Consider the following 54,259-nt stretch of genomic DNA (forward strand, 5'->3'; position numbering starts at 1 on the left):
ATCCGCGGCACAGCAATTCATAACTATCCACAGAAGCTGACCATAAAAATGACCGAGGGACACCACCCCAAACTCTCCGACCCCACCGGCCTGGACATAGGCCAGAGCCTATGGCAGAGCTGCATGGACCAACTGGCACAAGAGCTGCCAGAACAACAATTCAACACCTGGATCAAACCCCTCAGCGCGCAGGTGCTGGAGGACATGTCCAAGGTCACCATCTTTGTGGCCAACCGCTTCAAACTGGATTGGGTGCGTGCCCAATACAGCAGCCGTATTGCCTCCATGCTGGAGAAGATGTATGGCCAGCCAGTACAAGTTGAGTTAGCGATCACTCCCAGAGATACCCCCGTACGTACTGCCTCCTCTCCAAAGCTGGTCGAGGCGATTGCGGCCGAAGAAAGCCCTGAATTTGGGGAAGACCGGGGCCACAGTGGACCCAAGAATCGCCTGAACGCCATGCTCACGTTTGAGAACCTGGTGGAGGGTACCGCCAACCGCATGGCCCGCGCAGCCGCCATGCATGTAGCCACCATGCCAGGGCATTTGTACAACCCCCTGTTCATCTACGGCGGCGTCGGCCTGGGGAAAACCCACTTGATGCACGCCGTTGGTAATCGCTTACTTGCCGACAAGCCCGGAAGCAAAGTTCTCTACATCCATGCAGAACAATTTGTATCGGATGTGGTTAAGGCCTACCAGCGCAAGACTTTCGACGAATTCAAGGACCGCTACCACTCTCTGGATTTATTGTTGATCGACGATGTGCAGTTCTTTGCCAACAAAGACCGCACACAGGAAGAGTTCTTTAACGCCTTTGAGGCCCTGCTGGCCAAAAAGTCGCACATCGTGATGACCAGCGACACCTATCCCAAGGGACTGGCGGACATCCACGAACGCCTGGTTTCCCGGTTCGACTCCGGTCTGACGGTGGCCATCGAGCCGCCCGAGTTGGAAATGCGGGTGGCGATTCTGATCAACAAGGCCCGGGTCGAAGGCTCGGAGATGCCTGAGGAAGTGGCTTTCTTCGTCGCCAAGAACGTGCGCTCCAACGTGCGTGAGCTCGAAGGCGCGTTGCGTAAGATCCTGGCCTATTCGCGCTTCAACCAGAAGGAGATCTCCATCGCCCTGGCCCGCGAGGCGTTGCGTGACCTGCTGTCCATCCAGAACCGGCAGATTTCGGTGGAAAACATCCAGAAAACGGTGGCCGACTACTACAAGATCAAGGTCGCCGACATGTATTCCAAGAAGCGCCCAGCCAGCATTGCCCGCCCGCGTCAGATCGCGATGTACCTGGCCAAGGAACTGACACAAAAGAGCCTTCCGGAAATCGGAGAATTGTTTGGCGGGCGCGACCACACCACGGTGCTGCATGCGGTGCGCAAAATTGGCGGTGAGCGCCAGCAAATGACCGAGCTGAACCAGCAGCTCCACGTGCTGGAGCAAACCCTCAAAGGCTGATTACGGCGGAATGCAAAAACAAGTGCCTTTACCCCTCAGGAAGCTGGCAAAAAAGGGGAAAATGGCGTGATTTACACAAAACACGGGGACGGGGAGCATCCACCGCCCAGACAGATATCCAAAAGAGGCTGACATGATCGTTTTGAAGGCAACACAGGACAAGGTTCTCTCCGTTCTGCAATCGGTGGCGGGCATTGTGGAGCGCCGCCATACCCTGCCTATCCTGGCCAACGTGCTGGTGCGCAAAACCGGCACCTCGCTGCAGCTGACCACCAGCGATCTGGAAATACAGATCCGCACCACCGCCGAACTGGGCGGTGACACGGGCAACTTCACCACCACCATCGGTGCACGCAAGCTGATCGACATCCTGCGCACCATGCCGGCCGACCAGACCGTGTCGCTGGAGTCCAGCCAGAACAAGATCATCCTCAAAGGCGGCAAGAGCAAGTTCACGCTGCAGACCCTGCAAGCCGAAGACTTCCCGCTGGTGCAAGAGTCGGCCAACTTTGGCCCCGTGTTCAGCGTGCCGCAAAAAACACTGAAAGACCTGCTGGGCCAAGTGGCGTTTGCCATGGCTGTGCATGACATCCGTTACTACCTCAACGGTATTTTGTTTGTGGCTGAAGGCAAGCAGTTGAGCCTGGTCGCCACCGACGGCCACCGGCTGGCGTTTGCCTCCGCCACACTCGATGTCGAAGTGCCCAAACAAGAAGTCATCCTGCCGCGCAAGACCGTGATCGAACTGCAGCGATTGCTGTCGGATGCCGAAGGCGCGATTGAAATGCAATTCGCCAACAACCAGGCCAAGTTCACCTTTGACGGTATGGAGTTTGTGACCAAACTGGTCGAGGGCAAGTTCCCCGACTACAACCGCGTGATCCCCAAGAACCACAAGAACAGCATCACGCTGGGCCGCACCGCGCTCTTGGCTACGCTGCAACGCACAGCGATTCTGACCAGCGACAAGTTCAAGGGCGTGCGCCTGAACATTGATCCGGGCAGCCTGCGCGTTGCGTCCAACAATGCCGAGCAGGAAGAAGCGGTGGACGAGCTGGACATCGACTACGGCGGCGACAGCATCGAGATCGGTTTCAACGTGACCTACCTGATCGACGCACTGGCCAATATGAGCCAAGACATGGTCAAGCTGGAACTGTCCGACGGCAACAGCTCGGCACTGTTCACCATCCCCGACAACGCCACGTTCAAGTACGTGGTGATGCCGATGAGAATTTAACGCTACAAAAACAGTAGCTGCTTACGCAATCAAACCCCCGGTCTCCGGGGGTTTGGTCATTGAAGAGTTTGAGAAATCGTTAGAGAAGTACGCCATGTCTGAAGAAAACAAACCTGTTCCAACCCCCAATAACGACGCATCCGTCCACACGGGTGAGGGCGGCTCGGACAGTTCCAACTTCCAACCCACCATCGATACCAACCAGGCCGGTGCGACCGAAGCCTATGGCGAAGGCTCGATCCAGATTCTGGAAGGCCTGGAAGCGGTGCGCAAGCGCCCTGGCATGTACATCGGTGACACCTCCGACGGCACCGGCCTGCACCACCTGGTGTTCGAAGTGGTCGACAACTCCATCGATGAATCGCTGGCAGGCCATTGCGACGACATCCTGGTCACGATCCACTCCGACAATTCCATCAGCGTCGTCGACAACGGCCGGGGCATTCCGACCGGCGTGAAGATGGATGACAAACACGAGCCCAAGCGCTCAGCGGCTGAAATCGCGCTGACCGAGTTGCACGCGGGTGGCAAGTTCAACCAGAACAGCTACAAGGTGTCCGGTGGTTTGCACGGCGTCGGTGTTTCCTGCGTGAACGCGCTGTCCAAGATGCTGCGCCTGACCATTCGCCGCGACGGCAAAGTGCACGTGATGGAGTTCAGCAAAGGCTTTGTGCAAAACCGCATCGTCGAGACCGTGAACGGCATTGAAGTGTCGCCCATGAAGGTGATTGGCGAGACCGAAAAGCGCGGCACCGAAGTGCACTTCTTGCCCGACACCGAAATCTTCAAAGAGAACAACGATTTCCACTACGAAATCCTCTCCAAACGTCTGCGTGAACTCAGCTTCCTGAACAATGGCGTGAAGATTCGCCTGAAAGACGAGCGCAGTGGCAAAGAAGACGACTTCTCCGGCGCCGGTGGTGTGCAAGGCTTTGTGAACTTCATCAACAAAGGCAAGACGGTGTTGAACCCCAACATCTTCCATGCCATGGGTGACCGCCAGAGCGACCAGGGCACCAACATTGGTGTGGAAGTGGCCATGCAGTGGAACAGCGGCTTCAACGAGCAGGTGCTGTGCTTCACCAACAACATTCCCCAGCGTGACGGTGGTACCCACCTGACCGGCCTGCGCACCGCGATGACCCGCGTGATCAACAAGTACATCGACGACTCCGAGCTGGCCAAAAAAGCCAAGGTCGAAGTCACCGGTGACGACATGCGCGAAGGCCTGTGCTGCGTGCTGTCCGTCAAGGTACCCGAGCCCAAGTTCTCAAGCCAGACCAAAGACAAGCTGGTCTCGTCTGAGGTGCGCGGCCCGGTGGAAGACATCGTGTCCAAGCTGCTGGCCGACTACCTGCAGGAACGCCCGAACGACGCCAAGATCATCGTCGGCAAAATCATCGAAGCCGCACGCGCCCGTGAAGCCGCGCGCAAGGCCCGCGACATGACACGCCGCAAAGGTGTGCTGGACGGTATGGGCCTGCCCGGCAAGCTGGCCGACTGCCAGGAGAAAGACCCGGCGATGTGCGAAATCTACATCGTCGAGGGTGACTCCGCCGGTGGTTCTGCCAAGCAAGGCCGCGACCGCAAGTTCCAGGCAATCCTGCCGCTGCGCGGCAAGATTCTGAACGTGGAAAAAGCGCGCTACGAAAAGCTTTTGACCAGCAACGAAATTCTGACGCTGATCACCGCGCTCGGTACCGGCATTGGCAAGGCCGGTGGCTCTACCGGCAATGACGACTTCAACGTCGCCAAGCTGCGTTACCACCGCATCATTATCATGACCGATGCCGACGTGGACGGCGCCCACATCCGCACGCTGCTGTTGACTTTCTTCTACCGCCAAATGCCCGAGCTGGTCGAGCGCGGCCACATCTACATTGCGCAGCCGCCGCTGTACAAGGTCAAGGCCGGCAAGGAAGAGCTGTACCTGCAAGGCGCGGGCGATCTGGACAACTTCCTGCTGCGCATCGCGCTGGTTAACGCATCGGTGTTCACTGGTGGCCCCAACGGCACCACGATTTCCGGCGAGACCTTGTCTGAACTGGCGCGCAAGCACCAGGTCGCACAGGCCGTGATCGCGCGCCTGAAAAACTTCATGGACGCCGAAGCCCTGCGCTCTGTCGCCGATGGTGTGGCACTGAACCTGGACACGGTGGCCGACGCCGAAGTGTCTGCCGCTGCGCTGCAAGCCCGACTGCCCGACGCCGAAGTGGTCGGCGAGTTCGATGCCCGCACCGACAAGCCGATTCTGCGCATCAGCCGCCGCCACCACGGCAACGTGAAGAGCAGCGTGCTGACACAAGACTTTGTGCACGGTGCGGATTACGCATCGCTGGCCGAAGCCGCCAACACCTTCAAGGGCTTGCTGTCCGAAGGCGCGCGCGTGATGCGCGGCGAGGGCGAGCGCCAGAAGGAAGAAAAGGTCAACGACTTCCGCGAAGCCATGGCCTGGTTGATCACGCAAGCCGAGAACGGCACCAGCCGCCAGCGCTACAAGGGTCTGGGTGAAATGAACCCATCCCAGCTGTGGGAAACCACGATGGACCCGACGGTGCGCCGTCTGCTCAAGGTGCAGATCGATGACGCCATCGAGGCCGACCGCGTGTTCACCATGCTGATGGGTGACGAAGTGGAACCACGCCGCGAGTTCATCGAAACCAATGCCTTGCGCGCTGGCAACATCGATGTCTGAAGGCATTACCCGCATCAACGCGCAGGCCCAATGGTCCGACGCCGTGGTGCACGACGGCATGGCCTACTTTGTCGAGGTGCCCGAGAGCGGCACCGACATCACCAGCCAGACGCAGGCCCTGCTGGCCCAGGCCGAGCGCACGCTGGCACTGGCGAGCTCTGGCAAGCAGCACCTGCTGATGGCCACCATCTACCTCAAACACATGGCCGACCGCGCAGCGTTCAACGCCGTGTGGCAAGCCTGGTTGCCCGAGGGCTGCGCCCCGGCGCGCGCCTGCGTGAGCGCCGAGATGGCCAGCCCCGACTACCTGCTGGAAATTGCCTTTACCGCCGCAGTTTCTGCATGAAATAGGGCTCTAGCCCGCATGGGATATGCGCAATCTGCTCCTGATTCAGGAGCGAACTGAAAGGGTACCGTATGAAAACACTGCTGATCTCCGGCCTGCTGGCCCTGGCCACACTGGGCGCGCACGCCAAAGACGTCGTGGTCGACGTGCGCACGCCGCAGGAGTACGCCGCGGGACATGTGGAGGGCGCCATCAACATCGAACACGGCGCCATTGCCCAAGGGCTGGCCAAGGCCGGCGTGACCAAAGACGACAAGGTGCTGCTGTACTGCCAGTCCGGTGTGCTCAGCGGCAAAGCCCTGAACACCCTCAAGGACCTGGGTTTCACCAAGGCCGAGAACGTCGGCGGCATCGCGCAGGCGCGCAAGATCCTGGCCACCACCAAGTAGGCGAGAGGCACGCATGGCGAGCACACGCCTGGTCGGGCTGGCGCCACTGGTGTCACCGGCCACGCGGGTGTTGATTTTGGGCAGTTTTCCGGGCGTACGTTCGCTGCAGGCGCAGCAGTATTACGGCCACCCGCAGAACCAACTCTGGAAGATTCTGCAGGCCATTTGGCCATCCGGCCCTTTGGACATCAGCGCGACCAGCTATGAAAAGCGTAGCGCGTGGCTGCTGGAACGCGGCTTGGGCGTGTGGGATGTGTATGCGAGCTGCGAACGCGAGGGAAGCCTGGATACGGCCATCCGCAATGCCGTAGCCAACGACATTGCGGCTTTGCAGCTACCCAAGCTCGCCGCCATCGCCCATAACGGAGGCGAGAGTTTCAAACACGCCCATCACACACAAACGCTGGGCGTCCCGGTCTACAAACTCCCCAGCACCAGCCCGGCCAACGCCAGTTGGAGCTTTGCGCGCAAGCTGGCTGCCTGGCGCGAGGTGATGGAGCAGCACGGGTTGGTGTAGACGGGGCTCACAAAGAGACTGCCCGCGAAAGTGGCCATAAGATGGTGGCCTGCGGTATTTACAGTTGTTGCCCGGAGTTGCTATGGATTGGTCACGTGAAGAAGTCGAAGCCATTATTGCGGACTACCTGCAAATGCTGACTCTGGAGCTTGCCGGTCAAAGCTACAACAAGACAGAACATCGTCGACAGCTGCAACGCAAACTCAACAACCGCTCGGACGCATCTATAGAGTTCAAGCACAGCAATATCAGCGCGGCCATGATTGACCTTGGCTTCCCCTACATCCGTGGGTATCAACCCCGATCCAACTACCAAGCACTGCTAGCAGACACTGTAGAAGCTCAAATTCGTAGCAAGACAACGCTAGATCAAGTTGCGCTTGCTGCCGTAGAGCAACCCGCCATTGCGCCACGACAAACGGATTTTGCAAAAGTGAAGTCCGATGCACCCAAAAAACAGCTCCAGGTTTCAGAGGCCATTCAACCCATGCAATTCAAGGCCACCAAGCGTGATTACTTTGAGCGCGAAGCTAGAAACCGCTCTCTGGGATTGGCGGGCGAAGAATTTGTTGTCTTGTACGAACACTGGCGTTTGATGGAACTGGGACAACAGCGGCTCGCCGACCGCGTTGAACACGTTTCGCAGTCCAAAGGGGATGGGCTTGGCTATGACGTTTTATCGTTCGATTCCGATGGAAGAGAGCGTCTGATCGAAGTCAAGACAACGACGTTTGGCCGCGACACGCCATTTTTTGTCTCAAGAGGTGAGCTGGCTCTGTCCAAAGGTGCCAAAGAGCAGTTCCACCTCTACCGCCTATTCGAGTTTCGAAAGACTCCGCGTCTTTTTGCGCTTCACGGTGCTCTCGATCAATTTTGCAACCTTGATCCTGTGACATACAAAGCCAGTTTTGCGTGATTCGGTTTCCTTTGAGAGGCGCACATAAACTGTCTTGGGCCGTGGCAGCACCGTGGAGCTCAACCATGGGAGGCGATATAGACCGCCCACCGGGTTTGCCCCGATTGGGGCAAGAATTGCCCTTTGCGCCTCATGGGGTGTGCGCAAGCAGCTATAAAATTCATAGTATGACTTCGACCATTGCCGCCCCCCTTACCACCCACGACACCACCCGCATTGATGATGTGCGCATCGGCGCCGTGCGCCCGCTGATCACGCCCGCGCTGCTGGAAGAAAAACTGCCTGTGCCCGATGCGGCGCAGGCGCTGGTGGAAAGCAGCCGTGCGGCGATCTCGCGCGTGCTGCATGGCCAGGACGACCGTCTGGTCGTCGTGGTCGGCCCGTGCTCCATCCACGACCATGACCAGGCGATAGAATACGCGCGCGCTTTGAAGGAGCAGGCGGACGCACTCAAGGACGATTTGCTCGTGGTGATGCGGGTGTACTTCGAGAAGCCGCGTACCACGGTGGGCTGGAAGGGCTATATCAACGACCCGCACCTGGACGACAGCTTTGCCATCAACGAAGGACTGGAGATGGCGCGCCGCCTGTTGCTGGACGTGCTGGCGCTGGGCCTGCCCGCGGGCACCGAGTTTCTGGATCTGCTGAGCCCGCAGTTCATCAGCGAACTGGTGAGCTGGGGCGCCATCGGCGCGCGTACCACCGAAAGCCAGAGCCACCGGCAACTGGCCAGTGGACTGTCGTGCCCCGTGGGTTTCAAGAACGGCACGGACGGCGGCATCAAGGTAGCCACCGACGCGATCCAGGCCGCACAGGGTGCCCACGCGTTCATGGGTATGACCAAGATGGGCCAGGCGGCGATTTTTGAGACACGTGGCAATGACGATTGCCACGTGATTTTGCGCGGCGGCAAACAGCCGAACTATTCGGGTGCGGATGTAGATGCGGCCTGCGCGTTATTGAAGGCGGCAGGCCTGCGTGAACAGGTGATGGTGGATGTGAGCCATGCCAACAGCAGCAAACAGCATGCGCGGCAGATTGTGGTGGCGGAGGATGTGGCGCAGCAGATTGCCGCAGGCGATGCGCGTATTACCGGCATCATGATTGAGAGCCATCTGCAAGAGGGGCGCCAGGACATCGTGCCGGGTACGCCGCTGAAACATGGTGTGTCGGTCACGGACGCTTGCATCAGCATGGCGCAGACCGTGCCGGTGCTGGCGCAATTGGCTCAGGCCGTGCGCCAGAGGCGTTTAAAACATTGAAAAAAGCCTGCCGCGTTATGCGTGGCAGGCTTTGCGCTAAAGCAAGATTAGCGTGGGGTCCGCGGAACCATAGGTCCGCGGCCTTCGATGTGGCGGAAGTTGATACGGCCCTTGGACAGGTCGTAAGGCGACAACTCCAGCGACACGCGGTCACCCGCCAGGATGCGGATGTGGTTCTTGCGCATCTTGCCGGCGGAGTAAGCAATCAACTGGTGCCCGTTGTCCAGCGTCACGCGAAAACGCGTGTCTGGCAGCACTTCGTTGACAACGCCCATCATCTCAATCAGGTCTTCTTTGGCCATGGTGTGATCCTAGTTGGTATCTGTTGAATATTTATTGCGGGCGTGTGGTTGTGGTGGCGTGCACCCAATCGATGCCCTGTGCCATGGCGTAGTGCGCCGCAGCATCCAGTGTGGGAAAGTCGTCGTGAAAGCGCATTACGCGGTCTGTGGACGCGCTACCGCGTCCGCTGGCGATGGAAACCTGGGCGACAAAACGGCCGCTAACCAGCGGACGGGGGCAGGCCGCGATGCGGTACTTGCCTATGGTGACTGGTGACAGTGTCGAAATCTTGTTGTTATGAATCATTAAAAAGGTCAAACGCACGTACCACGGCAGGGGCTTGTGCAGAAAAAGAGAGAAACATCGCGGGGGCCGTGAGAGGGCGGTAGCGAACCGCATAAACACTCAGTTGGGGCTGGATTGGCGGCCCCTCTGCCAGGGGCGGGTATGTTTGCGCTAAAGAGCGCGGACACGGCCAATCGCCAGAAGCGACCCCGCTAATGTAACACGCATGGCACAAATCCGCATAAACCCGCAAAACTGCGAAAATCAGGCACATGAAACTGTGCATTCTTGAGAACGACATCCTGGAGGGCGAGCTGGCGCAGTCCTACTCGGGTTTTGCTGCCCTGTTTGAGCGGCTTTTTGAAGAGGTGGGCGCCCACCACTGGACCCTGTCCACCTTCAACACCATGCGCGGCGAATACCCGGAATCCTTTGATGCGTACGACGCCGTGCTGCTGACCGGTAGCCGGGCCGATTCGTTTTCGCAAGAGCCCTGGGTGCTGCGCCTGCGCGCCTGTGTGGAATCCTTGCTGCAGACCGACAAGAAGCTGCTGGGCGTGTGTTTTGGCCACCAGCTCATCGGGCTGTGCCTGGGCGCCCCGGTGGGGCGCGCACCGCAAGGCTGGGGCGCCGGGCGCATGACCTATGACTGGCACGGCACGCATCTGCCCCACGCACCCCAGGCCACCGCCTCCGCAGGCACGGCCCAGATCAACCTGCTGGCCAGCCACCAGGACCAGGTGTTTGAGTTGCCACCCGGGGCCACGCTGCTGGCCAGCAATGCGTTTTGCCCGGTGGCGGCCTACGCGGTGGACGACCGGGTGTTTTGCATCCAGCCGCACCCGGAGTTCGTTACCGGCATCAGCGCCTACCTGATCAACAAGCGCAAGGACCTTCTGGGCGCGGAGAAACACGCCAACAGCCTGGCCAGCCTGGCCGATGGCCATGACGGGCTCGATGTGGCACGCATGATGGTGGCGTTTGTCGAGGGGCGTTAGGGGCAGATTGCAGTCCAAGTGAGGCCCGGGCGGAGGGTACGCCCGGGGCTGGGACTTTGCAGAGCCAGCCCTTGTGAGGCCGGTTGGCGCAACGTCTGGCGGGTAGCCGGTGTTGCTGTGCACTGTGGGTAACAGAGGACTCCAGTGTAGATAGAACCACCCGGCAGACAATTGCGTTATTGCGCACATTCGGTCTGTTTTTGGCATACTCTGCCTAAACAACGTAATTTCAAGGCACAAACATGCAACTGGACCGTTATGACCAGCAAATCCTCGAAGTTTTGCAGGTAGAGGGGCGCATCAACAACCAGGATCTGGCCGACCGCATTGGCCTGTCGCCATCGCCCTGCCTGCGCCGGGTGCGGGCGCTCGAAGAATCAGGCCTGATCGTCGGGTACCGCGCGCTGGTGGACGCCAAGAAGCTGGGGCTCTCCCTGATGGCGCTGGTGCATATCTCCATGGATCGGCATACCCCCGAGCGTTTTGCCAACTTTGAAGCCTCGGTGAGCGTGTTGCCCGAGGTATTGGAGTGCCTGCTGATCACCGGGCAGGACGCGGACTACCAGATCAAGGTGGCGGTGCGCGATATGGACCACTACCAGGCGTTACTGCTCAACAAGCTGACCCGCATTGAAGGCGTGACCGGCGTGCACAGCAGTTTTGTGCTGCGCCGCGTGGTGGACAGAACGGCGCTGTCCGTGGCCTCCGCACCCTGAGCCACAGCCATGTGTTTGATCGCCTGGAACTGGCAGCCCGCCAGTGCAACCCCACTTTTGCTGCTGGCCAACCGTGACGAGTTTTACGCGCGGCCCGCCGCGGCGCTGCACTGGTGGGAGGGCGACCAGATCCTCGCGGGCCAAGACCTGCAGGCCGGTGGCACCTGGCTGGGCGTGAGCCGCAACGGGCGGCTGGCCGCACTGACCAACTACCGGACGCCCGGCGGCGCACGCGCTGGCACACCCTCACGCGGTGAACTGGTCGCTGGGTTTCTACAAAGTTCTTTGAGCGCTGCTGACTACTTGGGTACGTTACAGGCCCGCGCAGCGGACTACAACCCGTTCAACCTGCTGGTGTGTGACGGCCAGCAACTGCTGGGGCTGGAGAGCCGCGGTGCGCGTGTGCTGACCCTGTCTGCTGGTTTGGGCGCCGTGTCGAATGCGGACTTTCAGACGCCCTGGCCCAAGCTGGTGGCACTGCAAAACGGGCTGCAAACGCAGATCACCACGGGGCACACCGATACGCCCAGCCTGCAGGCCTTGCTGCAGGACCGCGCGCTGGCGCCCGACGCCAGCTTGCCCAGCACCGGTGTGCCGCTGGAACTGGAACGCGCCTTGTCTGCGGCCTTTATTGCCACACCAAATTACGGCACCCGCGCCAGCAGCGTGGTGCGGCTGGGCGCGGGCGAGGTCGAATTCACCGAACAGCGGTTTGACGCCCAGGGGCTGGTGGGTAGCACTTTCCAGTCTTTTCAGCGGGCATAAAGGGCGCAAGGGCTTGAACGCCACCCTTTACCCACCATCTAACAGGTTTATCACTACGCCGTGCACCTGGTTTGCGCGGTCCCTTGTATGGCCCTAGGCCCGGTGTATCTGCTTTCCCTGTTCCTGCATGCTTTTGTGGGTTGGCGCGTAGCGCCCGATTTATTTTTGCTAGCCCCGGTACTGGGCGGGGCACTCTGGGTGGGCCTGGCTTTGTCGGCCTTGCTGATGCCCATGGGGGTACTGGCACGCCGCGTCGCGCGGCCGCCGCTGACCACGGTGCTGACATGGGCTGGTTTGCTGTGCATGGGCCTGTTTTCTTCGCTGTTTGTGCTGACCCTGGTGCGTGAGGCCGCGCTGCTGGTGGCCCACGTGGGTGCTTGGGTGTGGCCGGGTGTTTTCGACCTGGCCAGTTGGCAAACCGACACGGCGCTGGCACTGCCGCCCCTGGCTTTGCTGATCACCGTGCTGGGTTTCTGGAATGCACGGCGCACTGCCGCGGTGGTTCGCGTGGATGTGCCTATAACCAACCTGCCCGCGGCGCTGCATGGTTTTACCGTCGCACAGATCAGCGATGTACATGTAGGCCCCACGATCAAGACGCAGTACCTGCAACGCATCGTGGCGCGCATCAACGGCCTGGATGCGCACATGGTGGCCATCACCGGTGATCTGGTCGATGGCAGCGTGAAAGAACTGCACCAGCACGTGGCGCCACTCGCAAACCTGCGTTCCACCCACGGCACCTTTTTTGTCACTGGCAACCACGAGTACTACTCGGGCGCGCACAGCTGGATAGACGCACTGCGCGGCCTGGGCCTGACGGTGCTGATGAACGAACACGTGGTCATCGACCACCACAGCGACACAGCGCGTGCCACCATGGTGGTGGCGGGTGTGGCCGACTACACGGCCCACCACTTTGACGAGGGCCACCGCAGCGACCCGCGGGCCGCGATGGCCGATGCGCCCGCAGGATTCAAACTGCTGCTGGCCCACCAGCCGCGTAGCGCCGACGCCGCGGCCGATGCGGGGTTCGACCTGCAGCTCAGTGGTCACACGCATGGCGGCCAGTTCTGGCCCTGGATGTATTTTGTGAAGTTCCAGCAGCCGTTTACTGCGGGGTTGCACAAGCTGCGCAACCTCTGGGTCTACACCAGCCGAGGCACCGGCTACTGGGGTCCGCCCAAGCGGTTTGGTGCGCCATCCGAAATCACGCTGCTGCGCTTGACACTGGCTTGATTACAAGCCAAATAGGCCTCTAGCCCGCACAGGACATGCGCAAACAGCTATGAATACCATAGCGATTGCGCAACGGTCGGCGTGTCTTAGCGCCCGTCGGGCAGCTCTATCTTGACTTCCAGCGTTTCCAGATTGTCCTGGCGGCCCTGGATAACCTTGATGTCGGCGGGATTGATCTTGACGTACTTGCTAATCACCGCCACCAGCTCACGCTGGAGTTCGGGCAGGTAGTCGGGTTCCGCCGCATTGCGACCGGAACGCTCATGGGCCAGAAGAATGGACAGGCGTTCTTTGGCAACGCTGGCCGTGGACTTCTTCTCACCGAGAAAAAATGACAGAAGGGAAGCCATGGCTTATTTCCCTCCGAACAGGCGTTTCAGCAAGCCTTGTTTGGGCGCTTCTGTGAAACGCATGGGCTTGTCAGCACCGAGGAAACGGTCGATCACATCCTTGTAGGCCTCGGATACATCGCTGCCCTGCATGTGCACAGCCGGCACGCCTTGGTTGGACGCCTGCAACACCGATTCGCTCTCGGGAATCACACCGATGAGCTTGATACGCAGGATGTCCTGGATGTCTTCGAGCGACAGCATCTGGCCCTGATCCACACGGGCCGGGTTGTAACGCGTGATCAGCAGGTGTTCCTTGATCGGGTCTGCACCCGTCATGGCACGTTTGGTCTTGCTGGCCAGCATACCCAAAATACGGTCCGAATCACGCACGGAAGACACTTCGGGATTGGTCACCACCAGCGCTTCGTCGGCAAAATGCATGGCCATCAGCGCACCGGTTTCAATGCCGGCAGGGGAGTCGCACACGATGAACTCAAAGTCCATCGCGCTCAGGTCATTGAGCACCTTCTCGACGCCTTCTTGCGTGAGGGCATCCTTGTCGCGTGTCTGCGAAGCAGCGAGCACGTAGAGGTTGTCGCACTGCTTGTCCTTGATGAGTGCCTGGTTCAAGTTGGCCTCGCCCTGGATCACGTTGATCAGGTCGTACACCACGCGGCGCTCGCAACCCATGATCAGGTCCAGATTGCGCAGGCCCACGTCAAAGTCGATCACAGCGGTCTTGTGGCCACGCAGGGCCAGGCCGGTTGCGAAACTGGCACTGGTCGTGGTCTTGCCCACGCCGCCTTTGCCGGAGGTAACTACAACGATTTTTGCCATGGGTGAATGTCTTTCCAAATAAAAATACGGGCCATCAAACCTTGAGCGGTTCGATGATCAATTTGTCCTGTCCGTCATTGCTCAGGCGCACCTGGGCGGCTTTGCCTTGCACATCGGGTGCGAGCTTGTTTTCACTGGTGCGGTAGACCCCGGCGATCGAAATCAGCTCGGGCTCCAGGCACAGCGAAAAAATACGCGCATTGGTATTGCCACGCGCACCTGCCATGGCCTTGCCACGCAGCGGTGCGTAGACATGGATGTTGCCATCGGCCACCACCTCCGCACCCTGGTTGACCATGGCCAATACCACCAGATCCGCGCCCCGCGCATAAATTTTCTGACCCGAACGCAACGGCTTGTCGACCACCATGGTGGCCGGGCCGGGCACTTCACGCACCACCTCGTGCACGACTTCCTTGACCACTTCCACGGTCTCGGTGGCGTGTACTTTGGTGCGTGCTCGCGGTGTGTCGGCAGGTGCTTCGACCAAGCCCAAGGTCTTGGCAGATTCCAGCCATTCAGGGCTGGCACCCCGCACAGCCACCGCCACCAGGCGGCAGGCACGCAGCTCGGTCAAAAAAGGTTTCCAGTCCGGCGGCGGCGTATCGGCGGGTAGCTGGGAAAAATCGAGGACCAGCGCATCGTGGTCGAAGAAATCCGGGCTTTCCCCCGCGGGGCCAAATTGCTGCTGCAGTTCCCGCACCAATTGCGCCCATTGCCCGGTCTTGATGAGCAAGGCCACCAAAGGCAGTTGGGCGCTTTTGATTTCAAAAGATGCAGGCTCACGGCTCTGGGATGGCGCTGCAGGAGAAACGGGCATGGAAGGTAAAACGGGCGGTGAGACGGGTGGAATGGCAGGGAGAAAGCCGTTTTTCGGCAACGGCAAATCTTACTTGATTGCACTGGCAAAACGGCTGCGGCACACAGCTTCTTTGCAAGGGTTTGTGGCAGACCACAACGGAAGAAAAATAAATTGGAACGATGGAGTTGTTCTCTCTATCTCTTCTTTTTCTTATTTAAAGCATAGTAGTAGTAGATAAGGGAAGCACTGCGCTGTGGACAAGCCTCTTTTTATTTGTCAAATCAAGGACTTGCATACTTTTGAAGGGTGTGCGCGAGGGTGCTTCCGGTCTGTACCCGGAAAAGGGATAACTTTGGTTTTGGGCGTTGTCCTGTGGATAAGCCTTGGCTTATGCGAAAACTATGCACAGGGTTATTCTTTGACAAGTCGCAGAAAGAGGCGTGTAGAGTTCCATCCATGAAACTTGTACTTCGTATCGTGGGCGTCCTGGTTGTTGCCCTGTTTGTTTTTGCATTGGCCGGCGTGGTGGCGACCTGGGCACCGGACAAATCAGTGCAGGAATTGTCCGTGCGCTGGGCACCTGCACCCTCGCAGTTTGTTGACGTCGCTGGCATGCAAGTGCATTTGCGGGATGAAGGTCCACGCAATGACCCCAACCCCATCGTGCTGCTGCACGGTACTTCGGCAAGCCTGCACACCTGGGATGGCTGGGCCCAGGATCTGACAAAACAACGCCGTGTCATCCGTTTCGATCTGCCGGCCTTTGGTCTGACCGGTCCTAACCCAGAAAACGACTATTCCATTGCGGCTTACGTGCGTTTTGTGACGGCGGTACTCGACAAGCTGGGCATTCAGTCCTGTGTGCTGGCTGGCAATTCACTGGGTGGACAGATTGCCTGGGCCACGGCCGTGGCCCACCCCCAGCGCATCCGCAAGCTGGTACTGGTGGATGCAGCGGGTTACCCGATCCAGTCGGTTTCCGTTCCTATCGGTTTTCGCATTGCGCGTATGCCCGGTGTGCGCAGTGTGATGGAGCATGTGTTGCCGCGCGGTGTTATCCAGAGCAGTTTGCGCAATGTCTATGGGGATCCATCCAGGGTGACGCCTGATCTGGTGGACCGGTACTACGACATGACGCTGCGTGCCGGTAACCGCCAGGCTTTGTCCAAGCGGTTTGAGCAGCGTTTCAGTGGTGATGAAGCACAAATCAAGACACTCAAGCTGCCAACCCTCATACTCTGGGGTGCCAAAGACCGCTTGATTCCACCGGACAATGCAAAACGCTTCGAAAGCGACATTGCGGGTTCGCAATTGGTGGTGTTTGACAAACTGGGGCATGTGCCCCACGAAGAAGATCCGCAAACAACAGTGGCTGCAGTGAGGGCCTTTCTGGCATCGCCATGAGTGACAAAAAACCTTTTGAAATTGCGCGCGAAACACTCAAGCAATTGACTGCACGCAAGCTGGTTCCCACCCCTTCCAATTACCAGACGCTCTACAACGAGATTGCGGGCATTCCCCACATGCCGCCGTTCCCGGCAGACACCTTGCGCGACATTGCCAAGGCTTTGCCCACCAAGACACCGGGCCAGCAAAAGCAGCGTGGTTTGCTGGAATACGCCATTGACCGGTTGAACTGGGAAGGTGTGAAAACCGCATTGGTGGCTTACGGTGGTTTTGTACCTGTTACACCACCGGGAAACGGTACGCCCGGCGTACCCATCAGTCTTGTGGACGATGAAGTTGGTGGCGCCACTGCACCGGCATTGACGGCTGAATTCATGGCGCAGATCGGTCGCATGATCGAGTATTCCCAACCGGCTTTGGGTAACGACGATGTACGTTTTACGGAACAGACAGAAGCCTTGCTGACCGCCTTGCGCCAGCCAGGTGCCGATCTGGCAAACGTCAAACAGATGCTGGTCAATTACAGCCACCGCCTGTCCTTTGCGGCAGAGGACCAGGCCGAAATCAAGGATGCGCTGCTCAAGCTGCTGCACCTGGTTTTTGAGAATATTGGAGATCTGAGCCTGGACGAACAGTGGCTCAAAGGTCAGATGGATGCACTGATGAGTGCCTCTACACCACCGCTTACGCTGCGTCGCCTGGACGATGTGGAGCGCCGTCTCAAGGATGTCATCTTCAAGCAGAAAGATGCCAAAGAGCGGGCCGTGCAGGCGCAAAACGAGATGCGCGAAATGTTGGCCGCTTTTATTGACCGCCTGTCGCAAATGGCATCGTCTTCGGGTGTGTTTTACGAAAAACTCGAAAGCAGTGCACGCCTGATCGAGCAAGCCAAGACGCTGGCTGAAATTGCCCCTGTCCTCAAGGATGTGGTAGGCGCAACCCGCGGCATGGCACAAGACAGCAAGCAATCACGCGACGAACTGCATGCCATGCGTGTACGTGCCATGGCAACGGATGCCGAAGTGGCCAAACTGCACCAGGAACTGGACCGTGTCAGCACCCAGGCACGCCATGACACTCTCACCGGCACGCTCAACCGCAAAGGACTGGACGAGGCGATGGAGCGGGAGTTGTCCACCGTCAAGCGCAAGGAAACGCCTTTGTGCATGGCTTTGCTGGACATTGATAACTTCAAAAAACTCAACGACACCATGGGCCACGCCACAGGCGACGCGGCACTGGCCCATCTGGCGACGGTTGCGCGCGAAAGCATGCGACCGCAGGACACCCTGGCACGCTATGGCGGTGAAGAATTTGTCATCCTGATGCCCGACACACCACTGGACAAGGGCATTGAGGCCATGACACGGTTGCAGCGCGAACTCACGAAGCGGTTTTTCCTGGCCGGTACAGAAAAGATACTGATCACCTTCAGTGCTGGCGTCGCACAGCTGGCCCCCCAAGAGAGTGGTGGTGACGCGATCCGCCGGGCCGACCAGGCCATGTACCTGGCCAAACGCGCGGGCAAAAACCGGGTGCTGGGTGCCTGATCTGCGAGGACATTGGCCATGACAACACTGGTTCTGGGGCTGCTGATATTTCTGGGTGTGCATTCGGTGCGCATCGTGGCTGATGGTTGGCGCACCCGCACCCTGGCCGGGAGTGGGAAGCGGCTGTACCACGCCGTTCACGGTCTGCTGTCCTTGCTGGGTTTTGGCCTGGTTGTCTGGGGGTTTGGCATGGCCCGTGAGGCACCCATCCAGCTATGGGTTCCCCCGGTGGGCATGCGCCATCTGGCGGCGCTGCTGACCTTACTTGCCTTTGTGCTGCTGGCGGCAGCCTGTGTGCCTGGCAACAGCATCAAGGCCCGTTTTCACCATCCTCTGCTGTTGGGCATCAAGACCTGGGCGCTGGCGCATTTGATGGCGAATGGCAATGTGGCCCATGTGCTGCTGTTTGGCAGTTTTCTGGCGTGGGCCGCGGCCAGTTTCATTGCCGCGCGTCGACGTGACCGGGCTCAGGGTACGCAGTACCCGGCAGGCACGGTGCGTGGCACGCTGTTGACAGTGCTGGCAGGTGGGGTTGCCTGGGCCGTATTTGCCTTCTGGCTGCATGGACTGCTGATCGGTATCCGGCCTTTGGGTTGATCTGCAGATGACCGTGCGTGTATTTGCCCAGTTGCTGCTCTGCCTGGGCCTGTGGTCGGGTACTGCGCGCGCAGAAACCCTGCTGGTGTTTGGCGGCGACGGTTATGCACCGGGTACCTACCTGCTCCATGGGGAGCCGGCGGGGACCCTGGTCGATCTCCTGCGGCGTATCAGCGAAAAGACCGGCGACGAATACCAGGTGCGCCTGTACCCCTGGAAACGCGCATACGACCATGCCCAGCGTGGCGAAGGTGCCGTCATCGGCCTGTCGATGACACCGGAGCGCCAGGAACGCTTCGATTTCTCTGAACCCATGTACTACAACGATTTGCAGTTGGTGGTGCGCAAGGGGCAAGGCTTTGCTTTTCGCAGCCTGTCCGATCTGAAAGGCAAATCGGTCGGTGGCGGGCTCGGCGTGAGTTACGGGGCGGATGTGGATGCCGCCATCGATGCAGGGTTGTTTGTGATGGAGCGCGACAGCGACCCGTCGGAGCGTCTGAACAAGGTGTTGCTGGGCCAGTTGCATGCGGCCGTGATTGGCCACGGCATGCCTGGGCTGGACTATCTGGTGAAGAAGCATCCCCGTCTGCAGGCCAGACGCAGTGAACTGGTGGCGCTGCCCAAGCCGCTGGCACGTGACCCGCTGTACTTTGCGGTGGCCAAAAGCATGCAAAAACGCGATGTGGTGGACCGCCTGAACAAGGCCTTGCGCGAGTTGCAGCGCGGTGGGGCCATCAAACCGGCCCGTTAGGCCTGCACAACCGGTACCGTCTTGTGGCTTGTCAGCGGGTCAGCACCCATTGGATGACCATTTTGGCCAGAAAGCCAACCATGCCAAAAGCCAGGCCCAGAAACAGCACAAAGGTGCCAAATTTGCCGGCCTTGGATTCCCAGGCCAACTGGCCAATGATGAACAGCATGTAGAGCATGAAGCCGCCCACGCCGAAGCTCAGGCCAAAGCTGGCAATCTGTTCTTCCGAGAAGCCGAACATCAGCGATCCCCGCTCCGCACATAGGGGGACGACAGGGGTGCCCGCTCGGGCAAGTCCTGCGTGTCTACCAGTGCCCGGTAGGCGTGCCAGCTGGCATGGCCCAGCATGGGAATCACCGGAATCAGGCCCAGTAGCAGCGAGCCCAGACCCAGCAGGGTAAAACCCATGATCAGTGCCGCCCACAGCGCCATGGGGCCGGGGTTGGCCAGCACCACCTGCCAGCTTGTCAACACGGCTTGAAGCAGGCTCACACGCCGGTCCAGCAACAGCGGAATGGCGACAACGCTGGAGGCAAACATGGGCGCGGCCATCACCCCGCCCAGTGCCAGCCACAGCTCAAACAACCAACCCTCTTTGGCCAGTACCACGTGGTGGACAAAATCCAGCGGCGTCTGGATGGGAACGGGGGCCAGCAGGGTGATCAATGCCGCCGAGGTCACCACCCAGCCGGTGGCGGCCAGCGCCAGAAGACTGCCAAACTGCACCAGGCACCAGTAGTCATTGCCCCATTTGTTGCCGTGGCTGTTTTGCCAGTACAGCCAGGTACGCAGCACCACGCCGGCGTCGGCGTTTTCCTTGCGTTCCAGTGCGCGGCTCAGTGCGTACAGGCTGGTCGCCAGAATGGGAGCCACCACGAGAAAACCGGAGAGTGCGCCAGCCAGCAACCAGAAGCGGTCGTGCGCCACGGCAATGATGCCGGCGCCGGCAAGGGCCATGGCCACGCCGTGGGCCACACTGACCCAGCCGGCGCGCGCCATGTCACGCCAAGCCAGGCCCAGCCAGACCAGGGGTTGCCAGAGGTTGACGTTGCGCACAGTGGGCAGGGAGACGCGGTGGGCCATGCCTGCCAGTGTAGGGCCGCGGAGCGGTGCGCGGGTTGATTTGGCGCAACCGTCAGATGTGCCGCGCATAATGGTTCGTTTGACCTGCAGGAGTTTTCTGATGCCCCGTCCCGTTCTTGCCGAATCGAGCATTCATCCCGCGATCCGTGAGCGTATTGCCACCCACGAGCAGGACATCGTCAAAGAGGTGCAGGCTGCGGTTGCTTCGAATGCGGTGGTGGTGGTCGGTATGGGCATCAACCCCATGCCCAAACGCGCGCGCAAGGCGCTGGATGCGGCCGGTGTGGCCTACCAGTACCTGGAGTACGGTAGCTACTTGAACACCTGGCGCAAACGCAACGCGCTGAAACTATGGACCGGCTGGCCCACGTTTCCCATGGTGTTTGTCAAAGGCACGCTGGTTGGCGGCGCCACAGACGTGGAAAAACTCATCGCCAGCGGCGAGCTCAAGACCCTGTTGGCCTGAGCCCGCCGCGCGGGCGCCTTACGCTTACGGCTTGGCTAGTGGTTGGGTGGGCTTGCCATCCGGGTGAGCCCGTTTCCCGCCCTGCTCACGGCCGTGGCGTTCACCCATGCGGGCATGTTCGTCGTCAAACACTTTTTTCTGCTCGGCATTCAGACTCGCATAAAAGGTCTTGGTGGCTTCGTCGCGTTTGTCCATCGCCGCATTCATGTCGTTGGTGTGCTGGGCGCGCAATGCGCGCATTTTGTCAATGCGTTCGGGTGTGGTGAGTTTGGCCAGTTCGGCGCGGTCCGGGCGCGGTTGCATGTCGCGGGCTGGTGGCTTCATGGCCGTGGTGAACGCGGTCCAGGCGCCTTCCTGGGCGGTGGTGATCTTCAGCTTGGCTTTCAGCTCGGCGCTGCGCTTGGCCATCATCTGTTCCATCTTGGCCGGGTCCATCCGGTGGCGGCCACCGTCTTGCATGCGGGCGGGTGGGGTGCCTGCGGGGGCAGCGGGAGCGGTCTGCGCATAGGCCGCGAATCCGGCGCTGGCCATCAGGCCGGCGAGCACGAGAGATTTAAAAACGGGTTTCATGGTGACATCCTTTTAAAGGTCGCTCTGCTGCGGGAATCGCATTCAGATGGGAGTCAGTTTGGCCGTTGTATGTATCTGCCCGATTGCGCACCAACAATGCTTTGTAAAGTTTCAGGAAATAAATCTGGCGCGCAGCGTTGACAATACGGCCTCGCAAAGAAAAGGTGTTGTGTGTTCAAGAATTTGATGATGTACCGCATGGTGTCCCCCTGGACCATGGCGGTGGAAGCGCTGGAAGCAGCGCTGGAAGATGGGCGGTTTGTGGAATGCGGTGCCTCGCAGGAAAAATCGGTCGGCTGGGTGGCGCCGCGTGGCGAGGCCCACGGCGCACTGGTTGAGGTGGTAGGTGGCCAGTGGCTGCTCAAACTGATGGTGGAGGTCAAGGCGGTGCCGGGCTCCGTGGTCAAACGCCGCGTGCAGGAGCAGGTGGAGCAGATCACCGCCACCACCGGGCGTAAACCGGGCAAGAAAGAAACCCGCGAGCTGCGTGACGACGCGCGCAACGCCCTGTTGCCCATGGCCTTTGCCAAGCAGGGTTCTGTGCAGGTCTGGATAGACCCCCAGGCCGGCTTGTTGTTGCTGGACGCGGGCAGCCAGGCGCGTGCTGACGAGGTCATGACCTGCCTGGTCAAGGCGGTGGATGGGCTTGCAGTGCAGCTCATCAACACGCAGATTTCACCGGCCGCGGCCATGTCCGGCTGGCTCTCCAGCCGCGAAGCGCCTGCGGGCTTTAGTGTGGACCGCGAATGTGAGCTCAAGGCAGCCGACGAATCCAAGGCCGTGGTGCGTTACACCCGCCATGCGCTGGACACCGATGAGGTGAGCCAGCACATTGCCATGGGCAAGGTGCCCACGCGTTTGGCGATGACCTGGGACGACCGCGTTTCCTTTGTGTTGACCGAGGTGCTACAGCTCAAGAAGATCGCTTTTCTGGATGTGGTGTTTGAGGGTGCGCCATCCTCGCCGGGCGATGGCAAGGACGACGGTTTTGATGCAGATGCCGCGATTGCCACCGGGGAACTCAGCAAGCTGATCCCCGACCTGCTCGAAGCGCTGGGCGGCGAGATGGCCCAGCCGCAATAGCCCTGTTGCCCGCCCGCCTAATGCAGGCGGGTGGTGTTCTGGCTATCCTGCAACTTTTTGGAGACTACGCCATGCAACGCAAAACGGCCCAGGACTTTGACCAGGAACTGTTGATCCTCTTTGATGCCTATGTGCATGGCACGCTGGACCGGCGCGGTTTTCTGGACCGTGCGCAGAAGTTTGCAGTGGGTGGTGTGACTGCGGTGGGCCTGTTGGCCGCACTGAGCCCCGATTTTGCGATGGGGCAGGTGGTACCCAAAGACGATGCGCGCGTGCGCACCGAGGTGCTGGAGTTTGCCTCCCCCAACGGCTACGGCAAGGTCAAAGGCTATCTGGCGCGCCCCGCGGCCGCGACAGGCAAGTTGCCCACCGTGCTGGTGGTGCATGAAAACCGCGGCCTCAACCCGCACATCGAAGACATTGCCCGGCGCCTGGCATTGGAAGGTTACCTGGCCTTTGCGCCTGATGCCCTGAGCCCGCTGGGTGGCTACCCCGGTGACGAAGACAAGGCCCGTGAGCTGTTTGCCAAACTGGACCAGAGCAAGACCCGCGAAGACTTTGTTGCCGCCACAGGCTTCGTGCAAAGCTTGCCGCAGAGCAACGGCAAGCTGGGCGTCGTGGGCTTTTGTTATGGCGGTGGCATGGCCCACACGCTGGCCGTGCGCCTACCCACCCTCGCGGCGGCGGTGCCCTTCTATGGCAACCAGCCTGCACCCGAGGACGCCGCCAAGGTCAAGGCCCCTTTGTTGATCCATTTTGCGGCGGTCGACGAGCGCATCAACGCCGCTTGGCCTGCCTACGAAGCCGCCCTCAAGGCGGCAGGTGTGACGTACACCGCGCACCAGTACGCAGGCACCCAGCACGGCTTCAACAACGACACCACACCGCGCTTTGATGCGCCCGCCGCCAAGCTGGCGTGGGAGCGCACGCTGGCCTTCTTTAGCCGCACGTTACGCGCCTAAGTTAACGCTTAGTGGCGGTGCTTGTCGTGGCCATACCCATGGCCGTGGTGCTTGTGGTGGTGTTTGTCAAAACCATGGTGGTGGTCCACCACGTAGTGCCGCTCGGGCTGGTAGCTGGCACGGTAATAGTCGCCGCGTGGCGCGCTCGCATAGACCGGCTGCCGCTGGGTCATGCCTTTGCCGACACTGGCGCCTGCGGCACCACCAACGCCAGCACCCAACACGGCACCGGTGTGTCCACCGACCGACTGGCCTACGGCCGCCCCTGCGGCACCGCCGACAGCACCACCCAGCACCGCACCTTGTTGGCCTGAGCCGCGTGTGCTGACGGCGGCACCCGTGGCACCACCAATGGCGCCACCGATCACCGCGCCACTGCGTCCACCCATGGATTGGCCGATGACCGCTCCGGCGGCAGCACCTGCACCCCCGCCGAGGACGGTAGACAGGTCACTGGCCTGGGCCAGAGGCAACAAACCGATGGCGCCAGTAGCCAGTACCAGCAGGGTGCGGGATGTGCGAGACAAAACTTTCATGGTTGCAAAGGGGCGAGGCCCGTACCGCCAGACGTGGCGGTTTGTCACCTTCCAACGGCTCAGCCGGGCGTCCGCTGACCCGGCTTACACGGTCTTACAACTGCTGCACCTGCTTACGGTTGCGGTGGATAGCCCTCAAGATGCGGGTGCCCAGACCAATTGCGGCAGCGCCTGGGTGATGGCAGCCCGCTCGCGTTTGGGTACAGGCCGCAGGTTGCTTGCCACCCACTGGGCGCGCTCCAGGTTGATGCTGCCACGCGCCTTCCAGCGCTGGGCTTCCAGGGCCGGGTTGTGCAGCATGGCGGCCAGCCACACGGCCTGGGCGGCGCTGAGCTGGTCGGTGCGTTTGCCAAAGTAGGTGTGGGCGGCTGCCTGCGCGCCGCAAATGGTGGCACCCCAGGGCGCGTGGTCCAGGTACAGGCGCAGGATGCGCGCCTTGCCCAAGGTTTGTTCCATCTCCACCGCGTAGAGCAGTTCGCGCAGCTTGCGCACGGGGGAGCGATCGCCGCCCGTGACCAGCAGCTTGGCCACTTGTTGCGACAAGGTGCTGGCGCCACGCAGAGTGGCGTCTTCGGCCTGGTTGCTGCGCAGAGCCTTGTTCATTTCCACCAGGTCGTAGCCGGGGTGTTCGTAAAAGCGCTGGTCTTCTGCGGCCAGCACGGCGCGTGCCAGCAAGCTGTCACTGCGCACATTGGCCCGCGCCATGGCGACGGGCAGGCCCCGGTTGCACTGGCTCTGCGCCTGCGTCCAGGCTTCGGTGCCCAGACCCTGCACGGCCATGCCGCTGATGCGCGGTTGCACGCTCAGTTTTTTGCTGGGCAGGTCCAGCGTGGCATGGAGTGCAAACGTACCTTCCATCTGTGCCTGTGCCATCTCGGGGATGGCGTGGGCGAACAGTGCGTAGCCATCGGCCACCGGGGTGTCGGGCACATCGATGTGCAGCGTGATGCCGGTAGGGCGCAGCGTGCCTTTCCAGGTGGCCGACACGGCGCCGCTGTGCAGCGTGCCGCGCAGTTCGGTGGCGTTGCGGCGTACGGTCATGCGCACGTCTTGCAGGCGCAGCGGCTCGCCACCCCAACTGCTGCTGCGCAGCGTGCAAGGCTGGCAGCGCAGGCTGAGCTGTTGGCTGGTCTCGTCCCACGCCAGGTGCACATCGCCCAGGCGCGTGGGCAGGGTGCGGCCGTGCAGCTGCTTGGCAATCCAGGGTGTGCTGCCCCACTGCACGAGTGCTGCCACGCCCACGTCCATGTTGAGCGGCCCAACACGCAAGGTAGTGGCCCAGTCGCCCTGTGCGGGGCGCACGATGGCCCGCGCCGTGAACAGCAGGGCGCTCAGGCCCAGCATGGCCAGCACCGCGGTAACAACCAGAATCCGGGCCGTGGCCCACAGCAGTTTGCGCACAACATCATCCTTGCAAGAACACAACAGCGTTAGAGGGGTGTGGCCACGGTGATCGCCTTCCACGGGCCGGTGGACTGGCCTGCCACCGAGGCCCAGTACCAGGCCGAGGTGTCGGTGTAGCCCTGGCCCTGCGCGTCCTCAATGCGTTCGCAGACGCGCACAGCGCGGCCACCGCGATCCGCCACAAAGCAGCGCCAGCGTGCCTGGTTGGCTTGCACTTCCAGTTGTTCGTTGTGGATGCGGTAGCCCAGGCCGCGGTAGCAGTCCGCAGCGGGGTGGAGCATGCGGGTGGGCCGGGCTACCGTGCGCAGTACCAGTACGTTTTTGTCGTCCGTCATACGCGCGACGCTGCCTGGGAAGTGTTTGGCAAAGCGCAGCTCTACTTCGCTCAGCGCCAGCGGGCGCAGCGTTGCGCCTTGCCACTCTGTTGGCAGCTCTGCAGAGGTCATGGAGGTATTGGCACTAGGTGACGCAGAGCGCTCGGTCATGGCCTGGCCGATGCCCCACAACGCACATATCGGCAGCAGCGCGGCCCACAGTGTTTTGTGCAGCACGCGGTTGACAAAGCGGTTACTGAACAAGCCGTTCATATCGCACGCTCCTGACGTGCCATGGTCCGGGCAATGCCGCTGCAGACGAGCGCCAACACCATCAGCCCAATCGCGTCGTGGCCCCAGGTCGGCAAGTGATTGCCAGACGCCTGCGCCGCGACCAACACCGTGTTGCGCAGCACATTGCCCAGCAGCACCAGCGCGCCGACGACAGGCAGACGCAGCAGGAAAGCACGGTTGCTGCGCTGTGTCGCCAGTGCCACCACACACGCCGTGAAGTAACCCAGCCACACCATCTGCACGCCCGAGCACGGTGCATCCACGATGATGAGCTGACCATCCACGACCAGGCTGCTGCCGGTGCGCTCGGCTATAAAGCCGAGTGACAACAACCAGCGGCTGGTCTCTGCCGTCACCACGCGCAGCGGGAAGCCCGCGTAGAACTGCAGCGATGCCAGCAACGGCAATGACAACACCGACAGCCCCCACACTGGCGCACTGGACACGCGCGCTGGCAAAAAGGCCAAAAGCCCCGCTGCCAGACTCAAGAGACCGATAAGGGCCACCAACAGATCCGGCAACTGGTTGTGCAACGCGGTGGTGAGTACGGCACCGGTCAAAGCGGCGGCTTGTAAACCTAGACGTGGTGCGGCACGCAGTTGTTTGCGGTGCGTCCACAGCACCACTGCCAATGCGCCCAAGGCCAGCGCGCCCAGCGGGTCGTCCGAGCCATCGACCATACGCTGGCCCATCCACCACCAGGTGGGCCACAGCGCCAGGGCCAGCAGGGCCAGCCAGCGCCATTCGGGCGTCGTGTCCAGCGCGATGCCAAAGCGTACAAAGCCCGGTATGTGCAGCAGACGATGCAATGGGGAATGTGTGTTTTCCACTTTCAGTTTCCTTGGTTCGGCGCGGCAATAACCGTTCGGGCTGAGCTTGTCGAAGCCCTTCGACAGGCTCAGGGTGAACGGAATAGGTTTAGCTGGTGTAGTGGTGCGCACGGGTCTGTGCGCGGCGGCGGCGGTGCGCCAGCATGGCCAGCACCGACAACGTCACCAAGATCGCACCCCAGGTGGCGGGTTCCGGTGTGCTGGGCACTTCGGCACCCAGGGCCGAGTTCTCCACACCTTGCGGCAGGGGTGAGGGCTGGTTCACGCTGGGGCTGTCTGCAGGTGCCTTGTTGCGCACCACCTGGTCCACGGCCAGGAAGCTGGTGTACTGGGTCAGCAGGCTGTACTTCAGGCTCAGATCGGTGATGGCGTCTTTCGCGGCGCTGCCGCCTTCCAGGGCTTCCTGGTCGCTCAGAGCGGCAATGCGGTGGCGGGCCCACAGGTGGCGCAGGGCGGCGGTATCGATCACGTTGCTGGCATTGACAGGCAGGCTGAAGTGCAGCGGGCCGCTGGCCGAGTTGCCGTCCACGATCAACGTGCCCTTGGCATCACCCTTCCATTTGCCAAACACGATGAGCGGGCGCTGGGCCAACAGGTCGGGCAGCTGGCGGGGTTCCACGTCGTACACGTCCAGGCCTTCAAAACGGACCTTCACATTGGTGAGCACGGGGGAGTCAATCATTTTGCGGAAGCGGGCGGCTTGTTCGGCGGCCTCGGCGGGTTGGGTGATGATGAAGGGTTCGCCCATGCCCGCACGGGCCAGGCCTTCCATGAGGTGGCGGTTCACGCTGGAGCCGATGCCGAACGAAAACACGTTGGCGCTGGAGAGGTTGTTGCGCACCAGCTCAAAGGCTTCGCGCTCCACGGTCACATAACCATCGGTCACCACCACCACGGTGCGTGACACATCGGCGTTCTTGGGCTGGGCATACACGCGCTTGAGCGCAGGGATCAGCTCGGTGCTGCCACCGCCGCCTTCCTTGTCGATGGTGCGGATAGCTTGGTCGATGTTCGCCTTGGTGGCGGGCACCGACGTGGGGTTCAGGAAGTTGTTGCTGCCCGAAAACAGCAGCACGTTGAAGGTGTCGCTGGGGCGCAGGCCGCCAATCAGCTCGCGCAACACGCCTTTGGCCGTGTCCAGCGGAAAGCCGTGCATGGAGCCTGAGATGTCCACCACAAAGATGTATTCGCGCGGCGTGATGGCCGTTGCAGCGGGGGCCTTGGGTGGCTCCACCATGGCGAGGAAGAAGTTCTCGTCCTGGCCTTTGTAGAGCATCACACCGGTCTCGATCTTGTCGCCGGCCAGGCGGTAGTTCAGGATGAAGTCACGGTTGTTGGTGGGCTCGGCCGTGGGGTTCAGCCCCACCACGGTGGCACCGCCCTGTTCGGTGTAGCTGCTGATGGTGTGCGAGCTGGAGCGCACTTCTTTCACACCAATGGGCGTGTTCAGCGTCACATGGATATCAAACGCAGGCGCGGCAGCGCTGGTAGGCGTGTTCTGGCCCTGGGGCAGATAGGGCTGGGCTACCCAGGTCGCGTTGGCTTGTGAACTCTGAGGGCTGTTGTAGCGCGGGCCCACGACGGTGGGGAAGACGAACTGGTAGTTGCCATCGGTGGGCAACAGCAGCTCGGTGTAGCGCAGCTCCACCTTCACGTCGTCGCCGGGCATGATGTTGGCCACGTTCATCTGGAACACATTGGGCAGGTGCTGCTCCAGCAGCGCGGCGGTCTTGCCTTCCTGCTTGGCGGCGTCGTATTCGATCTTGGCCTGCTGCTTCTCGCGGATCTTGGCGGTGATCAGGCGGTCCGCCAGGCGCACGTTCATGCCATGCACCGCCGCACGTGTGGAGCCGGGGAATACGTACTTGGCCTCGATGGCGCGCTGGCCCTCGTTCTTGTAGGTCTGCACCACGGTCACGTCGGCAATCACGCCGCTGACCTTCACGTTCACCTGGGTGGACTTGAGCGGCAACTGGTCCACACCAGGGTTGTCGCTCTTCACGAAGAAGTAGGGGCTCTCGGTTTTAAGCCGGGGCGCCGCGTCGCGGTCTTGCGCGTGCGCCGGGGGGCTGATGGCCAGCGCTACAAAGCAGGCGGCAGACAGCGTGGTGGTGGCCAGCCAGAGCCAGCGCGACAGTCGTGCGGGGGGCTCAGTGGTGGCGATGTCGGGGGCCGTGTGGGTAGCGGCAAGTGCCATGGGGCTTCTCCAGTCGGCGTGCGGTATTGCACGTTGAGGAGAGCATCCCGCCCAGGTGAGAAGTCAGTTTGAAGGGGTTAGGGGCCTGTGTGAAGTCTGTGTGAAATGGGGGTGAAGTGAGCGATGTTCGACAGAGCTGTTTGTAAAGCAGCTAGTGCGATTCCGTACGTGTCCTAAGCAGCTCTATCAATATCTCTTTGGCACGATCGGTTATTTGAAATTGCAGATTTAGAAGGCAACGATAAGCGGCAAGTAGAACGATCGTTTTTGGACTTCGTGAAAGCGTGGCAGAGTATTCTTTCTCTCCATTCTCTAGACTGCATATGGCGTAGCCAAACTCTGTTTTGAATTTTTTCAGATCAGAAGCAGTCAAACCGGCAATGTGGTTTGCGAAGGTAAAAGTTACGTTGTGTACCTTGTGAACCAATTGATTTCTCAATTCAGACAATCCACGTAAAAAGGCTACGTGTTCTTTATCTATCAGACCAAGTGCTCTAGCAAAAGCAACTTTGCCCGATCTGGTGTTGTTGAAATCGAGGTTTGCAATAGCGTCTGCTGCTGCTTCAGCGCCCAGGCGACGAACAATCAGTGAACCAAGTACTGCTTCGAATAGTGCATGAGTTTTGATAACAAAAGACCAATCAGAGTCATGCAATAGGTCGTCTAAGAATGTTGGAGAAAGACCAACAGATTCAAGCAACGCTTCAACACTAGGATTTGTGGTTGTCATGATGGTTGACCTATTAGTTACGTTTGAATTCCACTTCAATCAGTGCGGCGCCGTAGCCACAACATCGCTGCAGCGCCCGTACCCTCAGATTCCGGTCGATTACCCAACTCAATGAGCCCCCGGTGCAATGAAGCAATCTCTTTCACAAAGCTCAACCCCAGCCCCGTGCTCTTCTTCTTGGAGTGCGGGCGGGCCAATGAATAGAACTTCTCAAACACCTTGTCCTGCGCGTAGCCGGGGATGCCTGGGCCCTGGTCGCGCACGGTGATCTGGGCCCAGCGGCCTTGCACTTGCAGGCCCAGTTCGATGTGGCCGCCCTCGGGGGAAAAGTCCAGCGCGTTGTCCAGCAGGTTGCTGACCGCGCGGCGCAGCAGAAAAGGGTCGGCCTCCACGGTCACGTCTTCGCTGGCGGCCACGGTGATGCGGCAGCCGCGCTGGGTGGCCACGCCGTGGGAGGCGTGGGCCAGTTCGTCCAGCAGCGGCAGCAGGGCCACGGGTTGGGCGTTGTCGAGCACGCGGCGGGTCTCCAGCGCAGTGAGCTCCATCATGCGGTCCACCATCTCCTGGATGCGCTGGGTCTCGCGCTGGATGTTGGTGAGGAAGCGTTGGCGCTGGGCTTCTTCCATGGGCTCTTGCAGCAGCTCGGCCGCGCCGCGGATGGCGGACAGCGGGCTCTTCACTTCGTGCGTCAGCGTCTGCACATAGTCGGCCACATAGTTGCGCCCGGCCAGCGCGTCACGCATCTCGTCGTAGGCGGCGCGCATCAGGTCCCAGGCGCGGCGCAGCAGGCGGCCGGGGTGGAAGCCCTGTTGGGCCTTGATGTAACGCGCGTAGTCGGCGATCAGGCCAAAGGGCCGCACCAGCCACATGGACACCATGACGGCCAGCACCAGCACGGCCAGTACCGAAATGAGCCCCGCGTAGAGCGTGCGGCTGCGCGCGGCGGCCACGAACTGACCAAAGGTTTGTACCGGTTTGCCCACGGTGATGGTGCCGATGATTTCGCCGCTGCCGGCGCCCTGCGCATTGCTGGCCCAGCGCACGGGGGCGGCCATGTACATGACGGCGGAGTTGGGGTCACCGGGGATGTCCAGTGTGGTGCGGGCGCCGTATTCGCCCTTGAGCGTGAGTTGCACGTCGCGCCACTGCGAGAAGTCTTTGCCCTGCGACTGGCCCGTGGAGTCGTACAGCACGGTGCCGTTGCGGTCGGTCACATAGGCACGCAGTTCGACCTTGGTCTTGTTGACACTGAAGATCTGGGCGCTGAATTCGCGTGCGTAGGCAGCCTTGAACAGGTTGTCTAGGCGCGCTGTGTCGATGGCGCCGTCGCGCACGTCCTGCTCGATGAGGGTGGCTAGCAGTTGCGAGGTTTCTACCAGCGACTCTTCGGTCGATTCACGGTAGCGGGGGTCCAGGTCGCTGACCACGCGGTACAACACCGCGGCCATGCCTATTGCGTAAATAAGCAATAGCCCGAAGAAGATGCGGCTTCTCTTAGACATGTGGCCCCCACGCTCCACCGCTGCGCGGGTCGCTGCCCCCCGATGGGGCCTTCGCGCCTAGGGGCTGCCCGTCGGCGCTCATGTCGGTGTGGCCGGCAGTTCTTCGCTCAGCGCGTAGCCGCTGCCGCGCAGGGTGCGGATGGGGTCGTGGCCGGGGGCGACGAGTTTGAGTTTGGCGCGCAGGGTTTTGATGTGGGCGTCCACCGTGCGGTCAAAGCTGTCGTTGTTGTCGCCCCAGACCTGCAGCAGCAGTTCGTCGCGCGTGAACACGCGGCCAGGCTTTTGCACCAACAGGCGCAGCACGCCGTATTCGTAGCGCGACAGCTCCAGCAGCTTGCCGTAGAAGCGGATCTGGTGGCGCTCTTCGTCCAACGCCCAGATGGCGGTGGCGTTTGCGACCGGTGCTGTGCTGGCAACAGGCCGCGCACTGCGGCGCAGGATGGTGCGCACACGAGCTACCAGCTCGCGTGGCGAAAAGGGTTTGGCGATGTAGTCATCGGCGCCCAGCTCCAGCCCCACCACGCGGTCGATCTCGTCGCTGCGTGCGGTGAGGAACAGCATGGGCACCTGGTTGCCGCCGGGCAGGGCTTGCAGGCGGCGGAAGAGCTCGAAGCCGTTGAGGTCGGGCAGGCCCACGTCCAGCACGGCCAATGCGGGCAGCTCGGCGCTGAACAGGCGAATAGCGTCCTCCGCCGTGCTTGCCCATACAGGCGCAAAGCCGTCGGTGGACAACACGTATTGCAGGGTGTCGGCAATGCCGGATTCGTCTTCAACAAGGAGGATGCGCGGTTTCAGGGCCATGGGGCGCATTGTGGCGCAAAAATGGCCTCCAGCCCCCGTGGACTATGCGCAAGCAGCTATCAATTACGTAGCGTTGCGGGCCACGCCGGGGAAGGTCAAGCGCCGCGGCTCGCCCTTCCCACCGCTTGGGCTAGCGACCGTAAGTGGCCGTGAAGCTGGCCTTGCCCAGCAGGTGCGCGCCCAGACCCTTGTTGAGGATGAAGCCGTGCAGGCCAGCGGTGCCTGTTTTGGGGATGCCGCCAGCGGCTTGCAGGTCGTCCATGTCGTAGGCAAACACGGTGAAGATGTAGCGGTGCGGTTTGTCACCCACGGGTGGGCAGGGTCCGCCGTAGTTGCCGTTGCCGCCCGTGGCGCCGGTATCGTGGAAGTCGGTGCTGCCGCCAAAGGCTGGGGCGGGCAGGCTGGCTGCGGCATTGCCCGCGCCGCGTGCGAGGCCGGTGGCCGTGGCGGGGATGTTGTAGACCGTCCAGTGCCAGAAGCCGCTGCCGGTGGGGGCGTCGGGGTCGTACACGCTCAGGGCCAGCTTCTTGGTGCCGGCGGGTACGTTGTTCCACTGGACTGCGGGCGACACATTGCCACCCTGGCAGCCAAAGCCGTTGAGCACAAACTGGTTGTCGAACACGCCCGATGCCAGGTCCGGGCTGCTGAGCGTGAAGGGTTTGGTTTGGGCCCAGGCCGCACTGGTAGCGAGTGCCAGGCTTGCTACGAGGGCTGTTGCGCCCAGCGTGGCGATTGATTTGCGTACTGTCGATGTCATCACTGCTTTCCTTCCAAAAGATGGCGCACATTGCGCGAAGTCCATTGTTGGGCGACAGGCCGTGCGAGCGTTAGCCGTTGGCGCTGGATTCCTGTGCCAAAGCGCTTTTTCTGGGGCGTGCCTGGGCGGCGTCTGCGATGCGGACCGATGACGGGCTCAGGCCAAAGCGGTTGCGGAAAGCGGCGGTGAACCGGCTGTGCGACTCGTAGCCGCAACGCTGCGAGATTTGCCCCACGGGAATATCGGTGGACTGCAGCAGGCTCAGGCCCAGCTCCAGGCGCACCTCTTGCAGGCAGGCGGTCACGTTGCTGCTTTCTTCCTGCAGGCGCTGGCGCAGGGTGCTGCCGCTGAGCAGAAAGTGCTGGGCCAGCGTGTCCACCGACCAGTCGGCATGCGGGCTCTGCGAAATCAGGTTGGTCACCCGGTCGGTCCATGACAGTTGCACGCGGCTGGGGAACACCAGGCGTTGTTCGGCCAGCGTCAGCAGCAGTTCCACGCCGCGGTGGACGGCACTCGCGGAGTGGCCTGGGTCCCCCGCGCGCTGGGCACGCTCCCAGGTCTGTGCCCAGTCGTCGGGCGCGGTGGTGGTGGCAAAGCCGTTCAGCGGCGGCTGGCCGGCCAGCGCGGGGTAGTGGTTGACAAAGGCATCGGCCACGGCATCGGGAATGGTCCACACGCTGGCCGCGTAGCGCCCCGATGGGCCGATGTGGTTGGACACATCCCACTGGTGGCCTGCGGCCAGCAGGCACAGCCCACCGGCTTGCACCAGCAGCTGCCCCTTTGCACGCTGGGGCGTGATGATGCCCTTGCTGCCCGCACGCACCCAGACCACACCGTGCTTGCGAACACGCACGGTTTTCAGGGTGTGGCTGACGGCGACCGAGATGTCGAAGAAATGTGGGTCCATGCCTGAGTGTGGCTCATTCACAGATCGCCCGCACGCAGCCGCGCAGCCTGTGGTGTGCCGGCCAGGTCGTCGAGGATGGGGCAGTCCGGGCGTTCGTCGCCATGGCAACAGTCCACCAGGCCACTCAGCGTGCGCTGCATGCTTTGCATGGCGTCTATGCGTGCGTTGAGTTCATCCACATGTTTTTGCGCAATCTTCTTCACGCTGCTGCTGGTGCGGCGGCGGTTTTGCCACAGGCCCACCAGTTCGGCAATTTCGGCCATGGAAAAGCCCAGATCACGGCAGCGTTTGATGAAGCGCAGCGTGTGCACATCGGCGGGGCTGTAGAGCCGGTAGCCGCTGTCGGTGCGGTTCACTTTGCCCAGCAGCCCCAGCGATTCGTAGTGCCGCAGCATCTTGGCGGACACGCCGCTTTGGCGCCCCGCCTCGCCAATGTTCACAGCTTCGCCGGACACCATTGCCGGTTTAGGCTGCAACGGCATAACCTTCTTCGGTAATGGCGTGGGCCAATGTTTCGCGCGGCTGGGTGGATTCGACCTCCACCAGGTTCTGGCTGCGGTCTATCTTGACTTCGGCCTGCGGGTCGGCTTGCTGGATGGCGCGGGTGACGGCTTTTTCGCAGTGGCCGCAGGTCATGCCGGTGACGGTAAACAGTTGGTTCATGGGGTTTCCTCAGGAGTAGAAGAAACCATTGTGAACCTTCCCATCGTGGGAGAGTCAAGCTCCGCCTATTTGCAGCAGGCACATCCGCTTTGATGCGTCAGCCGCTGGTAGCCCGCGGTGTTGTCCGACGCGGGTGAAGCTTGGCGTTGTGTGCGGGGCAAGAAGCGTGGTGCGGTGAGTACGCGGCTGGCGGGCACTTGGCACATGGGGCACGGTGTTGGCTGCTGAGAATCGGCCATGGTGCGCATGGCGGTGAAGGGGCCACAGTCCGGGCAAGCGTAGTCATAAGTCGGCATAGCGCACAGAGGGTATTGGCTGTAATGGGCGAAAGTGTGCCCTATCCCTTGACCTTGCCCCCATGGCAAGGCCTAAGCTCTGGTCATGACCACTGAAACTGCATCCCCCTCGACCATCGATATCGGCATTGGCGGCATGACCTGCGCATCGTGTGTGATGCGTGTGGAAAAAGCCTTGAAGAAGGTGCCGGGGGTGGACAGCGCCACGGTGAACCTGGCCACCGAGTCCGCGCGCATCGAAGTGCACAACCCGGACATGGAGGCGCGCCTGCGCCGTGCGGTGCGTGATGCGGGTTACGAGCCGCTGGCGCCCAGCGCAGCCATTGACGCGGTGGACGCCTCAATGTGGGCAGGCTTTGGGCCTGTGGGGATTGGCCTGGCGCTGTGTGCGCCGCTGGTGCTGCCCATGGTGGGGGATCTGTTTGGCCGGGACTGGATGCTGCCTGCGCTGTGGCAGTTTTTGCTGGCCACGCCGGTGCAGTTCATCCTGGGTGCGCGTTTTTACAAGGCGGGCTGGCACGCGCTGCTGGCGCGCACCGGCAATATGGATTTGCTGGTGGCGCTGGGTACCTCGGCGGGCTGGGCGCTGTCCATGTGGCTGTGGCTCACGGCGCCGGACCATTCGGCGCATGGCATGCCGGCCATGGCGCCCCATCTGTACTTTGAAAGCAGCGCCGTGGTGGTGACGCTGGTGCTGCTGGGCAAGTGGCTGGAGGCGCGCACCAAGCGCCAGACTACCGCCGCCATCCGCGCGCTGCACAGCCTGCGGCCAGACACGGCGCACCTGTTGGGGCGCGAGGGTGAGGTGGATGTTCCTGTGGTCGAAGTGCTGGTGGGTGACAAGATTGTGGTGAAACCCGGCGAGCGCTTCCCGGTGGATGGGACGCTGCTCGAAGGCCGCACGCAGGTGGACGAATCCATGTTGACCGGCGAGCCCTTGCCCGTGACCAAGGAGGTGGGCGCCAAGCTCACCGGCGGCAGCATCAATGGCGAGGGCCGTGTGGTGCTGCAGGTGCGGGCGGTGGGGGTGGACACGGTGCTGTCCCACATCATCCGCCTGGTGGAAGACGCGCAGGCGGCCAAGGCGCCGATCCAGCGGCTGGTGGACCAGGTGAGTGCGGTGTTTGTGCCCGTGGTGCTGGTGATTGCGTTGATCACGCTGCTGGCCTGGTGGCTCACCGGGCACAGCTTTGAAGTGGCGCTAGTCCACGCCGTGGCGGTGCTGGTGATTGCCTGCCCCTGCGCGCTGGGCCTGGCCACACCGGCGGCCATCATGGCGGGCACGGGCGTGGCGGCGAAGTTCGGCATCTTGATCAAGGACGCGCAGGCGCTGGAGCTGGCGCACACCGTGAACGTGGTGGCTTTTGACAAGACCGGCACGCTGACCGTGGGCCAGCCGCGTTTGACTGTGCTGGTGCCGGTGGGGCTGGCGGAGGACGAAGCCCTGCGCCTGGCCGCCAGCCTGCAAAGCGGCAGCGAACATCCGCTGGCCCATGCGGTCGTGACGGCGGCCAAAACCAAGACGATGGAGGTGCAGGCGCCCACCGATGTGCGTGCCGTGCCCGGCCGTGGCACCCAGGGTGTGGTGGCCGGGCGCACGCTGCTGCTGGGCAGCCTGCGCTGGATGGAAGAGTTGGGCGTTGATCAGGCCGCGGTCGCTGCCCGAGCCACACAGTTGCAGGCCGAAGGTGCCACCGTGTCCGCCATGGCCGAGCGCACCGAGAGTGGCGTGACGCTGCTTGCGCTGTTGGCCTTTGCCGACGAACCCAAGCCGGGCGCCAAAGAAGCGCTCGCCATCTTGCAGGCACGCGGCATCCAGACGGTGATGATTTCGGGCGACAACCGGGGTGCCGCCGAAGCGATGGCCAAGCGCCTGGGGCTGGACGCCAAAGATGTGTTGGCCGAAGTGTTGCCCGGCGACAAGGCTGCCAAAGTGGTGGAACTAAAAGCCGGTCTCAAAGTGGTCGCCATGGTGGGGGATGGTGTCAACGACGCCCCGGCTTTGGCGGCGGCCGATGTGGGCATGGCCATGGCCAACCCCAACGGCGGTGGCACCGATGTGGCCATGCATGCGGCGGGCATCACGCTGATGCGCGGTGACCCGCTGCTGGTGGCCGGCGCGCTGGACATCAGCCGCCGCACGGTGGCCAAGATCCGGCAAAACCTGTTCTGGGCCTTTGCCTACAACGCGGCCGGTATCCCGTTGGCCGCGCTGGGCTACCTGAGTCCGGTGGTGGCCGGTGCGGCCATGGCGCTCAGCTCGGTGAGTGTGATGACCAATGCGCTCTTGCTCAAGCGCTGGAAGCCCAAGGTTTAGAGCCTTTTTGGCCTCTAGCCCTTATGGGGATTGCGCAAGCAGCTCCTGAATTAGGAGCGTCCGGAGGGCCAACTGCATGGCGTTTGATCTGCATCAAGAGGGTCTGGCGACCGGCGTGCGATCCTGCGCCAAAGTCCAGGAGACACACCATGACGCAATCCAGCCTGCAGGTTATTCGCGATGAACACGCCGCACTGGCGGCCATGCTGCGCTCGCTCACCATGATGCTGGACCGCGGCCCGGCCGATGCGCCCGAGCGCTTCTTTGATGTGCTGCGCGCCATGCTGTTTTATATCGACGAGTTCCCCGAACGCCTGCACCATCCCAAAGAGTCGGACTTGCTGTTTCCCCGTGTGGCACGGCTGGCGCCCGATACCCTGCCCACCATCGTGCGGCTGGAGAAAGACCACGCGCATGGTGAAACCGCGGTGCGCGAGTTGCAGCACCTGTTGCTGGCCTGGGAGCTGGTGGGGGAGTCACGCCGTGCGGCGTTTGATACCGCCGCGCGGCTGTACGTGTCGTTTTATCTGGAACACATGCGGCTGGAAGAAACGGTGATCCTGCCCGCCGCGCAAAAGCTGCTGGGTGCGCAAGACTGGGCCGAACTGGACGCGGCGTTTGCCAGCAACCGCGACCCGCTGACCGGCAAGTACCCGCACGACCCCAGCTACGACCGGCTGTTCACCCGCATCGTGATGCGCGCACCTGCGCCGATTGGTGTGGGCGACGCTTAGTCCGGTGTAGTTGGCGCTGGAGGGGCTCCAACGAGGGTCGGGGTGTTGCAGCAAAATGCAGGTCCCCCCGATCTGTTTTGGAGCCTGTTTGCACACACCGCAGCGACACCTCACCGCGCTGGCCCTCGCGCTTTCCCTGGGCGCGGCCATTTCGCTGGGCATCACGCGTTTTGCTTACGGCCTGCTGCTGCCGGCCATGCGCACCGACCTGGGCTGGTCGTACACGCTGGCCGGGGGCATGAACACGGCCAACGCGCTGGGTTACTTTCTGGGCGCGCTGGCCACGCCCTGGCTGCTGCGCCGGTTTGGCGCCTCGTCGTTGTTATGGGCGGGCGGTTTTCTGGCCAGTGCCTTCATGGGCTTAAGCGGTTTTTTCACCGAGGCATCGCCCTTGTTGCTGCAGCGCCTGCTGGCGGGTATTGCGAGTGCGTTGGTGTTTGTGTCGGGCGGCGTGCTGGCCGCGCGCCTGGGCGCGCAGGACCCGGCGCGTGGTGGCCTGTTGATTGGCCTGTACTACGGCGGCACCGGTGTGGGCATTGTGCTGTCGGCGGCCGTTGTGCCCTGGGTGCTGGATGTGACGCAAGCCCAGGCGCATGGCTGGCGCTGGGCCTGGTGGGGGCTGGCGGCGCTGTGTGTGCTGGCCAGTGCGGTGCTGCTGTGGCCGGCGCGTGTGATGGGGCGCTGGGCCGCGCCGGTGGCGGCCAGTGGTGTGCCCGAGGTGCCGTTTCGCTGGCGGCAGTTTGGTTATGGCCTGGCGGGTTACGCCATGTTTGGCGTGGGGTACATCGGCTACATGACCTTTGTAGTGGCGCTGTTGCGTGCGCAGGGCAGCAGTGCGCTGGCGGTCACGGTGTTTTATGGCCTGCTGGGTCTGGCGGTGCTGGCGTCCAGCCGCATCTGGGCCGGCCTGCTGGACCGCCACAAGAGCGGGCGTGCGCTAGCCACGCTCAACCTGCTGCTCGGTGTGGCCACCATCCTGCCCGCGCTCACGCAACACCCGGTGCTGGTGCTGGCCTCGGGGCTGCTGTTTGGCGGCGTGTTTCTGTCGGTGGTGGCGTCGACCACGGCGCTGGTGCGCCACAACCTGCCGCCCAGCGCCTGGGCCACGGGCATCAGTGCGTTCACCGCCGTGTTTGCGGCGGGGCAGATCGTCGGGCCCACGGTGGTGGGCTGGATTGCCGACGGCCCCGGTGGCCTGGCGCGCGGGCTGGTGTTTTCTGCGCTGGCGCTGTGGCTGGGGGCGGCACTGGCTATACGCCAAAAGGCGCTCTAGCCCTTATGGAATGAGCGCAAGCAGCTATTGAATAGGTAGCAAGTGGCGTGTTCTGGGGGCTGAGACGTTTATAGTGTTGCCATGATCCAACGCCGCCGCACCCTGCAAGCACTTGCTGCGCTGTCTGCTGGCCCGGTGTTTACTGCGTCGTCTGCGCCTGGGCCGCTGCGCATGCAGTATTTCGACACCTATGAGCCCATGAGTTTCCGGGACGGCACGCAGATGCGCGGCATCCTGATCGACATTCTGGAAGAGGTGCTGGGCAAACGGCTGGGGCTGAAGGTGGAGCACCAGGGATTTCCGTGGCGGCGTGCGCAGGGCAATGTGGAGTCGGGCCTGGGCGACGGCATGTGCACGCTGGTGACGCCGGAGCGGCTGGCGTATGCGCAGGCCTCGGGCGAGGCTGTAATGTTCAACCCCAGCCGCCTGTTTGTGTATGCCGGGTCACCCTTGCTCAAGGCCTTGTCAGGCGCGCGCACGCTGGACGATGTGCGCAAGATCAACCCGCGCGTGATCAGTTACCTGGGCAGCAGCTGGGCCAAGACCAACCTGGCGGGCTTCAATGTGGATGACGGCCCGAGCGACTTTGCCAATGCGGTGAAGATGCTGGCCGCGGGCCGCGGCGACGTCATGATTGAAGGCCTGTTCACCATGCAGAACGCGTGGAAGTCTTTGCCCAACCCCGACAGCCTGCGCGTGATGTCCCACGACATCCTCACCGCCACGTTCTATCTGCTACTGAGCCGCAAGTCCCCGCACGTGGGCGTGTTGCCTGCCTTTGACAAGGCCATGCGCGAGTTCCGCAAGGAGGCGGGGTATCGGCAGATTTTTGAGCGGTATGGGGTGCGGATGTAGTTGGGTAGGCACCAATTTTTTGCATAAAACGCCCGTTAGCCCTTATGGAATGGGCGCAATAAGCTATTTAATCAGTAGCAAATAAACGCCACCACCTCGCACAATCTACAACGCCTTGCGCATCAGCGCATTCGGAATCGTTACCCCAAGCCGTACCGGAAAGCGCTCTTCGACGATGTGAAACCCGAAGTGGGCGAAGAAGGGTTGTGCGGTGCGGCTCACGTCGGAGGTGAGTGCGGTCAGCCCGAGTTGCTGGGCTTTTGCATGGATGCGTTCCATGAGGGCGCGACCTACACCCTGACGCGGGAAGTCACCCGAAACAAAAAAATGGACTATGTGGCCAGAGGGTTGCACGTCTGCGTAGCCCGCGATCTGGCCATCGATTTCTGCGACGAACGGCTGCATGGCGTGCATGCGCTCTGCCCAGAGGGTGGGGTCCGCATCTGGCGGCGCCCAGGCGTTGATTTGTTCGGCGGTGTAGTCACGCACCGCGACCTGGTGGATGGCGCTGTAGTGCACGCGGTAGAGCGCGGCTTCGTCACCGGTTTGAAACGGGCGGATCAACATGGTGTGTCAGCGGCCCGGCGCGTGTGCAGCGTCAGCTAAACACCGGCCGGAAGAAGCTGCGTTCGTAGCTGATGATGCAGCGGGTGTCTTCGGCGTATTGGAAGGCCGCCTGGCATTCGGCGTCCGTGGCGGACTGGGTGCGGTACTGCTCGTACGCGGCCAGGCTGGGGAAGGTGAACATCGCCAGCGCAATGTTGTTGGCGCCCTCGGAGGGCAGGAAGTAGCCATGGTGCTGGCCGCCGAACTTCTCTACAAGCGGGATCCAGAGTTTTCCGTAGTGTTCGAACTCGCCGAGCTTGAACGGATCGATGACGTAACGCAGATAACAGGTAACCATGGCTCTATCCAGGTGGGGAAATCCCCCGCGCGGGGCGGGGGATGGGGTGGCTTACTTGAGCAGGCCTTCGGCCTTCATGGCGGCAACTACGGCAGGGCGTGCGCCCACGCGCGCGCGCCAGGTCAGCAGGTTGGTGAACGCAGACAGGTCCACGCCCGTGGGGTTGGCCCAGTTGGTGACGGTGAACAGGTAACCGTCGGCCACGGTGAACTGGTCACCCATGAGGTACTGCTTGCCGGCCAGTTCGCCGTCTACCCATTTCAGGCGGTTGGCCAGTTTGTCCACCGAGCCCGCTCGGGTTTCGGCGGGGGTGGCGGGGTTGAACAGGGGCGAGAAGGTCTTGTGGATTTCGGTGCCGATGAAGGTGAGCCAGCTCTGCAACTGGTAGCGCTCCAATGTGCCGTTGGCAGGGGCGAGCTTTTTCTCAGGCACCTGGTCGGCGATGTACTGGACGATGGCCGGGCCTTCGCGCAGGCGCACGCCGTTGTCCAGCTCCAGCAGGGGCACGTAGCCCAGCGGGTTCACCGCGTAGTAGTCACCGCCGTCGGGCAGCTTGTGGGTCTTGGTGGGGGCCAGCACGGCTTCAAAAGCCAGACCGGCTTCGTGCAGGGCGATGTGCGGAGACAGCGAACAGGCGCCGGCGGAGTAATAGAGCTTCATGGGAGGTGTCCTTGTGGTGGAGCAGTCTGTGCTGCGGGAGGTCAGGCCGCCATGCTATCGGCAAGTGCCGATGCGCGCTGGGCGGGTTGCGAAACTGTGGAGTGCACCACGGGGTTTTTGATCAGGGTGGCGGCCTTCTCGCCAATCATGATGGTCGGTGCGTTGGTGTTGCCGGTGACCAGGTTGGGCATGATGGACGCATCGACCACGCGCAGCCCCTGCAGGCCGTGCACACGCAGTTCGGCATCCACCACAGCCAAGGGGTCGCTGGCCGGGCCCATCTTGCAGGTGCCGACCGGGTGGTACTCGGTGTCGGAGTTTTTGCGCAGGAACTGTTCGATCTGCTGTGGGTTGTTGCGCTCGACGGGGTAGAGCATCTTGCCGCGGTAGGCGTTCAGCGCGGGCGCGTCCATGATGTCGAGGCCCAGCTGTGTGCCCTTGACCAGGCGCGCCATGTCGTCCGGGTCTTGCAGGAATGCCGGGTCTATCAGCGGCGCGTCGGTGGGCTTGGCACTGGCCAGCGTGACGCTGCCGCGACTCTTGGGGCGCATCAGCGTGACGTGCAGTGTGAAGCCATGGCCCAGGTGCTGCTTGCGCGCATGGTCGTCAATGATGCCCACGCACATCGCGAGCTGGGTGTCGGGGTAATCGTTGTTGCCCTCGGTGGAGATGAAGCCCTGGGTTTCCGAGATGCAGGAGGTCAGCATGCCGGTGCGTTTGTTGCGCCACTCGAAGATCGATTTGAGGATGGCCCAGCCGCCGCGCAGCGAGAAGCCGAACGACGCGTCCACGCGGTGCGTGCGGTAGATCAGGCAGGTGGTGATGTGGTCCTGCAGGTTCTGGCCGACGCCGGGCAATGCGTGTTGCACTGCGATGCCATGCTTTTGCAGCTCTGCGGCGGGGCCGATGCCGGAGAGCATCAGCAACTGCGGTGACCCATACGCACCACCGGAAAGAATCACTTCGCGCTTGGCACGCACCTGCAGGCTTTGTTTGTCCTTGAGGTATTCCACGCCCACCGCACGTTGGTTTTCGCGCTGGCCCTCCAGCAACACGCGGCTAGCATGGGCGTCGGTGATGACGGTGAGGTTGGGGCGACCCAGGTGCGGCGTGATGTAGGCCTTGGCCGCGCTGCAGCGCTCGCCATTGATTTGTGTGGTCTGGCCCTTCGAGACACCGTATTGCACCGCACCGTTGTAATCGGGGTTGGTGGGGATGCCTTTTTCATTGCAGGCGGCGATGAAGGCATCGTTGACCGGGCTGGGGCTGCGCAGGTAGGCCACGTTCAGCGGGCCGCCGGTGCCCCGGTATTCGGTGGCACCAAAACACTCGTTGTTTTCGGCCTTCTTGAACAGCGGCAGCACATCGGCATAACTCCAGCCGGGGTTGTTCAGTGCGGCCCAGCCGTCATAGTCCTTGCGGTTGCCACGCGTGTAGACCATGGCGTTGATGGAACTGCTGCCACCCATGACCTTGCCGCGCGGCTGGTAACCCTTGCGGCCGTTCAGGCCCGGTTGGGGTGTGGTCTCGTAGCTCCAGTTGGCCTGGCCGGTCTGCGCCATCACGCCCATACCCAACGGGCAGTGGATGAGCACCGAGTTGTCGGTGGGGCCGGCTTCCAGCAGGCAGACCGAGACGTTGGGGTCTTCGCTGAGGCGGCTGGCCACCACACAACCGGCGGAACCGCCGCCTACGATCACATAGTCAAATTCTTGTTGTGGCATGGAGTGGTCCCGGGTTGGTGGAGAGAACTTACTTGGTCAAAAAGTCGAGGTACTTGGTGGCGAATGTGCCATAGGGTGGGTACAGGAACTTGATGGCACTGAACGGCGCCTGGTACATCACCGGGCGCAGTTTGGAGAAGGTCAGGAAACCTTCGTAGCCATGGTAGTGGCCCATGCCGCTTTCGCCCACACCGCCAAACGGCATGTCGTGTTGCGCGGTGTGCAGCACACCGTCGTTCACCGTGACGCCGCCCGACATGATGTGGGTGATCAGGTGTTCGACCTGGTCCTTGTTGTTGCTGAACGGGTAAAGCGCCAGCGGGCGTGGCCCTGCGTTGATGGCGACGATGGGCTCGGCCAGCGTTTTGAACCCAATGATGGGCAGCACCGGGCCGAAGATCTCGCGCGTGCGCAGCGCGCAGTCTTCGGGCGCGTTGAGCACGATGTGTGGCGCGATCTTGCGGGTCTTGGCGTCCCAGGGTTTGCCGGGGATCAGCGAGATCAGCGTGGCGCCGCCGTCGCGGGCCTCTTCGAGTGCCTTGGTGATGCGCTGGAAGGCGCGGTCGTCAATGATGGCGGTGTAGTCCTCGCTGGCCAGTGAGGGGTAGCGGCCCTTGACGATCTTCTTGGCCGCGGCGACAAACGCCTTGACCTTGCCCTCTGGCAAATACAGGTGGTCCACCGTGGTGCAGACCTGGCCTGCGTTGAAACACTTGGCAAACAGCAGGCGCTCGGCCGCGGTTTGCAGCGGGAAGTCGTCGCAGACGATGGCGGGCGATTTGCCACCCAGCTCCAGCGTCACGGGGCACAGGTTTTGCGCGGCCGCGGCCATCACGGCGCGGCCGGTCTGGCCGGAGCCGGTGAAGATCAGGTGGTCGAACTTGAGCTGCGAAAACTCCACACCCACGCCGCCGGTTTCGTCAAAGAAGGCGAGTTTGTCGCGCTCAAAGTACTCGGGGATTTTCTCCATCAGCAGCGCGGCCACATGGCGCGAGTTCTCCGACATCTTGACCATGGAGCGGTTGCCCGCGGCAAAGGTGCAGATCAGCCCGTTGAAGCTGGTCCAGATGGGGAAGTTCCACGGAATGATGGCGCCCACTACACCCAGCGGTTGCGGCGTGACGCGGTTGCTGGCACCGAGAAAGTTCTTGATGTCCACATGGCGTTTTTGCGGTTTCATCCAGCGCTTGAGGTGTTTGAGCGTGTAGTTCACGCCGTCGATCACGCTGAAGATTTCGGCGAACAGCGATTCGTGCGCGGAGCGGTGGCCGTAGTCGGCGCTGATGGCGTCGACCAGCGCATCGCGGTGGTCGGTGACAAAGGCTTTGAGCTTGAGCAGGTCTTCGCGCCGTTCTTCAAAACTGGGGTTGGGGTGCGCCAGGTAGGCCGCGCGTTGCAGCTTGAGGGTGGTTTCCAGCTCCGCGCGGGAGGAGCTGGTGGCGGGAACGGCGTGCAGGGCAATGACGGACATGAAAGAAAGAGTGTGTGGCGGTTGATACCGTTCGCGTTGAGCCTGCCCTTCGACAGGCTCAGGACGATCGGAGGGTTTTATTCGGTGTTGCCTCAGGTTTTGTAGCTGGGGTCGGTACGGTCGAGTTTACGGATCAATGAGGGCCACACAAAAGCGCCGCCCAGGCCGCCGGTTTGTACCCGCATGGCTTCGGCCACACCTTTGACGATCAATGGGTTGACCTGGGTGAGTTCACCACCGGCTTGTGCGCCGATCTGGATCTGGCAGGTGGCTTCAAACGTGTACATCGCCAGAAAGGCGTCGGCAATGGTTTTGCCCACGGTCAAGAGGCCGTGGTTGCGCAGTACGAGGAAGTTGGCGTTACCCAAGTCGGCCTGCAGGCGCGGTTTCTCTTCATCGCGGAAGGCTACGCCTTCGTATTCGTGGAACGCGAGCGAGGCCAGCACAAAGGTGGACTGCTGGCTGATGGGCAGAATGCCGGCCTTTTGCGCACTGACGGCGACACCGGCGCGCGTGTGGGTGTGCAGCACGCAGCCTGCGTCCTCGCGCACTTCATGCACGGCGCTGTGGATCACGAAGCCGGCGGGGTTCACCGGGAAGGGCGTCTCGTGCAGCTTGTTGCATTGCTGGTCGACCTTGACCAGGCTGCTCGCGGTGATCTCGTCAAACATCAGCCCGTAGGGGTTGATCAGGAAATGGTGGTCGGGGCCGGGGATGCGTGCGCTGATGTGGGTGAAAACCAGATCGCTCCAGCCGTACATCGCCACCAGGCGGTAGGCGGCGGCCAAGTCCACGCGCAGTTGCCATTCTTCGGGGCTGACCTTGTCTTTGAGAGAGGGGATGTTCATGCGAGGGTCTCCGTGGCTTGTTTGTAAATGGTGTTGCGGGGTTGCGCCATGACGCGGCGCACCAGTGGTTCGAACTCGGACATCGGCAGCGTCTCGGCCTTGGCGTCAAAGGCCGGGTCGTCATAGAGCGCAATGAACTCTTCGGTGCGGGCGTAGTGTTCGTGGCCCTGGAACATGTCGCGCATGTTGCGGTCCATGCCGATGTGGTGGAAGAAGTTGTAGCCCTGGAAGATGCCGTGGTTCTGCACCATCCAGTGGTTGGCTTCACTCACAAAAGGTTTGAGGATGGCAGCGGCGATGTCGGGGTGGTTGAAGGTGCCCAGCGTGTCGCCGATGTCATGCAGCAGCGCGCAGACCACGTATTCGTCGTCACGGCCGTCGCGCAGCGCGCGGGTGGCGGTTTGCAGGCAGTGGCTGTAGCGGTCGATGGGGAAGCCACCAAAGTCGCCTTCCAGCAGTTTCAGGTGGGCCAGCACGCGGTCGGACAGGCTTTTCGTGAACTGCATGAATTCGCCGCCAATGATTTGCCAGTCGGCTTGGCTGCTGTCCTGCATGCGGGTGAAATTGGCACGTGCGTTCATCGGGTGTTCCAAAGCGGCAAGGGGCTCTAGGGTATGCGCGGGCTTGACGTGAGAATGTCAAAAAATTGACAATCTAGGGTAATCACTGGGACGCATTGGATGGCTAACTCCACAAACGAAATCCTGCGCAGCCTCTCGCAAAACCCCTGGTTTGACGCGCTGCCGCTGGCCGAACGCAAGGCCATGCTGGCGGCGGCGGACACGCTGCACCTGCGCCCGGGCGAAATGCTCTATCGCAAAGGCGACACGGCGGGCGGCTTTTTCGGCGTGCTGAACGGGGCGCTCAAGGTGTCCACGCTGGGCGAAGACGGGCGCGAGGGCATTCTCTCGGTGATGGAGGCGGGCAACTGGTTTGGCGAGACCACGCTGCTCGATGGCCTGCCGCGGCCGCACGATGTGACGGCGGTGCAGGCTTGCACGCTGCTGGCCATCCACCCTGCGGCGTTTGAGCGGCTGATGCAGCGCAGCGCGTTTTCGCGGGCGATGGCGGCGCTGTTGTGCTCACGGGTGCGGGCGCTGTACGGCATCGTGGAAGACGCGATGCTGCGCTCCACGCGCACCCGTGTTGCGCGGCGCCTGCTGTCACTGGCGCGCGGTGACTCCACCATGGCGCCGCAGGCGCGGGCCAGTGTGGCGGTGTCGCAGGAGGCGCTGGCGATGATGCTGGGCATGACACGTCAGACGCTGTCCAAGGAGCTCAAGGGGCTGGTGCGCGCGGGTGTGTTGTCGCTGGGGTATGGACGCATCGACATCCTTTCGCTGGCCGAGCTGGAACGCTGTGGTGCGGTGGGTTGACAGTTGTTAAAACGCTATCAAATAAGGAGCTGCTTGCGCAATCTCCATGCGGGCTAGAGCTCTGTTTGATGCCTAATTGCCGCTGGCGTGGCGGAATTCGCTGGGGCTTTGGCCGGTGCGTTCGCGGAACACGCGGCTGAAGTGCGACAGGTTGTTGAAGCCCCAGTGCATCGCAATGTCGGTGATGGGGCGTGCCGTGCCGCCGTCCTGTTGTAGCGCGCGCAGGCAGGCATCCAGGCGCAGGTGTTGGATGTAGCTGGCCAGGGAATGGGGCTCGTCGGCGAAGGCGTTGTACAGATGGCGCTTGCTGCAGTTGAGTGCGGTGGCAATCTGGTCGGCGGAGAGTTTGGGGTCGCGCAGGTGCAGGGCCACGTAACCGCGGATGCGGTCTTTCAGCGCCTCGCGCTGTGTGAGCTGTGTGTGTTGTCCGGCCAGCTCGATCAGCGACAGGCGCACCAGTTGGGTGATGAGTTCACCTGCGCCCTGGGCCGCGTCGGAGCTCATGTTGGGCAGCTCTTCAAAGGTGCTGCGCATGGTGGTGAGCGCCACGCGGGCAATACCGGTGGCACCGCCCACGGGGCGCGCCATGAGGCTCTCCAGACGCAGGCCATGTTCGGCCAGCTGCGCCTTGGGCACCATCACGATCAGGTGCTCCACGCGTTCGGGGTTGGCCACAGCGTAGCTGCCGGTGGTGTCGTAAATGGTCCAGGCGCCGGGGCGCACCCAGGCTTGGCGGCCATCCTGTTCCACCCCTGCGCTGCCGCGCATGGGGGCGACAATCTTCAGATACCCCTCGCCACTGGCGCGCACCATGTCCATGGTACGGACCACGCGGTGGCGGTTGGCCTCTAACCGGGTGAGGATCACGTCACCGGCCTTGGCCGAGGACAGGTGGCCATCGAAATCGGTGTCGCCGTAGAGGTCGGAGTGCAGGCCGCCAAAGTGTTTCCAGAGCCACTCGCACCACTGGGGCGCGCGCTCCCGTGGCGTGAAGTCGTCGGTGGACATCAGGGCCATGGCGTCCGCCGGGCGGCGAAGTGCGGTGGGTGCGTGGAGCTGCATATGCAGCGGATTATGGGCGGCACCGCCGGTTTGCGCACACCGTAACCCTAAGGGTCAAGGGTTATCCCTAGGGGTTATGCACAAACCATCAAGCGGAATGTGCGCCGTGGGAAAAGCCCTACAGACGCTGGTTTTTTACCATGTGCAGACGTACAAAAACCCGATCCACAGGAGACAAACCATGGTTCAGAACACCAAACGCACCCTGCTCAAAGGTGCTGCTGCCGCAGCCGGAGCTGCAGCATTTGCCCCGCACCTGTTCGCCGCCGAACCCCCGGTGCGCATTGGTTACACCATGTCACGCACCGGCCCGTGGACCGGTGGTGCACAGGTCAGCCAGGAGCCCAACTACCTGCTGTGGGCCGAGCAGCAAAACGCGGCGGGTGGCCTGCTGGTCAAGGGCGTGCGCCGCCCGATCGAGCTGATCAGCTCCGACGACCGCAGCGACACCGAGACCGTGGTGCGCACTTACGAAAAACTCATGGGCAGTGACAAGGTCGACCTGGTGCTGCCGCCCTGGGGCAGCAATGCCAACTTTGCCGTCGCACCGCTGGCCAATCGTTTTGGTTACCCGTTCCTCGCACCCACCGCCTTGTCCAAGCGCCTGGTGGAAATGAAGCTGCCGTACTTCTTCCTGCTGTTGCAGCAGCCCAAGCCCATGTGTGATGCGCTGGTGGACATGCTCAAGGCCGCCGGCGCCAAGACCATCGCCGTGATTTATGTGGACGACCTGTTTGGCCTGGAAAACTACGCTGCGCTGCGTGTGGCGCTGCAGGGCAGTGGCATCAGCATGGTGGAAGACAAGAGTTACCCCGCCGGTGTGAAAGACCTGTCGCCGGTGCTGCGCTCCATGAAGGAAAAGAACCCGGATGCGTTTGTCGGCTTCACCTACCCGCCCGACACCATTCTGGCGAGCAAGCAGGCCAAGGAAGTGGGCTTCAACCCCAAGTTCTTCTACGCGTCGGTGGGCACGGCCTTCCAGCTTTACAAGAATGTGATGACACCTGCCGGTGCCGAAGGCGTGTTGGGCATGGGCTCGTGGAATGGCAAGACCAGCCCCGGTGCCAAGGCTTACTTTGACGCGCACACCAAGAAGTTTGGCGGAAAGGAACCTGACCGTTGGGCCAGTGGCGCGACCTGGGCCGGGCTGGAGATCCTGACCGCTGCCGTGGCCAAGGTCGGGCTGGACCGCAAGGCGCTGCGCGACTACATCGCTGCGGGCACCCACAAGACCATCATTGGTGACATCAAGTTCACCGGCAGCGAAAACACCGCCACGCCGGGCACCGTGAGCCAGTGGCAGAACGGCGAGTTCGAGGTGGTGTGGCCGAAGAATCTGGCCACCGCACCGCTGAACGCCAACAAACCGGCATGGAAGTAAACGCTTCGTGACCGGGGGAGCTTGGCTTGAACTGATTGCCTCCGGCCTGATTACCGGGGGCATCTATGCGCTGGTGGCGCTGGGGCTGAATCTGCAGTACGGGCTGATGCGCATATTGAACATTGCGCACGGCGAGTTTCTGATGGTGGGCGCCTACCTGACCTGGATGGCGCAATCCACCTGGGGCTTGTCGCCGCTGTGGATGATTCCGCTGTCCTTCGCGGCCATGATGGCGCTGGGTATGGCCATCCATGCGTTGTGCTTCCGGCGCCTGAGTGCCACGTCGCCCAACCTCGATATCTTCGAGGCCCGCGGGCTGATGGTGGCCTTTGGCCTGATGTTTCTGGTGCAGAACTTTGCCTCGTACATGTGGGGCGGTGACCTGCGCGGTTACGACTACCTGACCGACCCGGTGAAGTTTGGTGACGCGCAGTTTGCCGGCAACAAACTGTTGGTGTTTGCGTTGGCGTTGGTCTTCAGCCTGGCATTGATGCTGGTGTTGCGCTTCACGCTACTGGGCAAGGGGGTGCGTGCATTGATGCAGTCACCCACCGGCGCGCAGCTGGTGGGCATAGACACCAAACGCCTGCACCCGCTGATGTTTGGCGTGGGGTTGGGCCTCTCGGGCGTGGCGGGCTGCCTGCTGTCCATGGCCTACACCATCACGCCGAGCATGGGCGAGCCTTACACCGTGACCGCGCTGATCGTCATCACCCTGGGCGGCTTTGGCAGCATGGGCGGTGCGCTGGCCGGCGGCCTGCTGCTGGGCGTGGTGGAAGCGCTGGGCATGCATTTCACCAACCCCTCGCTGAAGGCCTTGTTGTCTTACGGCATTTTTATAGCGGTGCTGTTGTTGCGGCCCCGCGGACTGTTTGCGAAATGACATCCCGGCAAATTCTGGTGCGTGATCTTCTCCTCCTGCTGGCTTTTGCCGGTTGGGCCCTGGCCCTGCCGCATTACGGCAGCGAGTTTGTCGTGTCCATGGCGTTGACCTGCCTGATGTATGTGGCGCTGTCGTCAAGCTGGGGGCTGTTTTGCGGCACCACGCGGTATCTGTCGCTGGCGACCTCGGCCTTCTTTGGCATTGGCGCCTACACCAGCGCACTGGTGCTGGAGCAGGTGTCGTGGTGGCAGGCCGTGGCGCTGGGCGCCGGCCTGGCCACGCTGGTGGCCGTGGTGATGGGCGCGGCCGTGCTGCACCTGCGCGGTACCTACTTTGCGGTGTTGACCTTTGGTATGACCGAGTTGATCCGCCACGCAGTGACCTACTTTGAAAAGACCGTGACCGGCACCGTGGGCCGCGTGCTGATGGTGGTGCCCGAGCGCGACACGATTTACCTCACGGTGCTTTTGCTCGCGGTACTGGCGGTGTTGTGCTCCATCCTGCTGCGCCGCAGCCGTCTGGGGCTGGCGCTGTTGGGCATAGGTGCGGACGAACAACGTGCACAGACACTGGGTGTGAATACGCGGTTGGTGAAGATTGCCGGCTTTGCGCTGACTGCCGCGTTTGCCGGTGCCGTGGGTGCGGCCATGTCGGTGCGCTGGACGTATATCGACCCGCACACGGTGTTCAACCCGTTCATTGGTTTTCAGACCGTGCTGATTGCGCTGATTGGCGGTGCGGTCACGCTGTGGGGGCCGCTGATTGCAGCGATTGCCTTCAGCGTGCTGGCCGAGACATTGCGCCTGCAGTTTCCGCAGATCTACATGATGTCGCTGGGTATTTTGCTGATCCTGAGCGTGTTGTATTTGCCCGGTGGTTTGGCATCGCTGCGCGGGAGCACGTTCACCGGCTGGTGGCAGAGCAGCCGCCAGTGGGTGCGTGACCTGGGCCGCAAGGAGGACCGCCGTGGCTGAGGTGTTTTTGGAAGCCCGCGACATCACGGTGCGGTTTGGTGGCCTGGTAGCGGTGGATGCGGTGAACGCCACGTTTTGCGCCGGTGAGCTGGTGGGCATCATTGGCCCCAACGGTGCGGGCAAGACCACGTTTTTTAACGCCATCTCGGGCGTCACGCCACCCACGTCGGGTCAGCTCACGGCCAGCGGCAAACGCCTGGATGGCAGGCCACCGCACCACTACGCCGCGGCGGGTGTGGCACGCACCTTCCAGACGCCACGTGTGTTTGCTGACATGCTGGTCGTGGCCAACATCGAGTTTGGTTTGAAGTTTGCCGGGCGCAAGCGTGAGGGGCCGTGGCACCTGCGGGATGCGATGAGCATTCTGGAATTGATTGGCCTGGCGCACCTGGCTGATTTGCCGGCTGCCGCCATCACGCCCTCACAACAACGCCTGCTGGAGATTGGCATGGCGCTGGCCACACGCCCGCGCATGTTGCTGCTGGACGAAGTGGCCGCGGGCCTGACCGAATCCGAGGTGGAAGCGATGGCGCAACTGATACGCCGCATGCGCGACGAGCTGGACCTGACCGTGGTGTGGATTGAACATGCGGTGACCACGCTGTTGCGCCATGTGGAGCGCGTGATCGTGCTGCATCAGGGCCGCAAGATTGCCGATGGCACACCGGCCGAGGTGGTGCGCAACGCGGAAGTGATTGAAGCCTATCTGGGTGACGAAATGGTTGAGCCTGCAGGAGCCCCCGCATGATGTGGTTTGAACCCACCCCCTTTGTGCTGGGCGGCACCACCCGCGCGCATTTGCAGGTCAATGGTTTGAGTGCGGGTTACGGCGCATTTCTGGTGCTGCGCAATCTGTCGCTGGAAATCAAGCCCGGCCTCACGGTCATCCTGGGACCCAACGGCGCGGGCAAGACCACGCTGCTCAAGGCCCTGTCGGGTCTGATCGCACGCCAGGGCGAGGTACTGCTCAACGGCGAAGACCTGCCCACCAAGACCAACGAAATCGTGCAGCGCGGCATGGCGCTGGTGGCCGAGGGCCGCCAGCTGTTCCCGCAGATGACGGTGACCGAAAACCTGGAGCTCGGCGGCTGGTTGTGCAGTAAGGCCGAACGTGCGCGCCGCATGGAGCAGGCCTTTGTCGACTTCCCCAAGCTGCGCGAACGTACCCAGCAACTGGCCGGCACCATGAGCGGCGGTGAACAACAAATGGTGGCCGTGGCGCGCGCTATGATGAGTGCACCGCGTCTCTTGATGCTGGACGAACCCTCGCTGGGCCTGGCGCCCAAGATGGTGGACGAGCTGCTGGCGATTGCCCGGCGGATTGCCGATGCGGGCACCACCGTGCTGATGGTGGAGCAGAACGTGAAGAAGGCGCTGGCCGTGGCCGACCGTGGCTACGTGTTGGAGCGCGGCACGTTGGTGGCCAGCGGGCCAGCCGCCTTGCTGGCGCGCTCCAGCGTGATCCGCGAAGCCTATCTGGGTGCCGCTGCAAACGAGTCCACCAAAGCGATCACCACACAACCCACCGTTCGGGCTGAGCCTGTCGAAGCCCTTCGACGAGCTCAGGGCGAACGGGTTCTCTAGTTTTCAAGGAGTATTTCATGTCCGATTTGTCCATGCTGATCAATGGCCTCAAAGTCACCGCCGAGAAGGGCGCCACCTTTGAGCGGCGCAACCCGCTGGATGGCAGTGTGGCCACGCGCGCGCCAGCGGCCTCAGTAGCAGATGCCGTGATGGCCGCCGATGCCGCGGCTGAAGCCTTCAAGACCTGGAGCCAGACCGGCCCCGGTGAGCGCCGTGCGCTGCTGCTCAAAGCCGCCGACGCGCTGGAAGCGAAGACGCCGCAGTTCATTGAAGCCGTGGGCGCCGAGACCGGTGGCACCGGCATGTGGGCCGGCTTCAACGTGCACTTGGCCGCGGGCATGATCCGCGAGGCAGCGTCGCTGACCACGCAGATCAGTGGTGAGGTGATCCCGTCCGACGTGCCCGGCAGCCTGGCCATGGGTGTGCGCCAGCCCGCCGGTGTGGTGCTGGGCATTGCGCCCTGGAACGCGCCCATCATCCTGGGCGTGCGCGCCATTGCCACGCCGCTAGCCTGCGGCAACACGGTGATCTTCAAGGGTAGCGAAAACTGCCCCCGCACGCACCAACTGATCATCGAAGCCTTTGCCGACGCGGGTTTCCCGGCCGGCGTGGTGAACTACATCACCAACGCGCCGGCCGATGCAGGTGCGGTGGTGGAAGCCATCGTGGCGCACCCTGCAGTGCGACGTGTCAACTTCACCGGTTCCACCAAGGTGGGCAAGATCATTGCGCTGACCTGCGCCAAGTATTTGAAACCCGTGGTGCTGGAGCTGGGCGGCAAGGCGCCGCTGGTGATTCTGGACGATGCAGTGATTGAGGACGCCGTGAACGGCGCCGCCTTTGGCAGCTTTGCCAACAGCGGACAGATTTGCATGTCCACCGAACGCATCATCGTGGACCAGAAGATTGCCGACGCCTTCACTAAACAGTTTGCGGCCAAGGCGGGCGCACTGCCTGTGGGCGACCCGCGCAAGCCGGAGCCGGTGGTGCTGGGCTCTGTGATTGGCATGAACACGGTGGAGCATTGCAACGCGCTGATCGATGACGCGCTGGCCAAGGGCGCCAAGCTGCTGTGCGGCGGCAAAGCGCAAAACACACTGATGGCCGCCACCGTGCTGGACCACGTGACGCCCGCGATGCGCATCTACCACGAGGAAACCTTTGGCCCGGTGAAATGTGTGGTGCGTGTGAATGGCGTGGAGGAGGCCGTGGCCTGCGCCAATGACAACGAATACGGTTTGTCGTCCGCCGTGTTTGGTGCAGACATCGCGCGTGCGTTCAACGTGGCGCGCCGTATTGACTCCGGCATCTGCCATGTGAATGGCCCCACGGTGCACGACGAAGCGCAAATGCCGTTTGGCGGCGTGAAGGGCAGCGGCATGGGCCGTTTCGGTGGCAAGGCCGGTGTGGCCGAGTTCACCGAGCTGCGCT

Annotated in this window: 60 protein-coding genes (1 of these 60 cut by a window edge); 31 read left to right on the forward strand and 29 right to left on the reverse strand. The window is 62.2% G+C overall.

Annotated elements, in window-relative coordinates; translation table 11 throughout:
* Positions 1–48 precede the first annotated feature (48 nt).
* From dnaA to RS694_RS00040, 8 genes are all read left to right on the forward strand, one after another.
* Positions 49–1,461, forward strand: a complete 1,413-nt coding sequence (gene dnaA / locus RS694_RS00005; RefSeq protein WP_051391644.1) for a chromosomal replication initiator protein DnaA — start codon at positions 49–51, stop codon at positions 1,459–1,461.
* A 133-nt stretch (positions 1,462–1,594) separates the two neighbouring features.
* Positions 1,595–2,701: a DNA polymerase III subunit beta gene (gene dnaN, locus RS694_RS00010; RefSeq protein WP_029705602.1), complete on the forward strand. Its 1,107-nt coding sequence runs from the start codon at positions 1,595–1,597 to the stop codon at positions 2,699–2,701.
* Between the two features lie 94 nt (positions 2,702–2,795).
* Positions 2,796–5,396 (forward strand): DNA topoisomerase (ATP-hydrolyzing) subunit B, encoded by a 2,601-nt coding sequence (gene gyrB, locus RS694_RS00015; protein ID WP_029705601.1) that lies wholly within the window; start codon positions 2,796–2,798, stop codon positions 5,394–5,396.
* Positions 5,389–5,742, forward strand: a complete 354-nt coding sequence (locus RS694_RS00020) for a RidA family protein (protein WP_029705599.1) — start codon at positions 5,389–5,391, stop codon at positions 5,740–5,742. The genes gyrB and RS694_RS00020 overlap by 8 nt, the downstream gene beginning before the upstream one ends.
* Before the next feature lie 71 nt (positions 5,743–5,813).
* A complete protein-coding gene (locus tag RS694_RS00025) occupies positions 5,814–6,131 on the forward strand; it encodes a rhodanese-like domain-containing protein (RefSeq protein WP_029705597.1) in 318 nt (105 codons plus the stop codon).
* A 13-nt stretch (positions 6,132–6,144) separates the two neighbouring features.
* The gene (locus tag RS694_RS00030; RefSeq protein ID WP_029705596.1) at positions 6,145–6,648 is read left to right on the forward strand and encodes a DNA-deoxyinosine glycosylase; all 504 of its coding nucleotides are present in this window, start codon (positions 6,145–6,147) and stop codon (positions 6,646–6,648) included.
* An 82-nt stretch (positions 6,649–6,730) separates the two neighbouring features.
* Positions 6,731–7,564, forward strand: a complete 834-nt coding sequence (locus tag RS694_RS00035) for a protein NO VEIN domain-containing protein (RefSeq protein WP_174407676.1) — start codon at positions 6,731–6,733, stop codon at positions 7,562–7,564.
* 167 nt (positions 7,565–7,731) lie between these two features.
* A complete protein-coding gene (locus tag RS694_RS00040; protein WP_029705592.1) occupies positions 7,732–8,826 on the forward strand; it encodes a 3-deoxy-7-phosphoheptulonate synthase in 1,095 nt (364 codons plus the stop codon).
* Between the two features lie 47 nt (positions 8,827–8,873).
* Here RS694_RS00040 and infA read toward each other — a convergent pair whose 3' ends face one another.
* Together infA and RS694_RS00050 are read right to left on the reverse strand one after the other, a co-directional pair.
* Positions 8,874–9,128 (reverse strand): translation initiation factor IF-1, encoded by a 255-nt coding sequence (infA, locus tag RS694_RS00045; RefSeq protein WP_029705590.1) that lies wholly within the window; start codon positions 9,126–9,128, stop codon positions 8,874–8,876.
* 31 nt (positions 9,129–9,159) lie between these two features.
* Positions 9,160–9,414 (reverse strand): hypothetical protein, encoded by a 255-nt coding sequence (locus RS694_RS00050; RefSeq protein ID WP_037246309.1) that lies wholly within the window; start codon positions 9,412–9,414, stop codon positions 9,160–9,162.
* 251 nt (positions 9,415–9,665) lie between these two features.
* Between RS694_RS00050 and RS694_RS00055 the strand changes: the two genes are divergently transcribed.
* The 4 genes from RS694_RS00055 to RS694_RS00070 all read left to right on the forward strand — a co-directional run bounded on the left by RS694_RS00055 (position 9,666) and on the right by RS694_RS00070 (position 13,111).
* The gene (locus RS694_RS00055) at positions 9,666–10,391 is read left to right on the forward strand and encodes a glutamine amidotransferase-related protein (RefSeq protein WP_029705586.1); all 726 of its coding nucleotides are present in this window, start codon (positions 9,666–9,668) and stop codon (positions 10,389–10,391) included.
* Between the two features lie 242 nt (positions 10,392–10,633).
* On the forward strand, positions 10,634–11,107 hold the full coding sequence (locus tag RS694_RS00060) for an Lrp/AsnC family transcriptional regulator (protein ID WP_029705584.1): 474 nt from the start codon (positions 10,634–10,636) through the stop codon (positions 11,105–11,107).
* A gap of 9 nt (positions 11,108–11,116) precedes the next feature.
* Positions 11,117–11,872: an NRDE family protein gene (locus tag RS694_RS00065; RefSeq protein ID WP_029705583.1), complete on the forward strand. Its 756-nt coding sequence runs from the start codon at positions 11,117–11,119 to the stop codon at positions 11,870–11,872.
* Between the two features lie 87 nt (positions 11,873–11,959).
* Positions 11,960–13,111 (forward strand): metallophosphoesterase, encoded by a 1,152-nt coding sequence (locus RS694_RS00070; RefSeq protein ID WP_029705581.1) that lies wholly within the window; start codon positions 11,960–11,962, stop codon positions 13,109–13,111.
* Between the two features lie 86 nt (positions 13,112–13,197).
* Here RS694_RS00070 and minE read toward each other — a convergent pair whose 3' ends face one another.
* From minE to minC, 3 genes are read right to left on the reverse strand one after another with little or no spacing between them, the layout of a single operon-like run.
* Positions 13,198–13,461, reverse strand: a complete 264-nt coding sequence (gene minE, locus RS694_RS00075) for a cell division topological specificity factor MinE (protein ID WP_029705579.1) — start codon at positions 13,459–13,461, stop codon at positions 13,198–13,200.
* Positions 13,462–13,464: 3 nt separating this feature from the next.
* Entirely contained in the window at positions 13,465–14,280 is an 816-nt protein-coding gene (gene minD, locus RS694_RS00080) for a septum site-determining protein MinD (protein WP_029705577.1), read from the reverse strand.
* A gap of 34 nt (positions 14,281–14,314) precedes the next feature.
* Entirely contained in the window at positions 14,315–15,100 is a 786-nt protein-coding gene (minC, locus tag RS694_RS00085; protein WP_029705575.1) for a septum site-determining protein MinC, read from the reverse strand.
* On the opposite strand from minC, the gene RS694_RS20320 reads away from it, so the two are divergent.
* The 5 genes from RS694_RS20320 to RS694_RS00105 all read left to right on the forward strand — a co-directional run bounded on the left by RS694_RS20320 (position 15,099) and on the right by RS694_RS00105 (position 19,387).
* Complete coding sequence (locus RS694_RS20320; RefSeq protein ID WP_152528747.1) at positions 15,099–15,320, forward strand: hypothetical protein; 222 nt, start codon at positions 15,099–15,101, stop codon at positions 15,318–15,320. The genes minC and RS694_RS20320 overlap by 2 nt on opposite strands.
* A gap of 218 nt (positions 15,321–15,538) precedes the next feature.
* Positions 15,539–16,486, forward strand: a complete 948-nt coding sequence (locus RS694_RS00090; RefSeq protein ID WP_029705573.1) for an alpha/beta fold hydrolase — start codon at positions 15,539–15,541, stop codon at positions 16,484–16,486.
* The gene (locus RS694_RS00095; RefSeq protein ID WP_029705570.1) at positions 16,483–18,039 is read left to right on the forward strand and encodes a GGDEF domain-containing protein; all 1,557 of its coding nucleotides are present in this window, start codon (positions 16,483–16,485) and stop codon (positions 18,037–18,039) included. The genes RS694_RS00090 and RS694_RS00095 overlap by 4 nt, the downstream gene beginning before the upstream one ends.
* Before the next feature lie 18 nt (positions 18,040–18,057).
* Complete coding sequence (locus tag RS694_RS00100) at positions 18,058–18,636, forward strand: NnrU family protein (RefSeq protein ID WP_029705568.1); 579 nt, start codon at positions 18,058–18,060, stop codon at positions 18,634–18,636.
* 7 nt (positions 18,637–18,643) lie between these two features.
* Complete coding sequence (locus RS694_RS00105; protein ID WP_029705565.1) at positions 18,644–19,387, forward strand: substrate-binding periplasmic protein; 744 nt, start codon at positions 18,644–18,646, stop codon at positions 19,385–19,387.
* Positions 19,388–19,418: 31 nt separating this feature from the next.
* On the opposite strand, the gene RS694_RS00110 is transcribed toward RS694_RS00105, so the two are convergent.
* The gene (locus tag RS694_RS00110) at positions 19,419–19,628 is read right to left on the reverse strand and encodes a DUF2788 domain-containing protein (protein WP_029705563.1); all 210 of its coding nucleotides are present in this window, start codon (positions 19,626–19,628) and stop codon (positions 19,419–19,421) included.
* On the reverse strand, positions 19,628–20,470 hold the full coding sequence (locus RS694_RS00115; RefSeq protein WP_037246305.1) for a DUF2189 domain-containing protein: 843 nt from the start codon (positions 20,468–20,470) through the stop codon (positions 19,628–19,630). Before RS694_RS00115 ends, RS694_RS00110 begins: the two co-directional genes overlap by 1 nt.
* 100 nt (positions 20,471–20,570) lie before the next feature.
* Between RS694_RS00115 and RS694_RS00120 the strand changes: the two genes are divergently transcribed.
* On the forward strand, positions 20,571–20,936 hold the full coding sequence (locus RS694_RS00120; protein ID WP_029705547.1) for a glutaredoxin: 366 nt from the start codon (positions 20,571–20,573) through the stop codon (positions 20,934–20,936).
* Between the two features lie 24 nt (positions 20,937–20,960).
* Here the strand turns inward: RS694_RS00120 and RS694_RS00125 are convergent, their stop codons facing one another.
* Positions 20,961–21,506: a Spy/CpxP family protein refolding chaperone gene (locus RS694_RS00125; RefSeq protein WP_076069181.1), complete on the reverse strand. Its 546-nt coding sequence runs from the start codon at positions 21,504–21,506 to the stop codon at positions 20,961–20,963.
* A gap of 171 nt (positions 21,507–21,677) precedes the next feature.
* Between RS694_RS00125 and RS694_RS00130 the strand changes: the two genes are divergently transcribed.
* Both RS694_RS00130 and RS694_RS00135 read left to right on the forward strand, forming a co-directional pair.
* Positions 21,678–22,589 carry a recombination-associated protein RdgC gene (locus RS694_RS00130; protein ID WP_037246650.1) on the forward strand — a complete coding sequence of 304 codons (912 nt, stop codon included), beginning with the start codon at positions 21,678–21,680 and terminating at the stop codon, positions 22,587–22,589.
* A gap of 71 nt (positions 22,590–22,660) precedes the next feature.
* Positions 22,661–23,551 carry a dienelactone hydrolase family protein gene (locus RS694_RS00135; protein WP_029706278.1) on the forward strand — a complete coding sequence of 297 codons (891 nt, stop codon included), beginning with the start codon at positions 22,661–22,663 and terminating at the stop codon, positions 23,549–23,551.
* 8 nt (positions 23,552–23,559) lie between these two features.
* On the opposite strand, the gene RS694_RS00140 is transcribed toward RS694_RS00135, so the two are convergent.
* The 13 genes from RS694_RS00140 to RS694_RS21070 form a co-directional block, all read right to left on the reverse strand.
* Positions 23,560–24,087, reverse strand: a complete 528-nt coding sequence (locus RS694_RS00140) for a glycine zipper domain-containing protein (RefSeq protein ID WP_029706280.1) — start codon at positions 24,085–24,087, stop codon at positions 23,560–23,562.
* Positions 24,088–24,222: 135 nt separating this feature from the next.
* On the reverse strand, positions 24,223–25,488 hold the full coding sequence (locus tag RS694_RS00145; RefSeq protein ID WP_029706282.1) for a biosynthetic peptidoglycan transglycosylase: 1,266 nt from the start codon (positions 25,486–25,488) through the stop codon (positions 24,223–24,225).
* Between the two features lie 29 nt (positions 25,489–25,517).
* A complete protein-coding gene (locus tag RS694_RS00150; protein ID WP_029706284.1) occupies positions 25,518–26,078 on the reverse strand; it encodes a hypothetical protein in 561 nt (186 codons plus the stop codon).
* On the reverse strand, positions 26,075–26,929 hold the full coding sequence (gene xrtQ, locus RS694_RS00155; protein ID WP_241463892.1) for an exosortase Q: 855 nt from the start codon (positions 26,927–26,929) through the stop codon (positions 26,075–26,077). Before xrtQ ends, RS694_RS00150 begins: the two co-directional genes overlap by 4 nt.
* An 88-nt stretch (positions 26,930–27,017) precedes the next feature.
* The gene (locus RS694_RS00160; RefSeq protein ID WP_081708550.1) at positions 27,018–29,126 is read right to left on the reverse strand and encodes a VIT and vWA domain-containing protein; all 2,109 of its coding nucleotides are present in this window, start codon (positions 29,124–29,126) and stop codon (positions 27,018–27,020) included.
* 151 nt (positions 29,127–29,277) lie between these two features.
* A complete protein-coding gene (locus RS694_RS20325) occupies positions 29,278–29,856 on the reverse strand; it encodes a hypothetical protein (RefSeq protein WP_152528769.1) in 579 nt (192 codons plus the stop codon).
* Positions 29,857–29,891: 35 nt separating this feature from the next.
* Entirely contained in the window at positions 29,892–31,358 is a 1,467-nt protein-coding gene (gene creC, locus RS694_RS00165) for a two-component system sensor histidine kinase CreC (protein ID WP_029706290.1), read from the reverse strand.
* A gap of 78 nt (positions 31,359–31,436) precedes the next feature.
* Positions 31,437–32,159: a two-component system response regulator CreB gene (gene creB, locus RS694_RS00170; protein WP_029706291.1), complete on the reverse strand. Its 723-nt coding sequence runs from the start codon at positions 32,157–32,159 to the stop codon at positions 31,437–31,439.
* Between the two features lie 130 nt (positions 32,160–32,289).
* Positions 32,290–32,916, reverse strand: coding sequence for a YbhB/YbcL family Raf kinase inhibitor-like protein (locus tag RS694_RS00175; RefSeq protein WP_029706292.1), 627 nt, complete (start codon positions 32,914–32,916; stop codon positions 32,290–32,292).
* 70 nt (positions 32,917–32,986) lie between these two features.
* Positions 32,987–33,823, reverse strand: a complete 837-nt coding sequence (locus RS694_RS00180; RefSeq protein WP_051391720.1) for a helix-turn-helix transcriptional regulator — start codon at positions 33,821–33,823, stop codon at positions 32,987–32,989.
* Between the two features lie 17 nt (positions 33,824–33,840).
* The gene (gene cueR / locus RS694_RS00185; RefSeq protein WP_241463894.1) at positions 33,841–34,305 is read right to left on the reverse strand and encodes a Cu(I)-responsive transcriptional regulator; all 465 of its coding nucleotides are present in this window, start codon (positions 34,303–34,305) and stop codon (positions 33,841–33,843) included.
* The gene (locus RS694_RS00190) at positions 34,289–34,486 is read right to left on the reverse strand and encodes a heavy-metal-associated domain-containing protein (protein WP_029706296.1); all 198 of its coding nucleotides are present in this window, start codon (positions 34,484–34,486) and stop codon (positions 34,289–34,291) included. The genes cueR and RS694_RS00190 overlap by 17 nt, the downstream gene beginning before the upstream one ends.
* A 65-nt stretch (positions 34,487–34,551) precedes the next feature.
* A complete protein-coding gene (locus RS694_RS21070) occupies positions 34,552–34,782 on the reverse strand; it encodes an FmdB family zinc ribbon protein (RefSeq protein ID WP_037246657.1) in 231 nt (76 codons plus the stop codon).
* 85 nt (positions 34,783–34,867) lie between these two features.
* On the opposite strand from RS694_RS21070, the gene RS694_RS00200 reads away from it, so the two are divergent.
* The 4 genes from RS694_RS00200 (at position 34,868) to RS694_RS00215 (ending at position 39,961) form a co-directional block, all read left to right on the forward strand.
* Positions 34,868–37,099 carry a heavy metal translocating P-type ATPase gene (locus tag RS694_RS00200; protein ID WP_029706299.1) on the forward strand — a complete coding sequence of 744 codons (2,232 nt, stop codon included), beginning with the start codon at positions 34,868–34,870 and terminating at the stop codon, positions 37,097–37,099.
* A gap of 149 nt (positions 37,100–37,248) precedes the next feature.
* Positions 37,249–37,833, forward strand: a complete 585-nt coding sequence (locus tag RS694_RS00205) for a hemerythrin domain-containing protein (protein WP_029706300.1) — start codon at positions 37,249–37,251, stop codon at positions 37,831–37,833.
* Between the two features lie 55 nt (positions 37,834–37,888).
* The gene (locus RS694_RS00210; protein ID WP_051391722.1) at positions 37,889–39,106 is read left to right on the forward strand and encodes a YbfB/YjiJ family MFS transporter; all 1,218 of its coding nucleotides are present in this window, start codon (positions 37,889–37,891) and stop codon (positions 39,104–39,106) included.
* Between the two features lie 81 nt (positions 39,107–39,187).
* Entirely contained in the window at positions 39,188–39,961 is a 774-nt protein-coding gene (locus RS694_RS00215) for a substrate-binding periplasmic protein (protein WP_051391723.1), read from the forward strand.
* A 105-nt stretch (positions 39,962–40,066) separates the two neighbouring features.
* Here RS694_RS00215 and RS694_RS00220 read toward each other — a convergent pair whose 3' ends face one another.
* The 7 genes from RS694_RS00220 to RS694_RS00250 all read right to left on the reverse strand — a co-directional run bounded on the left by RS694_RS00220 (position 40,067) and on the right by RS694_RS00250 (position 46,149).
* Entirely contained in the window at positions 40,067–40,528 is a 462-nt protein-coding gene (locus tag RS694_RS00220; RefSeq protein WP_029706303.1) for a GNAT family N-acetyltransferase, read from the reverse strand.
* Between the two features lie 31 nt (positions 40,529–40,559).
* Positions 40,560–40,865 (reverse strand): NIPSNAP family protein, encoded by a 306-nt coding sequence (locus RS694_RS00225; protein ID WP_029706305.1) that lies wholly within the window; start codon positions 40,863–40,865, stop codon positions 40,560–40,562.
* A gap of 51 nt (positions 40,866–40,916) precedes the next feature.
* The gene (gene gstA, locus RS694_RS00230) at positions 40,917–41,525 is read right to left on the reverse strand and encodes a glutathione transferase GstA (protein ID WP_029706306.1); all 609 of its coding nucleotides are present in this window, start codon (positions 41,523–41,525) and stop codon (positions 40,917–40,919) included.
* A 41-nt stretch (positions 41,526–41,566) separates the two neighbouring features.
* The gene (locus RS694_RS00235) at positions 41,567–43,249 is read right to left on the reverse strand and encodes a GMC family oxidoreductase (protein ID WP_029706308.1); all 1,683 of its coding nucleotides are present in this window, start codon (positions 43,247–43,249) and stop codon (positions 41,567–41,569) included.
* Positions 43,250–43,277: 28 nt separating this feature from the next.
* Positions 43,278–44,720, reverse strand: coding sequence for a coniferyl aldehyde dehydrogenase (locus RS694_RS00240; RefSeq protein ID WP_029706310.1), 1,443 nt, complete (start codon positions 44,718–44,720; stop codon positions 43,278–43,280).
* Between the two features lie 92 nt (positions 44,721–44,812).
* Positions 44,813–45,568, reverse strand: a complete 756-nt coding sequence (locus RS694_RS00245; RefSeq protein WP_029706311.1) for a class II aldolase/adducin family protein — start codon at positions 45,566–45,568, stop codon at positions 44,813–44,815.
* Positions 45,565–46,149, reverse strand: coding sequence for an HD domain-containing protein (locus tag RS694_RS00250; protein WP_029706312.1), 585 nt, complete (start codon positions 46,147–46,149; stop codon positions 45,565–45,567). Before RS694_RS00250 ends, RS694_RS00245 begins: the two co-directional genes overlap by 4 nt.
* Positions 46,150–46,248: 99 nt before the next feature.
* Here RS694_RS00250 and RS694_RS00255 point away from each other — a divergent pair, with 99 nt between their 5' ends.
* A complete protein-coding gene (locus RS694_RS00255; RefSeq protein ID WP_029706313.1) occupies positions 46,249–46,944 on the forward strand; it encodes a Crp/Fnr family transcriptional regulator in 696 nt (231 codons plus the stop codon).
* Positions 46,945–47,016: 72 nt separating this feature from the next.
* On the opposite strand, the gene RS694_RS00260 is transcribed toward RS694_RS00255, so the two are convergent.
* Positions 47,017–48,006, reverse strand: coding sequence for an AraC-like ligand-binding domain-containing protein (locus RS694_RS00260; RefSeq protein ID WP_051391724.1), 990 nt, complete (start codon positions 48,004–48,006; stop codon positions 47,017–47,019).
* A 181-nt stretch (positions 48,007–48,187) separates the two neighbouring features.
* Between RS694_RS00260 and RS694_RS00265 the strand changes: the two genes are divergently transcribed.
* The 6 genes in view from RS694_RS00265 to RS694_RS00290 are tightly spaced (at most 17 nt apart) and all read left to right on the forward strand, a layout consistent with a single transcriptional unit that may run on beyond the window.
* Complete coding sequence (locus tag RS694_RS00265) at positions 48,188–49,387, forward strand: amino acid ABC transporter substrate-binding protein (protein WP_029706316.1); 1,200 nt, start codon at positions 48,188–48,190, stop codon at positions 49,385–49,387.
* A 7-nt stretch (positions 49,388–49,394) separates the two neighbouring features.
* On the forward strand, positions 49,395–50,270 hold the full coding sequence (locus RS694_RS00270) for a branched-chain amino acid ABC transporter permease (RefSeq protein WP_029706317.1): 876 nt from the start codon (positions 49,395–49,397) through the stop codon (positions 50,268–50,270).
* The gene (locus RS694_RS00275; protein ID WP_051391725.1) at positions 50,267–51,244 is read left to right on the forward strand and encodes a branched-chain amino acid ABC transporter permease; all 978 of its coding nucleotides are present in this window, start codon (positions 50,267–50,269) and stop codon (positions 51,242–51,244) included. The genes RS694_RS00270 and RS694_RS00275 overlap by 4 nt, the downstream gene beginning before the upstream one ends.
* A complete protein-coding gene (locus RS694_RS00280) occupies positions 51,237–51,992 on the forward strand; it encodes an ABC transporter ATP-binding protein (protein ID WP_029706319.1) in 756 nt (251 codons plus the stop codon). Before RS694_RS00275 ends, RS694_RS00280 begins: the two co-directional genes overlap by 8 nt.
* Positions 51,989–52,828, forward strand: coding sequence for an ABC transporter ATP-binding protein (locus RS694_RS00285; protein WP_051391726.1), 840 nt, complete (start codon positions 51,989–51,991; stop codon positions 52,826–52,828). The genes RS694_RS00280 and RS694_RS00285 overlap by 4 nt, the downstream gene beginning before the upstream one ends.
* Positions 52,829–52,845: 17 nt before the next feature.
* Positions 52,846–54,259, forward strand: partial view of an aldehyde dehydrogenase gene (locus tag RS694_RS00290; protein WP_029706321.1) — the 5' portion only. Its footprint extends 41 nt past the window's final position; only the first 1,414 of its 1,455 coding nucleotides appear in the window; it begins with the start codon at positions 52,846–52,848; its stop codon lies off the right edge, out of view.

Source organism: Rhodoferax saidenbachensis (assembly GCF_001955715.1).
Classification (GTDB): Bacteria; Pseudomonadota; Gammaproteobacteria; order Burkholderiales; family Burkholderiaceae_C; genus Allorhodoferax; species Allorhodoferax saidenbachensis.

What these genes read in the sequence shown, in the direction of transcription:
- dnaN (WP_029705602.1), top strand. Translation starts at nt 1,595, where the DNA reads ATGATCGTTTTGAAGGCAACACAGGACAAGGTTCTCTCCGTTCTGCAA.
- RS694_RS00260 (WP_051391724.1), bottom strand. Translation starts at nt 48,006, where the DNA reads ATGCAGCTCCACGCACCCACCGCACTTCGCCGCCCGGCGGACGCCATG.
- RS694_RS00105 (WP_029705565.1), top strand. Translation starts at nt 18,644, where the DNA reads ATGACCGTGCGTGTATTTGCCCAGTTGCTGCTCTGCCTGGGCCTGTGG.
- RS694_RS00245 (WP_029706311.1), bottom strand. Translation starts at nt 45,568, where the DNA reads ATGAACATCCCCTCTCTCAAAGACAAGGTCAGCCCCGAAGAATGGCAA.
- RS694_RS00235 (WP_029706308.1), bottom strand. Translation starts at nt 43,249, where the DNA reads ATGCCACAACAAGAATTTGACTATGTGATCGTAGGCGGCGGTTCCGCC.
- RS694_RS00285 (WP_051391726.1), top strand. Translation starts at nt 51,989, where the DNA reads ATGATGTGGTTTGAACCCACCCCCTTTGTGCTGGGCGGCACCACCCGC.
- RS694_RS00140 (WP_029706280.1), bottom strand. Translation starts at nt 24,087, where the DNA reads ATGAAAGTTTTGTCTCGCACATCCCGCACCCTGCTGGTACTGGCTACT.
- minD (WP_029705577.1), bottom strand. Translation starts at nt 14,280, where the DNA reads ATGGCAAAAATCGTTGTAGTTACCTCCGGCAAAGGCGGCGTGGGCAAG.
- RS694_RS00125 (WP_076069181.1), bottom strand. Translation starts at nt 21,506, where the DNA reads ATGAAACCCGTTTTTAAATCTCTCGTGCTCGCCGGCCTGATGGCCAGC.
- RS694_RS00050 (WP_037246309.1), bottom strand. Translation starts at nt 9,414, where the DNA reads ATGATTCATAACAACAAGATTTCGACACTGTCACCAGTCACCATAGGC.
- creB (WP_029706291.1), bottom strand. Translation starts at nt 32,159, where the DNA reads ATGGCCCTGAAACCGCGCATCCTCCTTGTTGAAGACGAATCCGGCATT.
- gstA (WP_029706306.1), bottom strand. Translation starts at nt 41,525, where the DNA reads ATGAAGCTCTATTACTCCGCCGGCGCCTGTTCGCTGTCTCCGCACATC.
- RS694_RS00110 (WP_029705563.1), bottom strand. Translation starts at nt 19,628, where the DNA reads ATGTTCGGCTTCTCGGAAGAACAGATTGCCAGCTTTGGCCTGAGCTTC.
- RS694_RS00215 (WP_051391723.1), top strand. Translation starts at nt 39,188, where the DNA reads ATGATCCAACGCCGCCGCACCCTGCAAGCACTTGCTGCGCTGTCTGCT.
- RS694_RS00035 (WP_174407676.1), top strand. Translation starts at nt 6,731, where the DNA reads ATGGATTGGTCACGTGAAGAAGTCGAAGCCATTATTGCGGACTACCTG.
- RS694_RS00115 (WP_037246305.1), bottom strand. Translation starts at nt 20,470, where the DNA reads ATGGCCCACCGCGTCTCCCTGCCCACTGTGCGCAACGTCAACCTCTGG.
- creC (WP_029706290.1), bottom strand. Translation starts at nt 31,358, where the DNA reads ATGTCTAAGAGAAGCCGCATCTTCTTCGGGCTATTGCTTATTTACGCA.
- RS694_RS00225 (WP_029706305.1), bottom strand. Translation starts at nt 40,865, where the DNA reads ATGGTTACCTGTTATCTGCGTTACGTCATCGATCCGTTCAAGCTCGGC.
- RS694_RS00135 (WP_029706278.1), top strand. Translation starts at nt 22,661, where the DNA reads ATGCAACGCAAAACGGCCCAGGACTTTGACCAGGAACTGTTGATCCTC.
- RS694_RS00210 (WP_051391722.1), top strand. Translation starts at nt 37,889, where the DNA reads ATGCAGGTCCCCCCGATCTGTTTTGGAGCCTGTTTGCACACACCGCAG.
- RS694_RS00275 (WP_051391725.1), top strand. Translation starts at nt 50,267, where the DNA reads ATGACATCCCGGCAAATTCTGGTGCGTGATCTTCTCCTCCTGCTGGCT.
- RS694_RS00180 (WP_051391720.1), bottom strand. Translation starts at nt 33,823, where the DNA reads ATGGACCCACATTTCTTCGACATCTCGGTCGCCGTCAGCCACACCCTG.
- RS694_RS00030 (WP_029705596.1), top strand. Translation starts at nt 6,145, where the DNA reads ATGGCGAGCACACGCCTGGTCGGGCTGGCGCCACTGGTGTCACCGGCC.
- RS694_RS20325 (WP_152528769.1), bottom strand. Translation starts at nt 29,856, where the DNA reads ATGACAACCACAAATCCTAGTGTTGAAGCGTTGCTTGAATCTGTTGGT.
- RS694_RS00100 (WP_029705568.1), top strand. Translation starts at nt 18,058, where the DNA reads ATGACAACACTGGTTCTGGGGCTGCTGATATTTCTGGGTGTGCATTCG.
- RS694_RS00065 (WP_029705583.1), top strand. Translation starts at nt 11,117, where the DNA reads ATGTGTTTGATCGCCTGGAACTGGCAGCCCGCCAGTGCAACCCCACTT.
- RS694_RS00200 (WP_029706299.1), top strand. Translation starts at nt 34,868, where the DNA reads ATGACCACTGAAACTGCATCCCCCTCGACCATCGATATCGGCATTGGC.
- RS694_RS00120 (WP_029705547.1), top strand. Translation starts at nt 20,571, where the DNA reads ATGCCCCGTCCCGTTCTTGCCGAATCGAGCATTCATCCCGCGATCCGT.
- RS694_RS00025 (WP_029705597.1), top strand. Translation starts at nt 5,814, where the DNA reads ATGAAAACACTGCTGATCTCCGGCCTGCTGGCCCTGGCCACACTGGGC.
- RS694_RS00160 (WP_081708550.1), bottom strand. Translation starts at nt 29,126, where the DNA reads ATGGCACTTGCCGCTACCCACACGGCCCCCGACATCGCCACCACTGAG.
- RS694_RS00040 (WP_029705592.1), top strand. Translation starts at nt 7,732, where the DNA reads ATGACTTCGACCATTGCCGCCCCCCTTACCACCCACGACACCACCCGC.
- RS694_RS00175 (WP_029706292.1), bottom strand. Translation starts at nt 32,916, where the DNA reads ATGACATCGACAGTACGCAAATCAATCGCCACGCTGGGCGCAACAGCC.
- minC (WP_029705575.1), bottom strand. Translation starts at nt 15,100, where the DNA reads ATGCCCGTTTCTCCTGCAGCGCCATCCCAGAGCCGTGAGCCTGCATCT.
- cueR (WP_241463894.1), bottom strand. Translation starts at nt 34,305, where the DNA reads ATGCCGTTGCAGCCTAAACCGGCAATGGTGTCCGGCGAAGCTGTGAAC.
- RS694_RS00190 (WP_029706296.1), bottom strand. Translation starts at nt 34,486, where the DNA reads ATGAACCAACTGTTTACCGTCACCGGCATGACCTGCGGCCACTGCGAA.
- RS694_RS00090 (WP_029705573.1), top strand. Translation starts at nt 15,539, where the DNA reads ATGAAACTTGTACTTCGTATCGTGGGCGTCCTGGTTGTTGCCCTGTTT.
- RS694_RS00070 (WP_029705581.1), top strand. Translation starts at nt 11,960, where the DNA reads ATGGCCCTAGGCCCGGTGTATCTGCTTTCCCTGTTCCTGCATGCTTTT.
- RS694_RS00055 (WP_029705586.1), top strand. Translation starts at nt 9,666, where the DNA reads ATGAAACTGTGCATTCTTGAGAACGACATCCTGGAGGGCGAGCTGGCG.
- gyrB (WP_029705601.1), top strand. Translation starts at nt 2,796, where the DNA reads ATGTCTGAAGAAAACAAACCTGTTCCAACCCCCAATAACGACGCATCC.
- RS694_RS00020 (WP_029705599.1), top strand. Translation starts at nt 5,389, where the DNA reads ATGTCTGAAGGCATTACCCGCATCAACGCGCAGGCCCAATGGTCCGAC.
- RS694_RS00220 (WP_029706303.1), bottom strand. Translation starts at nt 40,528, where the DNA reads ATGTTGATCCGCCCGTTTCAAACCGGTGACGAAGCCGCGCTCTACCGC.
- RS694_RS00255 (WP_029706313.1), top strand. Translation starts at nt 46,249, where the DNA reads ATGGCTAACTCCACAAACGAAATCCTGCGCAGCCTCTCGCAAAACCCC.
- RS694_RS21070 (WP_037246657.1), bottom strand. Translation starts at nt 34,782, where the DNA reads ATGCCGACTTATGACTACGCTTGCCCGGACTGTGGCCCCTTCACCGCC.
- minE (WP_029705579.1), bottom strand. Translation starts at nt 13,461, where the DNA reads ATGGCTTCCCTTCTGTCATTTTTTCTCGGTGAGAAGAAGTCCACGGCC.
- RS694_RS00095 (WP_029705570.1), top strand. Translation starts at nt 16,483, where the DNA reads ATGAGTGACAAAAAACCTTTTGAAATTGCGCGCGAAACACTCAAGCAA.
- RS694_RS00250 (WP_029706312.1), bottom strand. Translation starts at nt 46,149, where the DNA reads ATGAACGCACGTGCCAATTTCACCCGCATGCAGGACAGCAGCCAAGCC.
- infA (WP_029705590.1), bottom strand. Translation starts at nt 9,128, where the DNA reads ATGGCCAAAGAAGACCTGATTGAGATGATGGGCGTTGTCAACGAAGTG.
- RS694_RS00265 (WP_029706316.1), top strand. Translation starts at nt 48,188, where the DNA reads ATGGTTCAGAACACCAAACGCACCCTGCTCAAAGGTGCTGCTGCCGCA.
- RS694_RS00205 (WP_029706300.1), top strand. Translation starts at nt 37,249, where the DNA reads ATGACGCAATCCAGCCTGCAGGTTATTCGCGATGAACACGCCGCACTG.
- RS694_RS00240 (WP_029706310.1), bottom strand. Translation starts at nt 44,720, where the DNA reads ATGTCCGTCATTGCCCTGCACGCCGTTCCCGCCACCAGCTCCTCCCGC.
- RS694_RS00150 (WP_029706284.1), bottom strand. Translation starts at nt 26,078, where the DNA reads ATGAACGGCTTGTTCAGTAACCGCTTTGTCAACCGCGTGCTGCACAAA.
- RS694_RS20320 (WP_152528747.1), top strand. Translation starts at nt 15,099, where the DNA reads ATGGAAGGTAAAACGGGCGGTGAGACGGGTGGAATGGCAGGGAGAAAG.
- dnaA (WP_051391644.1), top strand. Translation starts at nt 49, where the DNA reads ATGACCGAGGGACACCACCCCAAACTCTCCGACCCCACCGGCCTGGAC.
- RS694_RS00060 (WP_029705584.1), top strand. Translation starts at nt 10,634, where the DNA reads ATGCAACTGGACCGTTATGACCAGCAAATCCTCGAAGTTTTGCAGGTA.